Genomic DNA, 54,360 nt, shown 5'->3' on the forward strand with positions numbered 1-54,360 from the left:
GACAATCGGCCCGACCGCCCCGGCCCGCCCCGGATGCGCGCCCGCTTCGTGCAGGGCACCCCTACGCTCAACGGACAGCCACGTCCCGACATTGAAAAGCGCGCCATGGCGATGTTCGACGATATCGGCCTCAACATATTGAGCGTCCGTGTCGCGCAGGACGATGCCGTGATGCCCATGCGCCGCTGGGAGCGCATCCGCATCCGCGCCAATGGCGACGCGCCGCACGACCATCGCGTCGCGCGGCTGACGCTGGCGGCGGAATATGAGGCGGGGAAATGGGTGGTGGTGCAGGCGCGCACGGGTGACCGCGCGCCGCGATTTGGCGGCTGGCTGATCGGCCAGACGCTCATCCTCTACGTCATCGTCCTGCTGCCTTTGCTCTGGGTCGGCAGCCGCCTCGCGCAACCGTTGAAGCAGCTCACCGGCTCCGCCCAGCAATTTGCCCGCACCGGCGCAGCCGATCCGGTCGATGAACGCGGCCCCGGCGACGTGCGCGACCTTACCATGGCGTTCAATGCCATGCGTTCGCGCATCATCGCCATGCTGGATGAGAAAGACCGGATGCTCGGCGCGATCGGCCATGATCTGCGCACCCCGCTCGCCTCGCTGCGGGTCCGCGCCGAATCGGTCGAGGATGATGGCGAACGGGCGCGCATGTCGGAAACCATCGATGAAATGAACCGGATGCTGGAGGATATCCTCTCGCTCGCCCGCGCCGGACGCAGCACGGAAGCGGCGCAGAAGGTCGATCTCGCCTCTCTCGCCGACGCGGTGGTGGAGGATTTCATCGAACTGGGATCGCCAGTCGACATGACCGACAGCGACCGCGCGGTCGCCTTCGTCCGCCCCCAGCAAATCCGTCGCGCACTGCGCAACCTCATCGAAAACGCCATCGTCTATGGCGACCGCGCCCATGTGTCGGTCAACCGCGAAGGTGGCATGATCCGCATCGTGGTGGCCGATGAAGGACCGGGCATTGCTGAGGACCGGATGGACGAAATGCTCGAACCTTTCACCCGGCTGGAAGGCTCACGCAACCGCGAGACGGGCGGGGCAGGTCTGGGGCTGGCGCTGGTGCGCGCGATCATGGCGGAGCATCAGGGCGCTTTGCGGCTGGCCAACCGACCGGGCGGCGGACTGGAAGCGAGTTTGGTGCTGCCGGGTTGAATGGACGGGGTATTTTATACCTACTGCAGCAAAATCTCAGACCCCCAGCCGCTCCGCCACCCGCGCCGCGCGCTTTGCCTCCAGCCGCTTGGACCGTTCCTCCAGATAGACCTTGATCATCGCGACGATCGGGTCGGCCAGGAACAGCCCCATGATGCCGAACAGCGCGCCGAACAAGATCTGCGCCGCCAGCACCAGCGCGGGGGCGAGGTCCGTGGCCTTTTTCGCCACCATCGGCACGATCAGATAGCCATCGACAATCTGCACCGCCAGATAGACGCCAAAGGCATAGAGGCCCGTGTCGGTGCCGCCGGAAAAGCCGACCAGGATGATCAGCACGCCCGAAAGGATCGACCCGATATTGGGCAGGAAGGCGAACAGGCCGGTGAGAATACCCAGCAACCCCGCCATCGGCACCCCGCCCGCCCACAGCAGCAGCCAGGTGCCGACCCCTTCGACGGCCATGCCGATCAGCCGCCCGGCCATCAGCCGCCGCAGCGTCCAGCCCATCTTGTCGGCGATGGCGTAGAAATGGCTGCGCTTTTCCATCGGCAGCATCCAGGCGACGCCGCGTTCATACAGTTTGGGATCGACCGCGATGAAGATCGCCAGCACCAGCATCATCACCCCGCTGGTGATCGCGCCGACCGCAGTGCCGACCGCCGCGGTCACCCGCCCCATCGAACTCATCGCCTGACTGGCAAGGCTCTTCAAATCCTCCGGCGTGGTGGACACGCCCATCTGCTGCATCCAGCCGCCCACGCGCGCGACCTGTGTTTCCACGATCGTCCGCATCGCCTGCGCCTGTTCCATCAGGCTCGATCCGGTGAGGTAAAAGGTCCACACCATGAAGGCGACCGCGCTCAGCAGCACGATGGTCAGTCGCCAGCCCCGCGCGATCGGCAGCACGCGCTTCAACAGCCGCGCCCCGCCATCCATCATCGTCGCCAGCACCAGCGCGCCCAGCACCAGCAGGATCGGCTGCGCCAATAACGCGACCAGCCCGATGAGGATGGCCAGCGCGAACCACACGCCTGCGCGCTGCAATTCCTGCGCCACCAGCGGGCTGCGCACTTCGCTGGGACCGGGTTCCTCGACATGATGCTGCGTGTCGCTCAAACCCGATACCCCTTATGTCCGTTTATTCCGGGGCAGTAACGCTCGCTGGCCGCAGGCTGTTCCCGGCCCGTCCGCTGCGCAGCGACCGGACCCAGCTGAGCGGATTCCATGTCGTGTCGCCATCCAGGCTGAAGGTGATGAATTCGGCCCGCCCGCCAATCGCCTCCCATGGCACTGGCCCGCCCAGCCCATTTTCCTCCAGCGGCGCGCGACTGTCCGCGCTGTTGTCGCGATTGTCACCCATCAGGAACACATGGTTGGCCGGCACCCTGACCGGCCCATACCAGTCGAGCGCGCTCGGCCCCATGTCGATGGTCAGATAGGTTTTGCCATTGGGCAGGATTTCCTGCCGCACCGGCAATTCGCAATAGTCCTTGCCGTCTGTACCGCTGACCCGCGCGCCGGGGAACTGCATCGGCGAACAGGGGGCATTGGCATCCACCGCGAGGCGCAGCGGCTTCAATGCCTTCTGTTTCACCGCCACGCCGTTCAGCACCACCTGGCCGCCGCGCACCTCGATAATGTCGCCGGGCAGGCCGATCACCCGCTTGATATAATCCTCACGCCGGTTCTGCGGCGACACGATGACGATATCGCCGCGTGCGGGCAGCCGCCCGAACAGCCGCCCTTTCAGAAAGGGCAGGGGGTGGAAACTGGGCGAGACATAGGACCAGCCATAGGGGAATTTGCTCACCACCAGCCGGTCGCCGGTCAGCAGCACCGGCATCATCGATTCGGACGGGATGTAAAAGGGTTTGGCGACGAAACTGTGGAAGGCCAGCACCGCCAGGATCAGCAGCGACAGGCTTTTGACCTCCTGCCACCAATTGACCCATGGTGCGGGCGCTTTGATTTCAGGTGCGGGGGTTTCCGGTGCAGGCGTCTCGTCGCTCAGGTCGGCTGCGGTCATGGGGGTCTGCTCGCTGGGGTCGGGGGGCAGGGCGCTCACAGCGGCACCGCCTCTATGATGACGAAGGCCTGCGCCCATGGATGATCGTCGGTGAGCGTCAGATGAATGACCGGCTTGTGCCCCGCAGGCACCATGGTCTCCAGCCGCGCCAGCGCGCCGCCGGTCAGGGCAAGCGTCGGCGCACCCGACGGCGCGTTGACCACGCCAATATCCTTCATGAACACGCCGCGTTTGAACCCGGTCCCGACCGCTTTGGAAAAAGCCTCCTTGGCGGCAAAGCGCTTGGCCAGCGTCCCCGCCTTGGTAAAGGGGCGGCGATTGGCCTTGGCCTGCTCGACATCGGTGAACACGCGGCTCTCAAAGCGCGCGCCGAAGCGGTCGAGCGAGTTCTGGATACGCTCGATATTGCAGAGGTCGGAGCCGAGGCCGATGATCACTTTGAAAGCCCCTCCCCTTCAGGGGAGGGGTTGGGGTGGGGGCGTGCCGCAGACGCGGTGCCAAGACGATGGCCCCCACCCCCGTCCCCTCCCCTGAAGGGGAGGGGTGAAGAATCGTCGCGATCGATATCTTGGTTCACCGCGCCAGATCCATCTGCCGCCGCATCTCTCTGATACTGCCTTCCAGCCCGCCGAAAATCGCCTCACCGATCAGGAAGTGACCGATATTGAGTTCGGCGACCTGCGGAATCGCAGCGATTGGGGCGACATTGTCGAAGGTCAGGCCGTGGCCGGCATGCGGCTCGATCCCGTTCTTGGCCGCCAGCGCGGCGGCATCGGCCAGCTTGCGCAGTTCCGCCGCCCGCGCTTCGCCGTGCATATGGGCATAGGCACCGGTGTGAAATTCCACCACTGGCGCGCCCAGCCGGATCGCCGCGTCGATCTGGCGCGCGTCTGCCTCGATAAACAGGCTGACGCGAATCCCTGCGTCACCCAGTGCCTTCACGATCGGTGCCAGCGCCTCAAACTGTCCGGCGGCATCAAGCCCGCCCTCGGTCGTGCGCTCCTCGCGCTTTTCCGGCACGATGCAGGCGGCATGCGGCCTGTAGCGCAGCGCGATGTCCAGCATCTCCGCCGTCGCCGCCATCTCCAGATTGAGCGGAACATTCAGCGCCGCCATCAGCGTCGCGACATCCTCGTCGCGAATATGCCGCCGGTCCTCGCGCAGATGGGCAGTAATCCCGTCCGCCCCCGCCTTCACCGCCAGCAACGCCGCCTTGACCGGATCGGGATGGTCCCCGCCGCGCGCATTACGGATGGTCGCCACATGGTCGATATTGACGCCAAGGCGCAGGGGCGTGGTCATGGCTCTATATCTTCCGGCTGCCCGGCTTGATCGCCGGGATCGCCGCCAGTTCAGGCGGCACCGCATCGGCTTCATAGACCGGGAAATTGATCGAAACGAGCGGGTAGAAGGGGACGCCCATCTCCACTTCGCCCGCGGACCGGTCGACCAGCGCCGCTTCGGCGATGACGATGCCGCCCTCGGCTGCGACCGCCTCGATCGCCTGGCGCGACGACAGGCCGGTGGTCACGACATCCTCGACCATCAGCACTTTTTGTCCCGGCGATATGGCAAAGCCCCGGCGCAGCTCGAACGTCCCTTCGGGCCGCTCCAGAAACACGGCGTCCTTGCCCAGCGCGCGGCCGACTTCATGGCCCACGATCAGCCCGCCCATGGCTGGCGAAACCACCAGGTCGATCTCCTGCCGCAATTCGCGCGGCAGTTTCTGCACCATCGCGCGGGCGAGTGTCCCGGCGCGCTCGGCATTCATCAGCACGCGGGCGCATTGCAGATAATTGGCGCTGCGGCGACCCGACGACAATATGAAATGTCCTTCCAGCAATGCTCCTGCTGCCCGGAATTCCGCCAAAACCTCTTCGTCGCTCATGCCGTTCATCTATCCTGTCGCGGGCCATGCGGGCGCTCTGCCCCCCATCATATCCCTGTAAACATGACGCACGCGACGCGCCATGATCGCGCCCCTGTGCGCGCTGCTGCGAAATAGGGGGCCAAAGGGGACGTTGCAACAGCGAAGAAAATCTGGTCATGGAAGCTTGAGGCATGAAAAAACCATGCCTATAAGCCGCGGCAGAACCGACCGGGCGGGGGCGATGCGCATACGCGCGTCTTCGTTGCAGCGGCGCCAAGGGGTTACGGGGTAAGAATACGCTATGAACAAGGTGAAATCGCTCGTTCTCGCCGGATTGCTGGCCTTCGCGCCATCGATCGCGATGAACGGTCAGGCGCTGGCGCAGGACAATGTCGCCGTCGCCACGCCAGCTGCGGACAATGCCGCCGCTCCGGCTGATTCGGCTGCCGAGGCCGCGCCCGTGGCGAAAGTCGCCGCGCCGCCGCGCATGAAGCCGACCGAAGGCATCGGTATGCCAAAGCCGGGCGAAGTCACGCTGCAGGAGCAGTTCACCTCCACCGGCCACACCGCCCGCTGGCTGCATGACAAGATGCTGCTGCCGCTGATCTTCGCGATTTCCATCCTCGTCCTCGTCCTGATGCTCTATGCCATGTGGCGCTTCCGGGCGAGCGCGAACCCGATCCCGTCCAAGACGTCGCACAATACCTTCATCGAAGTGGTGTGGACGGTGCTGCCGGTGCTGATCCTGCTGGTCGTCGCGGTGCCATCGATCGGCCTGCTGGCCGACCAGTACAAGCCCGCGCCCAAGGATGCGCTGACGGTCAAGGTTACTGGCTACCAATGGTATTGGGGCTATGAATATCCCGACGCGGGCATCCCCGAATTCGTGTCGAACATGCTGACCGAGGAACAGGCCAAGGCCAGCGGCGAACCGCATCAGCTGGCCGCCGATAACCGGCTGGTCCTGCCTGCCGGTCGCCCGATCAAGCTGATCATCACCGCCGCCGACGTCATCCACAGCTTCGCGGTGCCTTCGCTCTGGGTCAAGATGGACGCCGTTCCCGGCCGCCTGAATGAAAAGAGCTTCACCATCGAAAAGCCGGGCGTCTATTACGGCCAATGTTCGGAACTGTGCGGCGCGCGCCACGGCTTCATGCCGATTGCGATCGAAGCACTGCCGCCTGCGCAGTTCGACCAGTGGGTACTCTCGCAGGGCGGCAAGCCCGCTGGCGCGGCACCTGCCGTTGCCGCCGCCGCGCCCGCCGCTGACGCCAAGCTTTGATGTAAGGGCAGAACCGCCATGACCACCATTACCGCAGATCATCATGGCGACCACGCCCATGATCATCACGACGCCGATCACAAGCCAGCCTTTTTCCAGCGCTGGTTCATGTCCACCAACCATAAGGACATCGGCACCCTCTACCTGATCTTCGCGATTTTCGCGGGCGTCGTGGGCGGGGCGATTTCCGGCCTGATGCGCGTCGAACTGGCGCAGCCGGGCATCCAGTATCTCCAGGGCTGGGCCAATATCCAGCATTCGCTGCTGGGGGCTGAGCCTGCGTCGCTGGACCAGGCCTATCATCTGTGGAATGCGCTGATCACCGCGCACGGCCTCATCATGGTGTTCTTCATGGTGATGCCCGCCATCATCGGCGGCTTTGGCAACTGGTTCGTGCCGATCATGATCGGCGCGCCGGACATGGCCTTCCCGCGCATGAACAATATCAGCTTCTGGCTGCTCATCCCCGCTTTCGCCCTGCTGCTCGGCTCGGCCTTCGTGCCCGGTGGCACCGGCTATGGCGCTGGCACCGGCTGGACCGTCTATGCCCCGCTCTCGACCAGCGGTTCCGCCGGTCCGGCGGTCGACATGGCGATCCTGTCGCTGCACATTGCGGGCGCTGGCTCGATCCTGGGCGCGGTCAACTTCATCACCACCATCCTCAACATGCGCGCGCCGGGCATGACCCTGCACAAGATGCCGCTGTTCGTCTGGTCGGTGCTGGTCACCGCCTTCCTGCTGCTGCTGGCCCTTCCGGTCCTGGCCGCCGCGATCACCATGCTGCTGACCGACCGCAACTTCGGCACCACCTTCTATGACGCAGCCGGTGGCGGCGATCCTGAACTCTACCAGCATCTCTTCTGGTTCTTCGGTCACCCCGAAGTGTATATCATGATCCTGCCCGGCTTCGGCATCGTCAGCCAGATCATCTCGACCTTCTCGAAAAAGCCCGTATTCGGCTATCTCGGCATGGCTTACGCCATGGTCGCGATCGGCGTCGTCGGCTTCGTCGTGTGGGCGCACCATATGTTCACCACCGGCATGTCGGTGAATGTGAAGATGTATTTCACCGCCGCCACCATGGTCATCGCGGTGCCGACCGGCATCAAGATCTTCTCGTGGATCGCGACCATCTGGGGTGGCTCGATCAGCTACAAGACCCCGATGGTCTGGGCGCTGGGCTTCATCTTCCTGTTCACCGTGGGCGGCGTCACCGGCGTCGTGCTGGCCAATGGCGGCGTCGACGACGTGCTGCACGACACTTATTATGTTGTCGCGCATTTCCACTACGTCCTGTCGCTGGGTGCGGTGTTCTCGCTGTTCGCGGGCTTCTATTACTGGTTCCCGAAAATGTCGGGCCGCATGTATAATGAGTTCCTCGGCCAGCTGCATTTCTGGGTGTTCTTCGTCGGCGTGAACCTGCTGTTCTTCCCGATGCACTTTCTGGGCCTGTCGGGTATGCCGCGTCGCTACCCCGATTATCCTGCCGCCTTTGAAAAATGGAACCAGGTCGCGACCCATGGCTATGAAATCATGGCGGTTGGCATGGTGATCTTCTTCATCAACGTGTTCTGGTCGCTGGCGGCTGGCAAGAAGGCCGCTGGCAATCCCTGGGGCGAAGGCGCGACCACGCTGGAATGGACCCTGTCCAGCCCGCCGCCCTTCCACCAGTTCGAAACCCTGCCCGTGATCGACGATGCCGCGCATCACTGATCGGCAGACGCACTGACATGATCGAGGGGGCGGGTGCCAAGCCCGCCCCCTCATGCTATATGCCCCCGACTGGTGGGGCCGGAACCGATATGACGAGCGTAACGATGACATCCGCCCCGATCACGGCCCACTGGCGCGACTTCCTCGCGCTGACCAAGCCGCGCGTCATGACTTTGGTGGTGTTTACCGGCCTGTGCGGTCTGCTGGCGGCGCCCGGCCATATCCATCCGGTGCTGGCCTTCACCGCCATCCTCTGCATTGCGCTGGGCGCAGGCGCGGCGGCCACGCTCAACCAATGGTATGAGGCGGATATCGACGCCAAGATGAAGCGCACCGCCAATCGCCCTCTGCCCGCCGGGCGCATGGACCGGACGTCGGCGCTGCATTTCGGCGTCGGCCTGTCCTTCTTCTCGGTCATCCTGATGGGCATGGCGACCAACTGGCTCGCCGCCGCCATCCTGGCTATCTCGATCCTCTTCTACGTGTTTGTCTATACCATCTGGCTCAAGCCCCGCACGGCGCAGAATATCGTCATTGGTGGCGCGGCCGGTGCCTTCCCGCCGGTCATCGGCTGGGCGGCAGTGACCGGGGACGTAACCGCACTGCCGGTTGCATTGTTCATGCTGATTTTCTTCTGGACGCCACCCCATTTCTGGGCGCTGGCCCTGTTCGTCAAAACCGATTATGCGGCGGCAGGCATACCGATGCTGCCGGTCGTCTCAGGCGAAGTCGCGACCCGTCGCCAGATCTGGTTCTACACCGCGATCATGGCGGTCGCGGCGATGGCTCCGGTGCTGCTGCGCCTCACGGGCCTGCTCTACGGCACCGTCGCGCTGTTTGGTACATTGCTGTTCGCCGTCCTTGCCTTCCAGGTCTATCGCCGTCGTGAGAGCGATCCGGCGCGGATGGGACCGGAACGGCGGCTGTTCAAATATTCGATCCTCTATCTTTTCCTCCTCTTTGGAGCAGTGGTCGTCGACCGCTGGCTATTGGCATGACCCCAGACGAAGAAAAGCTGATCCGCGCCCGGCAAAAGTCGCGCGCGCTGGTGACGGGCCTGATTCTGGCGGCGCTGGTGATCCTGTTCTACGCCATCACCCTGGCGAAGATTGGCGGGAGCAGCGCGATCTGATGGCAACGCTGCCGCCTTCTCCGTTCGACCGTGACCGACGCAACCGCCGCACGATGATGGCCATGGCGGGCGTCGGCCTGTCGATGCTGGCGCTCGGCTTTGCCTCGGTCCCGCTGTACCGCATCTTCTGCGAACAGACCGGCTTTGGCGGCACGACGATGCGCGCCGACGCCAATGTGCAGGTGCGCGAAGCGGCGGGCCACACCATGTCGATCCGCTTCGATTCCAATGTCCAGCCGGGGATGCCCTGGCAATTCTATCCCGAACATCGCACCGATACGGTGACCGTGGGCAGCAAGGACATGGCGATCTTCATCGCCAAAAATATGTCGGACAAGCCGGTCACCGGCACCGCCAGTTTCAACGTCACCCCGTCGCAAGCCGGGGCTTATTTCACCAAGATTCAATGCTTCTGCTTCACCCAGCAGACCTTGCAACCAGGGCAGGAGGTGCGGATGCCCGTCCTCTATTTCGTCGATCCCAAGATCCTGAAAGACCCGGATAACAAGGATACGCAGCAAATTACCCTCAGCTATACCTTCTACCCTGTTGAGCAGGACAAGAAGCCAAGCTAAGGCAATTCTCAAGAACACGGACAAGCGAACAGGGAAGAGCAGTCATGGCAGGCGCCAAGAATCACGATTATCATATTCTCCCGCCCAGCATCTGGCCCTTGTTTGGCGCCATGTCGGCGCTGGTCATGGCCTTTGGCGGGATCATGTGGATGCACCCCGACGCGCTGCCCGCTGGCGGCGGCTGGGTGTTCCTGCTCGGCCTGGCCGGCGTATTGTTCACCTTCTACAGCTGGTGGGCCAATGTCGTGGCCGAAGCCCATGCAGGCGATCATACCCCCGTGGTCCAGCTGCATCTGCGCTACGGCATGATCCTGTTCATCGCATCGGAAGTGATGTTCTTCGTCGGCTGGTTCTGGGCCTTTTTCGACTTCTCGCTGTTCCCCAGCGCGCTGCCCCCGATCGACGGCCTGTTCCCGTCCAAGGGCGTGGAAGTCATGAACGCCTTTGAGCTGCCCTTGCTCAACACGCTGATCCTGCTCTGCTCCGGCACCACCGTCACCTGGGCGCACCATGCGCTGATCCATGGTGACCGGGACGGTCTGATCAAGGGTCTGTGGTGCACCATCATCCTGGGCGCGATCTTCTCCTGCGTGCAGGCCTATGAATATGCCCACGCCCCGTTCGATTTCGGCGGCAACCCCTATAGCTCGGCCTTCTACATGGCGACCGGCTTCCACGGTTTCCACGTTCTGGTCGGCACGATCTTCCTGATCGTCAATCTGGTCCGCGCCTATAAGGGCCATTTCACCCCGCGCCAGCATTTCGGTTTTGAAGCCGCTGCCTGGTACTGGCATTTCGTCGACGTGGTGTGGCTGTTCCTCTTCGTCGCCATCTATGTCTGGGGTGGCTGGGGCGCACCGATCCACGGCGGCTGATCACTCCGCGTTCCTGGATACAATGAATAACGGCCGGGCTCGTCCCCGGCCGTTTTCTTTTGGGCCGCCGCCCGCTATGCCAGCTCCATGACAACCCCCGTTGAACCCGTCCGCCCCGCCGCGCCGCTTCTGCTCGACGCTGCGCGTGGTGCCTGCCCCAAATGCGGCGCGGCGACCCTGTTCGACGGCCCGGTCCGATTCGCACCCAGCTGCCGCGCCTGCGGTCTCGACTATGTCCAGTTCAATGTCGGCGATGGCCCCGCTGCCTTCCTGACGCTGATCGTGGGCACGTTGATGGTCGTGCTGGCGCTGACGCTGGAACTTAATCTCCATCCGCCGCTCTGGGTGCATATCCTGCTCTGGACCCCGCTCACCACGATCGCCGTCGTCGCCAGCCTGCGCGTCGCCAAGGGCGCGCTGCTTAGCCTAGAATATCGCAACCGCGCGCGCGAAGGTCGCATCGCCAGCAAAGGCCCCGACGCATGAGCACGCCGCGCATCCCCGTCATCCCGACCATCATCGTCGTGGCGGCTGTGCTGGTGATGATCGGCCTTGGCATCTGGCAGTTCCAGCGCCGCGCGGAAAAGGCACAGGCGCTGCAATTGGCCGCCAGCAACCCGGCACGCCCCCCGGTCGCCTTCCCGCAACTCCCGCCGGTGTCACCCGAACAGCTGTTCCGCCCCTCGTCGGTTCAGTGCCTGCGCGTTATCGGCTGGCAGGTCGAGGCAGGCCGCGCCGCCGATGGCTCGACCGGCTATCGCCACATCGCCCAATGCGCCACCGGCGCGGAGGGACCGGGCGCACTGGTAGCCCTTGGCGTGACGGAGCGCCCCGATGCCAAGGTCGCCTGGACCGGCGGGCAGGTGGCAGGCTGGATCAGCGAAGAACCCGACCATCGCGCCCTGCTGACCCGCATCGGCGGCAAGGCCATGCCGCTGCGCCCGATGCTGATCGCGCGCGCGGCACCCGCAGGCCTCAAACCCTCCGCCCCGCCCAGCGCCGCCGATGTCCCCAACAATCATCTCGCTTATGCGGTGCAGTGGTTCTTCTTCGCGATCGTCGCGTCTATCATCTATATTCTCGCCCTGCGCCGCCGCAACGCGCCAAAATCGCCCTAAACGCTTGCCGATAGGCGCGCGCATCGCTACCGCGCTTCCCCATCATGCAATATGTCAGCACCAGGGGTAGCGCACCGGCGCTCGGTTTTGAGGATGTCACGCTGGCGGGCCTCGCGTCCGATGGCGGGCTATATGTGCCGGAAAGCTGGCCGTCCTTCTCGCCCGACGATATTCGCGCTTTGTCGGGCCTCTCCTATGTCGAAACCGCCGTCCGGGTCATGGCCCCGTTCGTCGCCGGATCGCTGGATGAGGGCGAACTGCGCGAATTGTGCCAGGCCGCCTATGGCCGCTTCAGCCATCAGGCGGTGGTGCCTTTGGTCCAGCTCGACCATCGCAACTGGCTGCTCGAACTGTTCCATGGGCCTACGCTGGCCTTCAAAGATGTCGCGCTTCAGCTGCTCGGCCAATTGTTCGAGCGCTTCCTGTCGCGCCGCGACGATCACCTAACCATCGTTGGCGCGACGTCGGGCGACACCGGATCGGCCGCCATCGACGCGGTGGCGGGGCGTGAGAAGATCGACATCTTCATGCTCCATCCCGAAGGCCGTGTGTCCGACGTGCAGCGGCGGCAGATGACCACCGTGCGCGCGCCCAACGTCCATAATATCGCGATCGAGGGCAGCTTCGATGATGCGCAGGCGATGGTGAAGCGGATGTTCAACGACGCCGAATTCAAGCGCCGCTTCAACCTGTCCGCCGTCAACTCGATCAACTGGGCGCGGCTGATGGCGCAGGTCGTCTATTATTTCTACGCCGCCGTGCGCCTGGGCGCGCCCGAACGCCCGGTCGCCTTCTCGGTCCCGACCGGCAATTTCGGCGATGTGTTCGCGGGCTATGTCGCAGCGAAAATGGGCCTGCCGGTCGCGAAACTCATAGTCGCCACCAACGTCAACGACATTCTCCACCGCGCGCTGTCGCAGGGCGATTATAGCCAGGGCCAGGTCGTGGCGACCGCGACCCCCAGCATGGACATTCAGGTCAGTTCCAATTTTGAGCGACTCCTGTTCGACGCGGGCGGGCGCGACGGGCTGGCGCTGGCGGCACAGATGGGCGGCTTTGAAGCCACCCGCGCGATGCGCCTGACCAATGCGCAGCGCGAGGGCGCGGCTGGCCTGTTCACCTCCGCCCGGATCGACGCCGACGGCATGACCATGGCGATGCGCTGGGCCTATGACGCGGCGGGCCAGATTATCGACCCGCACAGCGCCATTGGTCTCGCCGCAGCGCAGGCGACCGACCTCGACCCGTCGATCCCCGTCGTCACGCTGGCCACCGCCCACGCCGCCAAGTTCCGCGACGCGGTCGAACGCGCCACCGGCACCCGCCCGCCGCTCCCCGCCCGCGTCGGCGACCTGTTCGCGCGCGAGGAACATTATGTGAAGCTGCCCGGCACGTTCGAGGCGGTCACCGCCTATGTCGCCGAACGCGCAACCCCGCGCGCCTAGTTATTTCCCGTTCGCCCTGAGCCTGTCGAAGGGCTCGGCCGAACGTAGTGAGGCCTTCGCTGTCGCTCAGGCGGGGGCTTCGACTTCGCTCAGCCCGAACGGAGAGTTGCTATGAATCTTCAAACCCTCATCGGCGAACCCTGGGCCGATTATGGCCTGATCGATTCGGGCCACGGCCGCAAGCTGGAGCGCTATGGCCGTTTCCGCTTCATCCGTCCCGAACCGCAGGCGATGTGGGCGCCCGCGACTGATAACTGGAAGGCGGACGGCGAATTTGTCCCCGGTTCGGACGAGGAGGGCGGGGGCCGCTGGTTCTACGAAAAGCCCGTCCCCGCCGAAGGCTGGCCGCTCACATGGAAGGAAGTGACCTTCCAGTCCAGTTGCACCCCGTTCCGCCATCTGGGCTTCTTCCCGGACATGGCCCCGGTGTGGGACTGGATGCGCGAACGCACCGCCGACAAGCCCGACGCCGAAGTCATGAACCTGTTTGGCTATACCGGGGTCGGCACACTCGCCATGTCGGCCAGCGGCGCGCGCATGGTCCATGTCGATGCGTCGAAAAAATCCGTGGCGCAGGCCCGTGCGAACGCTGACCTGTCGGGCATGGCGGACCGGCCGATACGCTGGATCGTCGAGGATGCGGCCAAATTCGTCGCCCGCGAAGTCCGGCGCAACCGCCGCTATGACGGCATATTGCTCGACCCGCCCAAATATGGCCGCGGTCCCGACGGCGAAGTCTGGCGACTGGAGGAAGATCTCCCCGCGCTCATCGCCAATTGCCGCCAGCTGCTCGACGCCGACAGCCGTTTCCTGTTCCTGACCGTCTACGCCGTCCGCATGTCGGCCCTCGCGATCGGCGAACTGCTGCGGCAGGCCTTTGCCGACCTGCCCGGCGAGGTCGAAGTGGGCGAACTGGCGGTGCGGGAAGAAGCGCGCGGGCTGTTGCTCCCTACCGCCATCTGGGCGCGCTGGAAGCGGTAAAATAATCCTCCCCTTGCAGGGGAGGATCGACAAAGCCTACTTCCCCACCTTGATCTCAAACAGCTTCGGCCAATATTTGCCCGTAACAAAGACCCGGTCCTTCGCCGCGTCATAGGCGATGCCGTTGGCCACCGCCTCGCTATCGCGCACGCCTGCCGCCTTCATCAGCGGCGCAACGTCGATCCAGTCGATCACCGCGCCAGTCGCCGGGTCGATCCGCGCAATCTTCGTTTCATACCACACATTCGCCCATATCTCGCCGCGCACCCATTCCAGCTCATTGAGCCGATCGACTGCGCGCCCGTTCCACGTCACGGTGATGCGCCGCTGCTCGGCCAGGCTTTCAGGATCAAGGAAGCGCAATTGCGCGCTGCCGTCGCTCTGGATGATATGCCGCCCGTCCTGGGTCAGCCCCCAGCCTTCACCCGCATAGCGAAAGTCGCCGGTCGGCGTGAAATCGCTCAGTTGCCAGAGGAAGCCCTGACCATGGCGCCAGGTCAGGCTGATCAGCCGGTCGCCCCAATTGACGATCCCCTCGCCAAAATAGCGCGGCTCCAGCACGCGGCGCTGGGTGACCTTGCCATCCTTCAGCCGCACCTTGCGAATATCCGACCGCCCCTCCAGCCCGGTGCTTTCATAGAGAGCGCCGTCATGGAAAAAGAGTCCCTCGGTAAAGGCGGCGGGGTCATGCGGGTAGGTTTTGAGCAGCGTCCAGGGGGTGTCGGCGAGGGCCGGGGTGGCGAACAGGGCAAGGAACAGCAGCAACAACTTCCGTTCGTTTCGAGCGAAGTCGAGAAACGTAGCGCACAGGTTTCTCGACTTCGCTCGAAACGAACGGAGGTTGGGAAGCAATGCGTTCATTCCGCCGCCTGATCCGCAACCGCCGTCGCCAGCCAGTCGGGCAGGGTAGCCGGATCGAGCGTTTCCACCCGCCGCAACTCGATCGACAATCCCATGTCCGGCAGAGCCGCCCGCTGGCGCTTCTCGTCGGCTTGCGCCAGCGGCACCGCGACCAGCCGCCGGTTCACCTTGGCGCGATAATGCATCCGCGCGGTATTCTCCTGCCCGACATAGCAGCCCTTGTCATAATCGACACCGTGCAACTCCCCGGCATTGGTTTCCAGCCAGAGTGTCTGGTCCTGCCCCAGTTCATCCGCGCCCTCGAATACGCCCAGCGCCAGCCGGTGCGCGCGGAACGCGGCGGATGCGTCGTCATCCCCCGGCGCTTCAATCCAGCGATGGCCCAGCGCAGGCAAGCGCGGATCGCGCGGCCTGTCCGCCGCCTCCAGCGCCCAATGCACCGCCAGCCTTGTGTCGCGGGCGATCACGACCTTCCGCCGCAGCCGATAGAGCGTCAGCCGCTTCGCCAAGGCTTCCGCCTGCGCCGCCTCGCAGTCGATCAACACATCCGCATCGTCTGCCCACAATATCATGTCGAACAGCGCCTTGCCCTGCGCGCTCAGCAGCGCGGTCCAGCGCGGCGCACCGGGTGCCAGCGTCAAAACATCGCGCGTCAGCAAGCCTTGCAGGAAGGGTCGCGCCTCCTCCCCTGAAATTCTGAGGATCGCGCGGTCGGTGAGGGTGGTGCCGGTCATCGGCTTTAGGTAGGACAGATGCACCCAATTACCAACCCGTTCGGGCTGAGCGAAGTCGAAGCCCTTGCCTGAACATCGTGAAGGCCTCACTGCGTTCGGCATGGCCCTTCGACTTCGCTCAGGGCGAACGGTTTTTCACGGAGCGCACCATGTCCGAAACTTTCGACCTGATCCTGAAGAACGGCACCATCCATACGCCGGGCGGCGCGGAGCAGACCGATGTCGGCGTGCGCGGCGGCAGGATCGTCGCGATCGGCACGGACCTTGGTGATGCCGGCGAAACCATCGACTGCACCGGCCTTGATGTCCTGCCCGGCTGCATCGACAGTCAGGTCCATTTCCGCGAGCCGGGGCTGGAGCATAAGGAAGATCTCGAATCGGGCAGCCGCGCCGCGGTGCTGGGCGGCATCACCGCCGTGTTCGAAATGCCCAACACCAATCCCAATACCGACACGGCAGACCGCGTCCATGACAAGCTCAAGCGCGCCCATCATCGTATGTGGTGCGACCATGCCTTTTATGTCGGCGCGACGGCGGACAATGCCGAACATCTGCGCGATCTGGAACGCATCCCCGGCACCGCAGGGGTCAAGATTTTCATGGGAGCCTCCACCGGCAGCCTGCTGGTCGATGATGACAATGCGCTCGCCCGCGTGCTGGCCAGCGGCACCCGCCGCGTCGCCATCCATGCGGAGGATGAGACGCGGATGAATGCGCGCAAAGGTCACGCCTTGGCGGGCGATCCATCCTCTCACCCGGTCTGGCGCGACGATGAAAGCGCGATGATCGCGACCAAACGCATCATCGGCCTGGCCCGCGCCGCGCGCCGCCGCATCCATATCCTGCACATCACCACGCCCGCCGAACTCGCCTATATCGGCCAGAACAAGGATATCGCGACCTGCGAGGTGACGCCCCAGCATCTGACGCTTGCCGGAGAGGAGGCCTATCCGCGCCTTGGCACCTATGCGCAGATGAACCCGCCGATCCGGTCGGGCGCGCACCGCGACGGGCTGTGGCACTGGCTCAATCAGGGCGTGCCTGACGTGCTGGGCAGCGATCATGCCCCCCATACGATCGAGGAAAAGGCCAAGCCCTATCCCACCAGCCCCAGCGGGATGCCAGGCGTCCAGACGCTGGTGCCGCTGCTGCTCAACCATGTGGCACAGGGGCGGCTGACGCTGCGCCGCTTCATCGAACTGACCTCCTCCGGCCCGCAACGGGTGTTCGGACTGGTCGGCAAAGGCCGGATCGCGCTTGGCTATGACGCGGACTTCACCGTGGTGGACCTGAAAAAACGCTGGACCGTGGGCAGCGACTGGCTGGCCTCCCGCTGCAACTGGTCGCCGTTTGAGGGGATGGAGCTGACCGGCAAGGCCGTCGGCACCATCATTCGCGGCAATCGCGTGATGTGGGAAGATGCGCTGGCCAATGATGCGGTCGGCGAAAAGGTGCGCTTCGAGGCGACGGAATTTTCCTGAGTCATATTCAATCAAGACTGGAGGTTATCCAGGCATCCTCCCCTTGTAGGGGAGGTGTCAGCACGCAGTGCTGACGGAGGGGTGTCACCCTAACGATAGCAGAACACCCCTCCGTCTGGCCTGCGGCCCGACACCTCCCCTGCAAGGGGAGGATCAGGAGCGGCGCAACGGGAGTGTTAAACCGTCGCCACCCGGTTCCGCCTGGCCATCCGCACCCCATCGGTCGCAAACAGGATCAGCGCGATCCAGATCAGGCCAAAGCTCAGCATCTGGCCCTGGCTCAATGTCTCGCCGAACAGCACGACGCCGCAGAAAAATTGCAGCATCGGGGCCAGATATTGCAAGATTCCCAGCGTCGCCATGGGCAGCCGTTGCGCCGCCATGGCGAACAGCACCAGCGGCACCGTCGTCACTGCGCCGGAAATCACCAGCAGCGCCGTCGTCCCGGCATCCTGTCCGAAACTCACCCCGCCATGGCCCGCTTCCCAGATCAGATAAGCAATGGCTGGTGGCGTCAGCAGCAGCGTTTCGACGCCTAGGCCCGTCATCGGCGCGACCGGGGTGATTTTGCGTAGCAGGCCATAAAAAGCAAAGCTGATCGCCAGCGTCAGGCTGATCCACAACGTCGTCAGCGCCGCCGCCGCCAGGATCGCAACCCCCACCGCCGCCACGCCGATCGCCAGCATTTGCGGCCGCCGCAGCTTTTCCTTCAACACCAGCACGCCCAGCGCGACATTGACCAGCGGGTTGAGGAAATAGCCAAGGCTCGTTGCGACGACATGCCCATCATTGACTGCCCATACATAGGTCAGCCAGTTTATCGCGATCATCAGCGCCGAAGCGGCCAGCGGCAGGATCAGCCGCCGTTCGCGCAACGCCGTCATCATCGGGGCCAAGGCCCGTCGCGCCGCCAGCAGCGTGAGGATCAGCAGCAGCGACCACAACACCCGCTGGGTGACGATTTCCACCGGATGGACATGATCGACCAGCCGGAAAAACAGCGGCAACAGCCCCCACAGGCCATAGGCGGCGGCGGCAGCGAACAGACCTGATCGCGCATGAGATTCGGCGGCGGTCAGAAAATCCCCCCGCCCAGGAACAGCCGTAAAGCGCCAAAGGCCGCGACGATCAGGCAGAAATTACGCCCGCCATTGCGCGATGAGATCATGCCGATCACCGCGCCGAACAGCGCCATGGGCACCAGCAGCCAGTTGAGTGCGCCCAGCAAAGGAATGAAAGCGGGGATCATCAGGATCAGGGTGACAAGGCCGATAAAGCCGGATAATATATTTAGCATCCAGCTTTAATGGCCGTTCCGCTGCATGGCCACAAGGCGAACAGGCAGGCCAGTAAGCAGAAACTGGCCCGGTGATGCGGAATTTTACCGCGATTCACCAAAAGTCCTAACGAAAAATTAACCCGCACTCTTCATGCCTCGTTTACGAAGGAGTGCAGCATGGCGTTTTTCAGGTCCGTTTCCATCATCACGCTGACGCTGGCGCTCGCGGCCTGCGGCAAGGGGGACAAGGATGCCAGCCTCGCCGCGCTCGATGCGCAACTCACCAACAATGCGGTCGATCCCGCGCTCAAAGGCGCGCTGGCCGACCCGATCGTGGTCGATCCCCAGCTGGTCGGTCAGTCCAACCGCAACGCCGTGCGCCCCGCTGACCGTCCCGCCAATGGCGCGGTGCCGTTGCTTGGTGGCGACGCCGGCAAGGCGCAGGCTGCGGCCCTGCAACAGGCGGGCGGCAAGCTGCTCGCCGCGCCCGCGCCCAGCGCAGGCGACGCAATGGCATCGACCGTCACCTTGGGCGCAGTCGCCCGCGAACAGGCGTCGCGCAACGGCGGCAACGTCAATTGCAGCAAGCAGCTCGCTTACGGCATGGAATGGGCGCAGCGTCTGCCCGATCCCTTCACTCTCTATCCCGGCGCGCAGCTGACCGAAGCGGCGGGCGCGGAACGCAATGGCTGCACCCTGCGCGCTGCCAGTTTTGTGACACCTGCGCCGCGTCAGGGCGTGATGGACTATTATTACACCCTCGCCCGCCGCGCGGGTTATGACGGCGAACATAAGATATTGGGCGGCGATCATGTGCTGGGCGGCACGCGCAAGGGTGATGGCAGCGCCTATTTCATCCTCTTCACCGACGCGCCCGGCGGCAAGACCAGCGTCGACATCATCGCCGACAACGGCAAATAGGGGCAAAGGGGCGGAATCGGACCGCCCCATTCCCCTGATCGCCATTTGCCTGTAGGGGCAGCGGCATGACCAATATTTTCCTTGTTATGGGCGGCGGCGCGGTGGGCGCTGCGCTGCGCTACCAGCTGGGCCGTTTCCTGGGCGCGATGACGCCGGGCGCGACCTGGCCGTGGGGTACGTTCGCGGCCAATCTGATCGGCGGTTTCGCCATGGGCCTGCTGGCTGGCTGGCTGGCGCGCGGCAGTATGACGTCGGGCGAACCGATCCGGCTGCTGCTGGGCGTCGGCGTGCTGGGCGGCTTCACCACCTTCTCCGCCTTCAGCCTGGAAACGCTGCTGATGATCGAGCGCGGCCAGATCATCGTCGCTATGGCCTATGCCTGCGCTTCGGTCATCGGGGCGGTAGCCGCGCTGGCGCTGGGCCTGTCGCTGATGCGGAGTGTCGTGGCATGAAGGGTCGTCCTCCCGGCAAGAGCGACGCCCCGCGCGGTCGCAAACCCGCTGCCCCCGGCAAAGCCGCCGCAGGCAAAGCGGCACCCGGCAAATCCTTCGGCAAGCCCGCAGCCGGTAAACCGGTTCCCGGCAAGCCGACCGGCGCGCCCGGTCGCGCCCGTGGCGGCGCAAAGGCCGCGACCGCGCGCAAGGGGGAGGGCGGCAAGCCCGCCTTCAAGCCGCCCTTCAAGTCCGGCCCGAAAAAGCCCGCCGCCAAGCCCGCTGTCGCCAAGGTCGCACCCGTGGTTCAGGCCGCCGCGCCCAAGCCATCGGCAGCCAAGGGCGTCTCGCTAGACGTGCGCCAATATCGGGTCCAGCCCGACGATGACGGCATCCGCCTCGACCGCTGGTTCCAGCGTCATCTGCCCGATGTCGGCTTCAACATCGTGTCGCGCTGGTCGCGCACCGGCCAGTTGCGCATCGACGGTGCGCGCGCCGCGCCGGGCGATCGCATCGCCGAGGGGCAGATGATCCGCGTCCCACCCGCCGAAGCGAAGGCCGCCCCGTCCGAACGCCCCGCCAAGCGCGCCATGGTCATCGACCTGACCGAGGACGAGATCGCCTATGTGCAGGAAATGGTGATCCACCGCGACGCGCAGGCGATCGTCATCAACAAGCCACCGGGCCTGGCGACGCAGGGCGGCACCAAGACCGACGAGCATGTCGACAAATTACTCGACGGCCTCATCTTCAACGCCGAATCGCGGCCCAAGCTGGTTCACCGGCTGGACAAGGATACGTCGGGCGCTTTGCTGCTCGCCCGCTCCAGCCGCGCCGCCGCCCATTTCGCCAAGGCCTTTTCCAGCCGCACCGCGCGCAAAGTCTATTGGGCGCTGGTCATCGGCGTACCCGCTATCGCAGACGGCATGATCGAACTGCCGCTGGCCAAGCAACCCGGCACCGGCGGCGAAAAAATGCATGTCGATGAAGCCGAAGGGCTGCCCGCGCGCACCCGCTATCGCGTCATCGAACGGGCGGGCAACCGCGCCGCCTGGGTCGAGCTGCAACCCTATACCGGACGCACCCACCAGTTGCGCGTCCACCTCGCCGCGATCGGCCACCCGATCGTGGGCGACGGCAAATATGGCGGCAAGGACAGTTTCCTGACCGGCTCGATCAGTCGCAAGATGCACCTTCACGCCCGCCGCATCCGGGTCGATCATCCCGACGGCGGCCGCGTCGATGTGATGGCGGACCTGCCCACCCATTTCGCCTCCAGCCTCGCCGATCTGGGCTTTGATCTCAGCTTGGGCGACATGCCGCTGGATGACGAGATCGACCGCAGCCCCACGCGCGAGGATGAAAAGAAGTTCGCGCGCCAGCACGCCAAGCAGGTGCGCAAGGACCGCAAGGGCGAACGGCGCTCGCGCGGCGGGGGCGAATAGGGACAGCGTCGATGCCTAACCCCCTGGTCGTGTTCGATTGCGACGGCACGCTGGTCGACAGCCAGCATAATATCTGCGCCGCCATGGCCCGCGCGTTTGAGGACGCGAAGCTCGCCGCGCCGGATCGCCTCGCCATCCTTTCGGTCGTCGGCCTGTCGCTGCCCCACGCCATGGCCCGGTTGCTGCCCGATGCGGAAGCGGATTTCCACGATCATCTCTCCGAACGCTACAAGCTGGCGTTTCAGGCGATGCGGCGCGAAAATGCCGTGTCTGAACCGCTCTATCCCGGCATCGCCGATCTGGTGCATGACCTGGATCGCGCGGGCTGGCTGCTGGGGGTTGCCACCGGCAAGTCGGATCGCGGCCTGGCGCTGTGCCTCACCCATCATGGTCTGATCGACCGCTTCGTCACGCTCCAGACCGCCGATCGCCACCCGTCCAAGCCGCACCCTTCCATGCTGCTGACCGCGATGGCCGAAGCCGGGGCCGCGCCCGACACCACCGTCATGATCGGCGACACCAGCTTCGACATGGACATGGGAATGGCGGCAGGCGTGCGCAGCATCGGCGTCGCCTGGGGCTATCACGCCCCGGACGAACTGATCGCGGCAGGTGCGCAGGCCGTGGCGATGGACAGCGCGCAATTGCGCGGCCATATCGGCGCGCCATGACCGACTTTCCGCCTCCCCCCCCCGTTGATCCCGAAAAGATCGCCCGCCAGCGCCATTTCGCCATCGGCCTGTTCCGCCTGTCGGGCGCCTTCATCGTCATGTTCGGCTTCCTCGCCATCATGCAGCGCTTCACCTGGGTGCAGGGGGACAAGGCCAAGGCGTTTGGCGCGATCATGGTCATCGTCGGCCTGTTCCAGTTCATGATCGTCCCGCGCCTGATGCTGGCCCTGTTCAAGCGCACCAAGCCATGAAGCGCTTTTACAAGGACGTCGCGGTCGTTCCCGCTGACGAGGGCTTTGCCATCCAGCTCGACACCCGCCCGGTCCGCACCCCCGCCCGCGCGCTGCTGGCGCTGCCCACGCCTGCGCTGGCCGACGCGGTGGCTGCCGAATGGCGCGTGCAGGGTGAGAGCGTCGATCCTGCCACCATGCCGCTCACCGGCCTTGCCAATGCCGCGATCGACCATATCGTCCCCAATCATAGGAGCTTTGCCGCCGGTATCGCCCGCTATGGCGAGAGCGACCTGCTCTGCTACCGCGCAGAAGCGCCGCAGACGCTGGTGGAGCGGCAGGCGGCGGCCTGGGAGCCGCTGCTCGATTGGGCACGCGCGCGCTATGATGTTGCCTTCGTCGTGACCCAGGGCATCTGGCCGGTCGATCAGCCCGCGCAGACGCTCACCCGGCTCGGCGCAGCAGTGGCCGCCTTCGATCCCTTCCGGCTGGCGGGCCTGTCCACGCTGGTGAACCTGAGCGGCTCACTCATCTGCGGCCTCGCCATTGTCGATGGCGGGCATGACCTCGACGCCATCTGGCAGGCCGCCGAAATCGACGAGGCATGGCAGATCGAACAATGGGGCGAAGATGCGCAGGCCGCTGCCCGCAATGCCCGGCGCGCCGCCGATTTTGCCATGGCCGGAGCCTTTTGCGCGATGAGTCGCCCTTGAGGGGGTGGGAACCAGCCTGCTCCTTCGTTCATTATTGATGTTGAAAGGCGCACGGTTCGCCTGTTCGACATTTATGGTGCAACAACCAAGGAGACCCTGACATTGGCAAAGACCACCCTGATCGCTTTGATGAGCCTGTCCGCGCCGCTGGCGCTCGTGACGCCCGCATCGGCCCAGGACGCGCCTGCCGCTCAATCCACCCCCGCCGCCGCGCAGATGACCCCGGAACAGATCGCCGCCTTCAACAGCGCCGTCACCGATTTCACCGCTGGCCAGAGCGCCCAGCAGGCGGGCGACAATGCTGGTGCCGTCGCCAAATATGACGCCGCGCTCCCCGCCATCCGCACCGCTGTAGAGGTCGATCCGTCGAAGATCGACAATGTCAATTTCCTCGCCAACGCCCTCTATGCTGATGCCGCTGCCTATGGCGCGCTGGGGCAAATGGACAAGGTGATCGCCCTTTATGGCGAATCGGTGCCGCACTGGCGCAAGGTCGTGGAGGCAAAGCCGACCGACGCGGCCAGCCGCAACATATTGGCGGGCATATTGATCCAGATGGGCAACCAGAAACTCGCTGCGCAGGACAAGGCTGGTTCGGCCCCGCTCTACACCGAAGCGCTGGCCCTGGCCCGCAAGTCGGCATCGGAAAATGCGGCGGACAAGGTGACGAAGAACATCCTCCTCTCTGCGCTGATTGGGGCCAGTCAGGCGGCCAGCGATCCGGCGCTTCAGGCCGAAGCGGTGGCGCTCAGCAAGACGATGCTGGCCGATGGGTCGGTCGATGCGACCAACAAGCCGGCGGCCGAAGCGATGACGGGAGTGAAGGCGGGGTAATATGCTTTTCGGGAGCGGGAGGCGCATCGCCCCTGTCTCCCGTCATGCCAGCGAAAGCTGGCATCCCGCTTTTCTTCGCAACGCTGCTCTGGAAGAACAGAGATCCCAGCTTTCGCTGGGATGACGTTGGAAAAGCTTACGCCTCAATCCCGATCTTGTCCGCATAGAGCAACCGCCCGCTGCCCAGCAGCCCCAGCAATTGCGGCAACATATGCGGCGCGACCGCGAAACAGCCTTCGCTGCGTCCGCATTTGCCCCAGGTTGCGATATGGTCCTCGCCCACATAGTCCGCGCCATGGACGACGATGGCGCGCGGTTCGGCATTGTTGTTCTGCGGGTCCAGCCCAATGAGCCGCATCGCCCGGCCATGCTGGCCGATATATTGTTCGCCGGTCTTGAACGCGCCCGAACTGCTGGCCAGCGAATTGGGTTCGTTGGAAAAACTCTGGAGCCAGCCGCTATGCGCCGGGTCCGACCCACGGCCATGGGCAACCAGATAGCTGCTGCTCTGCCCGCCGATCAGGTCGACGATATGGAAGCGCAAATCCTTGGACGGCGCATTGAAATCGGCGATCGCCACCCGGTCCCGCAGGGTGAAGGCGTCGCCATGCCGGTCCAGCGCGGCCTTGGCCCGCTCCAGCAGCGACGCATAGGGTTTGGCCGCCACTGGCTGCACGACCGGCGTTGCAGGCAAAGGCGCGGCGGCGGGCAAAGGTGACGCCCCCACTGGCACGGCTGCCCGGCCGATGCTGTCGGTTAGAAACGAAAAGGCGAGTCCGCTTATAGCGAACTTCGTGAAATTGCGGCGATCCATGATGCCAATATAGCAAAGTCGCAGCCCCGCTCCAAGAGCGGGGCGATGCACCTTATGGTGCGGAACCGCTCGCTTCGTCCACGGGCTGGCTCTCTTCGCCTTCCTGGGGCAGGCGCGCGGTCATGCCGGTGGCGTCGGCATCATCCTGAATCTGCTGCTGTTCGGACACGGACGGTGGCGGCGCGGCCGGAGTCGCGACGGCATTGTTGGACGGTGGCGGCAGCACCGCGTCCGGCTCCTCGATGATGACATTTTCGACCGGCGGCTCGACCAGATTATTGGTCGCCGTCGGCTCTTCTTCCTTCTTGCCGCAGGCGGACAGGGCAAGGGCACCGGCTAGGGCGAACAGGGCAATTTTGCGCATGGGTGGTCAGTCCTTCGATGCGATAGTCGGGGAGGGGAGGGCGGTGGGGTCGGCCCGGCGGCTCGATGCTTCGATCTTTTCGGCCAGCAACTTGTCCCAGCCATAGGGGTCGGCGCGGAAACTCATCGTGCCGTTGCTGCTGGCAAAGGCGGTCCAGTAGAGCAGATAGACCGCCACTTCCTGCGGCAACGACACGCGCTGGGTCTTGCCCGCGTCGATCAGCGTCTGGATTTGCCCATTCAATTCCGGGTCGCTCGCCACCATCAGCTCGGCCAGCGACACCGGCTTTTCCAGCCGGATGCAACCATGGCTGGCCAGCCGGTCATAGCTCGCAAATTTGCCGCGTGACGGCGTGTCGTGCAGATAGACCGCGAACGGGTTGGCGAAATCGAACTTCAACCGCCCCAGCGCGCTGTTCGGGCCGGCTGGCTGAACGATCCGCTCACCGCCTTCGGGCGTCTTGATGATCTTGTAGCCCTGCCTTGCCAGCGCCGCGCGCCCCTTGGGGAACAATTCGCGCTTGGCGATCGACATCGGCACGTTCCATGGCGGATTGACCACGATCGAATGGATGTTCGACGTCAGCATCGGCGTCGCATTTTGCGGGCTGCCGGTGACCGCACGCATCGACGTGACCGGCTGATCGCCCTGAAACACGGTCAGCACGGCGGCGGCGATGTTCACCTGCACCCGGTTGATCGGCAGGCGGCGCGGCATCCAGCGCCACCGCTCCATATTGGCCATGATCGCGGCGATCCGGTCATCCACGCTGACATTGAGCGCCGCCAGCGTCCGTGCGTCGAGCAATCCGGTGGGATTAAGCCCATAGCGCCGCTGCGCCCGTTGCAGCACGTCGGTCAGATTCTCCGTCGGGGTGACGCTCCTGTCCTCCAGCGCGATACGCGCGCGCACCACCATCGGCGCGGACGTGGCGGTCAGCACTGGCCAGCCGCCCTTGTCGCGGATCGCCTCATAGGTCGCCAGCCCCTTGCGCAGCCCGTCATAGCCCGCATAGGGCGGCGTCAGCGCATTGGCCCATTGCGCCAGCCGATCCTCGGCCACTGCCTTGGCCAGCCCTGGGCGCGGATCGAATCGTTCGGGACGCAGCGCCCATATCTCCAGGAAATCGGCAGCATCGACCCGCCCGGTGGACAGCGCCTTGGCCCGGTCCAGCACGGCGTTGACCAGCGCCTCGCCGGTCAGGTTGGCGGTCGCCTTGCTGCGCGCCATCAGCCCCTGTTCCGCGCCACCGCGCAGCCAGCCATTCGCCCACGCCTCCTGCGCCGCCGACAGCGGCGGGATGGGCGCTGGCAATGGCGCGGGCGGCACCGGCTGCACCATGGCCGGGGGCAGCGTCGGCGCGGTGGCCGGGGGTTGCGTTACCGGCGTCTGGGCGTAAGCGGGCAGGGTGCTGGCATTAAGGGCACTGGCGCTCAGCAAGGCCAGCGTCGAAAAACGGATCATGTCGGGACGGTTCATGCTGGACCAGATAGCGCAAAGCGGCCACCGTTCAAATCACGATAGCGGAAAAGATCATGCTGCACGTCGTTCACCATCCTGCCTATGTCTCTCCCGCAACACCCGGCAGCCGCTTTCGTTTCGACAAATATGGTTTGGTGATGGAGGCGCTGCGCGAAACTGCGCCGCCCATGACCCTCCACACGCCCGATCCGATGCCGCGCACCTGGATAGAGGCGGTGCATGATCCCGCCTATGTGGAAGAGGTGCTGACCCTTACCGTCCCGCCACCCAAGGAACGACGGATCGGCTTTCCGGTGACGGAGCGGGTGATGCGCCGCTCCCTGCTGTCGCCCGGCGGCACATGGGCGGCGGCGCGGCTGGCGCGCCTGCACGGCTTTGCCGCCAATGCCGCAGGTGGCAGCCACCATGCGCTGGCCGATAGCGGGGCGGGCTATTGCGTGTTCAACGACCTGGCCATCGCCGCCAACCGGCTGATCGCGGAGGGGGAGGCGGATCGCATCCTGATCCTGGACCTCGACGTGCATCAGGGCGATGGCACGGCGTCGCTGCTGGCGGGCCGGTCGGACATTTTCACCTTGTCGATCCACGCGGAAAAAAATTTCCCGGTGCGAAAGGCGCGCTCCACGCTCGACATCGGCCTGCCCGACGGGGTGGAGGACGTCGCCTATCTCACCATCCTGCACGACACGCTGCCGCCCGTGCTGGACGATTTGGCGCCCGACCTCATCCTCTATCAGGCCGGGGTCGATCCCCATGGCGACGACCGGCTGGGGCGGCTGGCGCTGACCGATGCGGGTCTCGATGCGCGCGACCGCTATGTCATGCGCCAGGCGCGGGCGCGGGCCATCCCCGTCGCCAGCACCATGGGCGGCGGCTATGGCGAGGATCGCATGGCCATCGCCCATCGCCACGCCGCCTGCATGATCCGCATGGCGCAGGAAGCAGCGGTTTGAAGCCCCAAACTTCGCTCGAAACGAACGGGTCAGAGTGACGGCATCACGGCTTAGTGGACCGTCCCGACCGCGGGTTGCGCCCCGTCCATCAGCTTGGCCGCAATCAGACCAGCTACCGCCAGCGCCACGAAATCGCTGAACCCCAGATAGAGAATATAGCCCCAGGGCGCATGGTTGAACACGGCCTGCCCGATATCCATCCACAGCACCGTCGCCAGCGCGAAGATCAGGCTGACCCGCGCCCGCTCGGCAAAACCGGTCGTGACGAACCGCAGCGCCAGCGCGATCAGCACGCCCACCACCAGCGCCAGGATCAGCCCGCCGATCAGGCTGGCGCTGTCCATCACCGGAAAGCCGCTGCTATTGTAGAAAATCTGCGCTACCGGACCCTTGCCGTACAGGATGGTCCCCTCCGCCGTCGCCGGATCGGGGATGGTATAGACGCCGGTGCCGGTCGTGTTGAGCGCCTGCGCCAGCGCCGCCTGCAAGTTGGCGCTTGCCTGGCCCTCGGCGCGGCTCGTCGCCAGCGCGCTCAGCGGCGTACCCCAGAAGATGAAGCCTGTGATAAACATCGCGAAGCCGCCCAGCAGGCCGCCGATTACCGTCCGTATCATCATGTTCTCCACTCCCTGTCCCGCCCATAAGGCTAGGCCAGAACGCAGCGGACGCAATATCTATCCGATGATAGTCAGTCCGCGGGGCGCGACGCCTTCTCGGCAATGCCCGACACGCCCTCACGCCGCTCCAGCTCGTCGCACACATCGTCGAGCGAAATGTCGAGGTCCGCGAGCAGCAGCAGGAGATGGAACAGCAGGTCCGCGCTTTCGCCGACCACGCCGTCGCGATCCCCGGCCATCGCGGCGATCACCGTCTCGACAGCTTCCTCGCCCACCTTCTGCGCAATCTTGCCGCGCCCCCGTGCCGTCAGCTTGGCGACATAGGATGTGGAGGGATCAGCCGAGCGCCGCTGGCGGATCGTCTGTTCCAGTTGGTGCAGGGTCTCGCGCATATCTGTCCTCACGCCTCAGCCAGATTGGTGCCGCGCACCGGTACGCCCGCCGCCGCCAGCGCGCGATGCGCCTCTGCGATCGTATGCTGCCCGAAATGGAAGATCGACGCCGCCAGCACCGCGCTGGCATGGCCCAATGTCACGCCTTCGACCAGATGGTCCAGCGTCCCCACACCGCCGCTGGCGATGACCGGGATCGATACCGCATCGGCGATCGCGCGCGTCAGCGCCAGGTCATAGCCCGCCTTGGTCCCGTCGCCATCCATCGACGTCACCAGCAATTCGCCCGCGCCCAGTTCCGCCAGCCGCAGCGCATGGTCCAGCGCGTCGATCCCGGTGGACACGCGTCCGCCATGGGTGAAAATTTCCCAGCGACCCTCGCCGACCCGGCGCGCATCGACCGATCCCACGATGCACTGGCTGCCAAAGCGATCGGCAATATCCGCCACCAGTTCGGGCCGCGCCACCGCCGCGCTGTTCACCGCCACCTTGTCCGCCCCGGCCAGCAGCAGCGCGCGTGCATCCTCAGGCGTCCGCACCCCGCCGCCCACAGTAACGGGCATGAAGCAGACCTCGGCAGTGCGCCGCACCACGTCGAGAATCGTGCCGCGCGCCTCATGCGTCGCGGTAATATCCAGAAAGCACAGCTCGTCCGCGCCCGCCGCGTCATACAGCTTTGCCTGCTCGACCGGATCGCCCGCATCGCGCAGATCCACGAAATTCACGCCCTTGACCACGCGCCCATTGGCCACGTCCAGACAGGGGATGACACGGGTGCGGACGGTCAAAGCGATGCTCCATTTTCCGTTCGCCCTGAGCGAAGTCGAAGGGGCCACCCGAACGCAGTGAGGGCCTTCGCTATGCTCAGGTGAAGGCTTCGACTTCGCTCAGCCCGAACGGGAAAGGATGCACAATTGATCACGCCGCCGCCTGCGCCACGGCCAGCGCGACCTTCAGGTCCAGCCGCCCGTCATACAGCGCCCGCCCGGTGATCACGCCCTCTATCCCGTCATCGGCGTGCAGGCTCAGCACGCGAATGTCGGCAATCCCCGCCACGCCGCCGCTGGCGATCACCGGAATGTCGGTCGCCCGCGCCAGATCGACCGTCGCCTCGACATTGCAGCCTTTCAACATCCCGTCGCGCCCCACATCAGTGAACAACAGGCTGGCAACGCCCGCATCCTCGAACCGCCGCGCCAGGTCGATCACCGGCATGTCGGATTTTTCCGCCCAGCCATCGGTCGCGACAAAGCCGTCGCGGGCATCGACGGCCACCACGATCCCGCCGGGAAAATCGCGCGCCGCCAGCTTGACGAAGGCCGGGTCTTTCAGCGCCGCCGTGCCGATGACGATGCGCGATACGCCCAGGTCAAACCAGCGCTCCACCGACTCGCGGTTGCGAATCCCGCCGCCCAGCTGGACATGGCCCGGAAAGGTCTCGACGATCCGCTCGACCGCCGCGGCATTGACCGCATGGCCGGCAAAACTGCCATCCAGATCGACCACATGCAGATGCTGCGCGCCCGCCTGCGCGAACAACGCCGCCTGCGCCGCCGGATCGTCGCCATAGACGGTCGCACGGTCCATATCGCCTTCGGCCAGGCGCACGACCTGCCCGTTTTTCAGGTCGATGGCGGGAAAGACGATCAGAGACATGGACTCACCAGACAATAATGGGGCAGCGTGTTCCCGCGAAGGCGGGAACCCAGTTCAGACGGCGGGCCTGGGTTCCCGCCTTCGCGGGAACACGCCATGCTAAAGGGATCACGGCTTCCACTCCAGAAAGCGCGACAGGAAGGAAAGGCCATAGGTCTGGCTCTTTTCCGGGTGAAACTGGCAACCGATGATGGTGTCGCGCGCGACCGCCGCCACCAGCGGGCCGCCATGGTCGGTCACGGCGGCAATATGGGCGGGATCGGTCGCCTCGAAATGATAGCTGTGCAGGAAATAGGCCTCGCCCGGCTCCAGCAGCGGCGGCGTGCCGTTCAGCACGACATCGTTCCACCCCATATGCGGCACCTTGATGCTGGCGTCGCCCGGCTGCATCAACCGCACCGTGCCGCCAATCCAGCCCAGCCCTTCATGCCGCCCGAATTCCTCGCCAGCCTCGGCCAGCAATTGCATCCCCACGCACACGCCCAGAAACGGCACGCCGCGCTTATGGACGGCCTCGCCCATCGCATCGACCATGCCGGGAATCGCCACCAGTGCATCACGGCACGCCCGGAATGCGCCGACGCCCGGCAACACGATCCGGTCGGCCCGTGCCACCACATCGGCGTCCGCGGTAATGACGACATCATCAGCTCCCGCCTTGCGCAGGGCGTTATACACCGAATGCAGATTGCCCGCGCCATAGTCGATCAGGGCGATGGTCACCTTAAGCCTCCCTCGATCAACACATATCCTCCCCTGCAAGGGGTCGAAAGGAGCCACGTGTCTCCTTTCGAGGACCACGAAGTGGTGGAGGGGTGTCCCGCTATCGGGAGGGCGACACCCCTCCGTCTGGCTGCGCCAGCCACCTCCCCTATAAGGGGAGGATTAAAGGGGAAAAATGCGATAAGCGAACTCACAACATCCCCTTGGTCGACGGGATCGCATCCGCCTTGCGCGGGTCGATCTCCACCGCCTGCCGCAGCGCGCGGGCCAGCCCCTTGAATGCGCTTTCGACGATATGGTGATTATTGCTGCCGTACAGAAATTCGATGTGCAGCGTGATGCCGGCGGCCTGCGCGAAGCTGTGGAAGAAATGCTCCACCATCTCCGTGTCCCACTCGCCCACCTTCTGCACGGTGAAGGGCAATTTGCACACCAGCCAGGGCCGCCCCGAAATGTCGAGCGCCACCCGCGTCAGCGTCTCGTCCATCGGCGAATAGACAGAGCCGTAGCGCGAAATCCCCCGCTTGTCGCCCAGCGCCCTGGCCACCGCCTCGCCAATCGCGATCGCGGTATCCTCGGTCGTGTGATGCTGGTCGATATGCAGGTCGCCCACGGTCTTGACGGTCATGTCGATCAGCGAGTGCCGCGACAATTGCTCGATCATATGGTCGAGGAAACCGATGCCCGTCGACACCGTATAAAGACCCGTGCCGTCAAGGTTGACGGTTACGTCGATCTGGGTTTCCGCCGTGTTGCGGTGAATCTCGGCCGTGCGCATGGTGGCCCTATAGCGCGTGCCGCCCATCTTGCAATCTGGTCGTGCAATGCGGGGCGTCTGTCTGTCTCGAAATGCGCGGAAGAGCGCATTTCGGTTACCGCACCGGCCCACACCCCCACCCGACCTCCCATTCAGGATACACTCTGTGGGCGGTCGGGTGGGGGTGTGGGCCGGTGCGGGTGTGCCAGGGGGCTTGACCCCCTGTTTCGCGCCGTTAGGACATGGACGCCATGAGCGATGACCTGCCCGACAGCCTGATTCCCTATGACGAAATCGTGCAGGAAGCCCTGCGCGCCGTCGTCGGTCGCGTGTTGGGAGAGGTGCAGGCCAGCGGCGGCCTGCCCGGCAGCCACCATTTCTATATCACCTTCAAGACCCAGGCACCCGGCGTCGACATCCCCAAGCGGCTGATCGAACGCTTCCCGGACGAAATGACCATCGTCCTCCAGAATAAATATTGGGACCTGAAGGTCAGCGACCATCATTTCGAGGTCAGCCTGACCTTCAACCAGGTCGCCGCCCACCTCAACATCCCCTTCGCCGCGATCACCGCGTTCGTCGACCCCGCCGTCAACTTCGCACTCCAGTTTCAGGTCGCGGGCGACGCTCTGCCGGAGCCGCATGACGAAGCGGAAAATGACGGCCCGCAGGTCGTGGCGGAAGATGGCTCCAACGTGGTGACGGTGGACTTCGGCAAGAAGAAGTAGGCGCGAGCGGCGGTTAGGCCGCGCCTATTCGCACGACCGTCCGCCCTTCGTCACCCCGGACTTGATCCGGGGTCCATTCACACAAAAATTACGGATGCGCGCGACGAGCGCGCAAAGGGATACAGACTCCCATTAGGATGACGATGGCGGCGATTGACTGATAGCGACCATAATAGGCCACCCATGTCGTCATCCCAGCGAAGGCTGGGATCTCACTTCTTTTAGCGAAGCGATTGAAAGAAAAGAGAGATGCCAGCCCTCGCTGGCATGACGGTGGGAAGAGCCGCCCGTCCGCAAACCACCCCTCGCGCTACCCCGTCATCCTCAATGCTTCCCTGGCTTGTTCGAAGTCCCAGGCGCCGTTGGGTTCAGCAGTGCCGCGCCGCCAGGCAGGCCGGTGCCGCCCATGTCCAGGCTCTGTGCCGCCTTTTTCGCCACGCGGGCCGGATCGTCACGTTCCTTGATCGCGGCCTTGGTTTCCGCGTCCATATCCTCATCGTCAGCGCTGTTGCCGCCGCGGGTCCAGCCCAGGATGATCGACATGCGCCGGTTGCGCGGATCATAGGCGTCGTTCTTGATGAAGGGTTCACGGTCGGCGACGCCCTCGATCCGGGCGAAGCGGGCATTGCCGATGCCGCTGTCGGCCAGCGCCCTGCGCGTCGATTCGGCGCGGGTCGATGACAGCAGCCAGTTGTTCATGGTCCGGCCCGACGCATAGGGCAGGCCATCGGTATGGCCGCGCACGATCAGCGGGTTGGGCATGGTTTGCAGCACGGACGCGACTTCGCCGATCAGCGCGCGGGCCTGCGGCACCAGCCGGTCGGTGCCCATCGCGAACATCGCGAAATCCGCCTCGTCGATCAGGTCGATGCGCAGTCCTTCACGGGTTTCGGTGAAGCGCACATTCTTGCGCAGCTTGGCCATGCGCTTGGCCATGCGCGCTTCCAGTTCCTTCTTGATCGATTCAAATTTCTGCCGATCGGCGGCTTTCATCGCCTTGCCGCCCTGGTCCTTCGTGCCGCTGGCGTCGCGCGGAATGGTAATGGCCAGACTGCCCTGACCACCGGTCGTCGGGTAATTTTCCTTCGCCATCATGCTGTCGCCACCGAACATGCCATTCGACCCGGCCGAATTTTCCTTGGTCTGCACCAAAGTGGGCGTGAAATAGTCGGCCAGCCCCTTGCGCTGCTTTTCGGTGGTCGCACCCAGCAGCCACATCAGCAGGAAAAACGCCATCATCGCCGTCACGAAATCGGCATAGGCGACTTTCCATGCGCCGCCATGATGGCCGCCATGGCCGTCGACGATGATCTTCTTGACGATGATCGGCCGGGGTTCCGGCTCGTTCGCGCCGCGCTTTTTCTCCGCCATGGCTTATTTGCCCCGCATACCGTCGAACACTTCGGCAAAGCCGGGCTGGTTGGCATGGGTCAGGCCGGAACGGGCCGCCTCGATCACCAGCGGCTGCGGGTGGCCGTGGAGCGAGGCGACGATGATCTGCTTGACGACATGATAGATTGCCCCATCCGCCTCGATCACGGACCGGCAGCGGTTGGCGAAGGGATTGACCATGCCATAGGCGAGCAGGATGCCAAGGAAGGTGCCGACCAGCGCCGAACCGATCATCGCACCCAAAATCGCGGGCGGCTGGTCGATCGAGCCCATCGTCTTGACCACGCCCAGAACAGCCGCAACGATGCCGAGCGCGGGCAGCGCATCGGCCAGGCCTTGCAGATTGTCCGCCGGCTTGATCGCTTCGTGGTGATGCGTCTTGAGGCTGTTGTCCATCACCTCTTCCACCGCATGGGGATCGAGCGTGCCGGACGAGATGACGACCAGACGCAGCGTGTCGCTGATCAGGTGGACCAGCGCCTTGTCCTTCATCAGCTTGGGATATTCGGTGAAGATGGTGGAGGTTGAGGGGTCCTCGATATGCGGCTCCAGCGCCACTGGCCCTTCGACCCGCAGCGTTTTCATGAGCTTGGACACCAGAAAGATGCAGTCCAGAAAATCCTGCTTCTTATATTTGGCGCCCTTGAACACCTTGCCCAGGCCACCGCCCAGCGCCTTGAGGTCCGATCCGCTATTGCCGATGATGAGCGCGCCGACGGCCGCGCCGCCGATGATCAGCATTTCATGGGGCAGGGCATGAAGCACCGGGCCAAGATCGCCGCCGGTGAAGGCAAAGCCGCCGAACACCATGACAAGCAGGACGACCAGTCCAATGGCAGCGAACATGAAACTATCCCCGATATAAGCACCCGGAAGCGGTAAGCCCCGGCGGCGCCACCAGGGGCACCTGTCATGTGGTTAATACGGACTGGTTAGCGTCCGGTTTAGGACGACGATTTATTTTCGTCAGATCAGCTGATCAGGTCGAACAAAGTCTGCTGGTTGATCCGGGCAAAGGCAGACTGCGCGGCTTCCAGCTGCATCAGCTGCGCCTTCAGGTTGGAAATGACTTCGGTAAGGTCGGTCGATTGCAGTGCCGCGCGCCGTTCGGTGAGGTCGAGGTCAATGTCCGTCAGCCGCTCACCCACAATGTCGAGCCGGTTGCTGCGCACGCCCTGCCGCGCCAGTTCGACCGTGATGTGGCCCTGTCCGATCTTGATCGCATCCAGGCCCGCTCCGATGGCCGCATCGTCCCCATTTTGCAGCGCGTCGATGCTCTGGCTCAATATTCCGTCGATCGACATCGGCGTGCCGTTGACGTCAATCCCTTCGGACACGTCCTGCCGCGTCGCCACGACTTCCAGATTGAGACCACGGCTGACCGGCACCAGCACGCTTTGCTGATCGTCGAACACCGACACGCCCTGATAATCGGTCTGGTTCAGCAATTCGCTGATCGTCGTGCGGATGGTCGACATTTCCTCGACGATCGCGGCGCGGCTGGTGTCGTTGAGCGATCCGTTGCGCGCCGACGTCACCAGTTCCTGCGCGCGGGTCAACAGATTGTTGACCTCGTCCAGATTGGCTTCGGCATTGGCGGCGCGGGTCTTGCCATAGCTGATATTGGTCTGCCATGCCGACTGCTGCGCCTGCGCCCGGCCCACATCGGACACCTGCACCCAGGCAAGCGCGTCGTCCGACGGCTTGTTGAGCGTGATACCGGTGGAAATGGCGGTCTGCCCGTCGACGATATTCTGCGACAATTGCTGTTGCCGGCGGATTTCGGCGAGCATGATCTTGTTGGTGATACCTACCATGGCTCAGCCCTTTCGCGGCTCAGAGAATCTGAAGGATGGAATCGACGGTTTCCTTGGCGACCTGCAAAATCTTGGCACTGGCCGAATAGGCCTGCTGGATGCGCAGAAGGTCGGCGGCTTCCATGTCGAGATCGACCCCGCTCACCGCTTCGCGCGCGGCGACGGCCTGGTCGCTGCGGCTTTGCGCGGTGTTGTTGTCGGCCTTGGTCCCCGCCAGCAGATTGCCATGCGTGGCGATCAGCGCGGTCCAGTCCTGTTCGACGCTGCCATTGCCGCGCAGGGTGGATGTGACGGTCAGCAGATTGCCGTTCAGCGTCCCGTTGGCCGATTTGGTGGCCAGTTCCGCCGGATCGGTGATCAGCGCCGCAACGCTGGCCGCGCCGCCGCCATAGGACAGCAAGGGCGCGCCCGCACCCCCGGCATCGGTCACGCCCTGCGCGTGCCAGGCGTTCATGTCGGTTACGAATTTCCCGGCGATCGTGTCCAGGCTCGTGCGGCGGTCGGCCACCGTATCGGCGGCGGAAAACAGCCCGCCCAGCGTGCCATTGGCCGGCGTCGCCAGCGCGGTGCCATCGGCCAGCGTCAGGTCCAGCGTGCCGTCGGCATTGCTGGCTACCGCCAGGCTGGTGGCGACATCGCCCTGCACCAGCGTCTGCCCGTCAAAGCTGATCTGCGCACTGTCATGCGCGCCAAAGCTGATCGTGACGTTCAGATTTTCGGTCAGATCCTGCAAAGCCGCGTCGCGGCTGTCGAGCAACTGCGCATAGGCAGAGGTGCCAGGCTGCGCGCGCAACAGGCTGTTGTTGATGTCGGCCAGCGATTCAAGCGAGCGGTTGATCGTGCTGACCGATGCATCCGCCTCGGTCGCGATCCCCTCCGACACCGCTTTCAGATCGGCTGCCGTCTGGGTAAAGGCCTGTGCGACGCGGCTGATACTGTCGAGTGTCGTCACCCGCAAGGACGTGTTGGACGGGCTGGCGGCCAGCTTCTCCATATTCTGGAACATGCCGGTCATCAGCGCGCCAATGCCGGTGCCGGTGTCGTTGAGCGCATTTTCAGCATCGCTTAGCCAGCGCAGCCGCGCGGTCGAACTGCCCAGCGCCATGCCGGTCATCCGCACGGTCGCATCCAGATAGGGGTCGGTGCCGCGATTGATGCTCATCACCTGCGTGCCGCCGAAATTCCCCTTCGACACATACATGGCCATGGTGGCGGTGGACGCGCCGGATTCCGCAGTCGTTACTGACCGGCGGGCATAGCCGTCGGTGCTGGCATTGGCGATATTCTCGCCAATCGCCGCCATCGCGGTGCGATAGGCGCGGGTGCCGGACGCCCCGATGATGAACAGGTCGCTCATGGCGCGCTTGCCCCAGTGGGTGCGTCAGGGGCAGGTTTCGCGCCGAACTGTTTGATCAATAGCTGGGCGATACCCATGCTGTTGCCGCTCGCCATGGCGTCGGCGGTGCGGGAATCCGCCATCGACTGAAATTGCTCGGTCGCGCTGGAATCGGAAATGCCCTCGGCAAGGCTGGCCGATCGCATCGCGCCGATCATCTGGCGCAGGAAGATCGCCTCGAACTGCTGCGCGGTCTTTTCCAGACTGGCCTTGTTCGCGGGCGCTGCGCCGGACGTGGCGGTCGCGGAGGATGTCGAGCTAACCTGCATCACAATACCACCAATTCGGCTTTCATCGCGCCCGCTTGCTTGAGGGCTTCAAGGATCGCGACCATATCGGCAGGAGATGCGCCGATGGCGTTGACCGCCTTGACTATATCGGCCAGCGACGCCCCACCTTTAAAATTAACCATAGGTTTTTTCTGCTCGTCGATGCTGATGCTGCTCGACTCTTCCTGCGCCGTCTCGCCCCGGCTGAACGGCGCGGGCTGGACGATGCGCGGGCTTTCATTGACGCTGACGGTCAGCTTGCCATGGGCGACGGCGGCAGGATGGATGCGCACCGCGCCGTTAATGACGACGGTGCCGGTGCGCGCATTGACGATGACCTTGGCGGGCGCTTCGGCGGGCGAAATCTCGATATTCTCGATCATGCCCATCATCAGGATGCGGTCTTCCGCCCCCGGAATGGCATCGATCGTCACCGATACCGCGTCCATGGCACGGGCGCGGCGATCGCCAAAGGCGCGGTTGATGCCGTCCGCGACGCGCAGCGCCGTGGTCAGGTCCGCTTCGGCAAGGTTGAAGGTCAGCGTCGGCGCGGTATCGAAGCCGGTCGCGACCGCACGCTCCACCGTCGCGCCGCCGGGGATGCGCCCGGCAGAGGGAATGTTGACCGAAACCTGGCTGCCATCCGCGCCGGACACGCCCAGGCCACCAACGGCCAGATTGCCTTGCGCCATGGCGTAGATTTCATTGTCCGCACCACGCAGCGGGGTCAGGATCAGCGTGCCGCCGCGCAGCGACTTGGCCTTGCCCAGCGCCGACACGGTGATGTCGAGCCGCTGGCCGGGCTTGGAAAAAGCGGGCAGATCGGCGGTGACCAGCACCGCCGCCGCATTTTTGAGCGCGGGATTGATCCCCTGCGGCAGCGTCAGGCCAAAGCGCGAAACCACGCCCTTCATGCCCTCGGTCGCATATTGCAAACTGTCGTCGCCGGTGCCGGCCAGACCCACGACGATGCCGTATCCGGTCAGCTGGTTGGGGCGCACGCCCTGGAACGTACCCAGATCCTTGACCCGCTCCGCCTGCGCGGGAACGGCGAAGGACGCCAGCAGAATGAACAGCGCCAAGTGGATGCGGCTATGCCATCCTCCCCTGAAAGGGGAGGTGTCTGGCGCAGCCAGACGGAGGGGTGTCGCCCTATCGAGAGGGCGACACCCCTCCGTCAGCACTTCGTGCTGCCACCTCCCCTTAAAGGGGAGGATGAAGGTCAGGCGCGAGGCTAGGGTCAAGGGACGCTCCATCAAAACGGGCTGATCATCGAGAAGAAACTCTGCAACCAGCCTTGTTTGCTGGCGCGGGCGATTTCGCCCTTGCCGGTGTAGATGATCCTGGCGTCGGCCACGCGGGTCGATGCGATGCGGTTGTCCGGGCCGATATCGGCCTGACGGACAAGGCCGCTGATCTGGATAAACTCGTCGCCGCGATTGAGCGTCAGCGCCTTCTCCCCCTTCACCAGCATCGTGCCGTTGGGGTAGGTCGCCGCGATCGTCACGGTAATCTCGCCCGACAGCGCGTTGGACTGGGTTGCCCCGCCCTGGCCGGTAAAGGCATTCTGGCCACCCATGGCGACGTCGCTCGCCGAAAACAGCTTGGACAATATGCCGGTCGATGGCGGGGTCAGGCCCAGATTGCCATTGCGGCTGGTGTCGGCGCTGTTGCTCTTGGTCGCCTGCGTCCGTTCGACCAGTACGATGGTGATGATGTCGCCCACCGTCGTGGCGCGCGCGCCGCTGGTGAGCGGGGTATAGCCCATGGAGGCCTGAAAGATCGAACCGTTGGATGGCGGCGCGACCGGCTGCGCCAGAACGGTCGGCGCATAGAGTGCGCGCTCTGCCTCCCGCTTCTTGCCCGCATGAGCAGGCGAGGCGGCGAGTATGACTCCTGCCAAGCACAAAATTGCCGTTCGCCCTGAGCGAAGTCGAAGGGTGTGGCTGAGCCCTTCGACTGCCCGCCTGCGGCAGGCGCTCAGGATAAACTTCACCAAAGGTGAAGTCGAAGCCACTTCGCTGCGTTCAGCAGAAGGCTTCGACAAGCTCAGCCTGAACGGATTATGGGAGATTTGCATCAGTCCGATCACATATTCTGGTTGACGTACTGGAGCATCTCGTCGGTGGCCTTGATCATCTTGCTGTTGACCTCATAGGCGCGCTGGGTCTCGATCATGTCGACCAGTTCCTCGACGACATTGACGTTCGATGTTTCCAGACTGCCCGACCGGATCGATCCGCGTCCTTCCAGACCTGCAACGCCGACCTGCGGCGTGCCGCTGGCGGCGCTTTCGACCAGCAGATTGCCGCCGATCGCCGAAAGGCCGGACGCGTTCATGAACGTCGCCAGTTCGATCTGGCCCAACTGGGTCGGCGTCGCTTCACCCTGGAGCGTTGCAGACACCGTCCCGTCATTGCCGACCGTCACTGATGTTGCGCCTTCGGGCACGGTGACCTGCGGGATCAGCGGCAGGCCGTCACTGGTGACGACCGTGCCTTCGGCCGTGACGCTGAAATTGCCCGCGCGGGTATAGGCGATGGAGCCATCGGGGCGCTGGACCTGAAAGAAGCCGGACCCCTCGATTGCCATGTCGAGCGAATTGCCGGTCTGGGTCAAAGTGCCTTGCGTGTTGATCTTGCTCGTCCCCTGCAAGGAGACGCCGGAGCCAAGGTTGAGGCCAGTGGCGAACTTGTTTTCGCTGTCCGAATTGGCGCCTGCCGCGATCATCTGCTGATAGGCGAGCGTTTCGAAATCGGCGCGGTCGCGCTTGAAGCCGGTGGTGTTGACGTTCGCCAGATTGTTGGCGATCACGCGCATCTTGGTGTTCTGCGCATCGAGGCCGGTGCGGGCGACATGAAGGGCGGCGTTGCTCATCGTCTCATCTCCGTAAAGCGTCGCAATGAAGGGACGCCTGATGCCTCAATCAAAGCAAAGTTCGTGCCAGTTTAACTGTCGAGCCGCATCAGCGACGCGCCGCCATCATCGAGCTGCTTGGCGGTGTCGATCAGCTTGACCTGGGTTTCAAAGGCGCGGCTGGCCTCGATCATCTGAACCAGCGCGCTGGTCGCGTTGACGTTCGATCCTTCGATGGAGCCGCTGGTGACGGTCGCCAGCGGGTCTTGCGGCAATGCGCCGCCATTGACTTCGCGGAACAGGCCATCGGTGCTTTTGGCAATGCCGGACCCTGCCGCGTTGACCAGTTTCAATGCATCGATCCGCTGCGGATTGGCCGCGTCGCCGCCCTGCGGCACGCCCCAGATGCTGCCATCCTGCGCGATCGACACGCTGTCGAGCTGGGGCAGGGTGATGGGACCACCTTCGCCCAGCACGGGCAGGCCATCGCCAGTGGTCAACAGGCCGCTGTCGCTGATCTTCAGGTCGCCGCGACGTGTATAGGCTTCGCTGCCGTCTGCACCCTGAACGGCGAGCAGGGCATCGCCATTCAGGGCCACGTCGAGCGCATTGCCCGTCTGGGTGACCGCGCCTTGCGCCATGTCGGCGGCGATCACCTGTTCGGATGCCTGTGCGCGGGTGTCGAACGTATCGCCCTTGATCCAGCGCGTTTCGGCATTGGCGATTTCGGCGCGAAAGCCCACCGTATTGGCGTTCGCGAGATTGTTCGCGATCGACGCCTGCCGGGCCATTGCGCCGCGCATCGCGGTCAGTGCCGTATTGACGAGCCGATCCATGGTCGAAACCTCCTAAGCGTTTGCGATTACGTACGGATGTTGACGATGGTGGTGGTCAGCGTGTTGGCCGCCTCGATCGCCTTGCTGTTCGCCTGGAAATTGCGCTGCGCCGCGATCAGCGAAACCAGTTCGTCGGTGATGTCGACGTTGGAACGTTCCAGCGACCCGGTATTGACCGCACCGAACATGCCTTCATTGGCCAGGCCCAGGATCGGACTGCCACTCGCCACGGTCGATGACCAATGCGCGTCGCCCTGCTGGCGCAGGCCTTCCAGGCTGTTGAAGGACGCCATGGCGACCTGCCCCAGATAGACGGTACTGCCATCGGCATAGATGGCCGATACCAGGCCGTCCTTGGCCACACCCACGCTCGTCAGCTGCGGGCCATCGGCCTGGCCCTGATAGGTGGTCGGCACCTGCAAATCGACCAGATCGGCTGGCGTGCTGGCGGCGGTAGGGGCCGTTGTCGGTACGCCGGTGTCGGGATCGACCGCGAACACCTGGATGCGCGACCCGGTGGTGTCGACCGCATAGCGATCATCATCGACCGAGAAAGCGCCGTTGCGGGTATAGCTGATCGTGCCGTCTTCGGCCTTGACGGTGAAGAAGCCTTCGCCGGTGATCGCCATGTCCAGCGTCTTGTCGGTGGTTTCGATCGTCCCCTGCGTGAATTGCTGGGTGATGCCCTGCACACGCACGCCTTGGCCCGCGACCTGATGCGTGGTCTGCATCGGCGCGGCGGCGAAAATGTCGCCAAACTGCGCCTTGCTCTTCTTGAACGCGGTCGAATTGACGTTGGCGACGTTATTGGAAATGGCCGACAGATCGGCCTGGGCGCCCTTGAGGCCGGACAGGGAAACATAGAAAGTCATGGCGTAACTCCTTGGGTGAAAAGGATTTAGGTCTAAGGTGAATTAGCTGAGGCTGATCGCGTCCGACGGACTGTAAGTGCCGAGCGCGGTGATGAGTTTGGACGAGGAACCGTCAGCGGGTGACTGGACGGCGGCAATCGTGGCCCAGGTCGCGACCTTGCTGGGGGTCGCGCCCTTGACCTTGACCTGTAGGGCGGCGGTGCTGATGCTGTTGCCTGCATCATCCTTGCCATCCCAATAGAAGCTGACATCGCCGGCGGGCTGCGATCCCAGGTCAATCGACTTGACGACATTGCCGCTGGCATCGACCAGATCGACCGACGCGCCATCGACGGCGGCGGGCAGGGTGATCTGCCCGGCATAAAGGCCGGTGGCGTCAGGCGCAGCGATATTGCTCTGCACCAGCATCGATTTGCCGATCCAGCTTGCCGCATCGCCAAGGCGCGTACCGGTCAGCTGTTCCTTGATCGACGCCAGGTTCTGGTTCATTTCGGCAATGCCGCTCGAATTGGTGATGGTCGCCATCTGCGACACCATTTCGGCGTTATCGACCGGCTCGAACGGGTCCTGGGTCTGCATCTGTGCGGTCAGCAGGCGCAGGAAATCTTCCTGCCCCATTTGCGACTTGCCGGTGCCGACCGTGGAGTTCGGGTTATAGACCGATAGCCCGGCGCTGTCGGTGACGGTGGAGGTCGTCATTTGCCGATCCTTATGGTTTCGAGCATCAGGGATTTGGCGGTGTTGAGCACCTGCACATTGTTCTGGTACATGCGCGCGGTCTCGATCATGTCGATCATCTCGGCATTGCTATCGACCGCTGCTTCCCACACATCGCCATTGGCATCGGCCAGTGGATGGTTGGGATCATGGCGCTTGGTCGGCTGCGCGTCGGTGGTGACCACCTGCGACACTTTGACCGTCGATACGCCGGGACTGTCGGTGACTGATGTGAACACCGGCTTGATCGCGCGATAGGCTTCGCCCGCGCTGCCGCTGACGTTGCCGGCGTTTGCCATGTTAGAAGCCGTGGCGTTCAGACGCACCAGCTGCGCGCTCATGGCGCGACCGGCAATGTCAAAGACGTTCATGGGGCCAGAGCCACTCATGCTCATTCTCCCTTCAGCGCGCGGTTGATGGTGTTGATGCGGCCCTCAAGGAAAGAGAGGGTCGTGCGATATTTGACGGCATTTTCCGCAAACAGCGTCTGTTCGGTGGAAAGTTCCACCGTATTGCCGTCCAGGCTGGGTTGCAGCGGGACGCGATAGCCCATGGAATTTTCCGCGGCTTTCGAGACATCGGCCTGCGACGTCGCGCTTTTCAGCGCCGCGTCGAAATCAATGTCGCGCGCCTTGTAGCCGGGCGTCGAGGCATTGGCGATGTTGGACGCGAGCAGGGACAGGCGCTGCGACCGAAGCGCCAGCGCCTTTCCATGGATCCCGAACAGACTTTCTTCCACCGACATGCCTTTTGCCCTTTGCCAGGCCTAAATATTGATCGACCGCTGCCGTTCTATTGCCTGATGGCGTTCGATACGGGCGATCCAGCCTGTGTATCCGCAAGAGCCGTGCCAATTTGCGTGGGTGACGCAGGGGCAGGGCGGAAATCCCCGTAATCCGGGGGTTTGGCGGCGATGGGCGGCAAGGGCGGCAAGAAATTGCCGGTCGGCGGCACCGCCTTGCCGCTGTCCGGTGATGGCCAAAAACGGGCCAAAAAAACGGGGACGAATTTGCATGATCGCGATGATGGGCCATCTGTTCGACCCGCTGACATTATTGGCCATGGTCGTCGGCATCATGGCTGTGGCGCTGTTCCAGAACGGCGCGGCTGCGCTGGGCCGGGCGATCGCGGCGCTCCTGCCGCTGGTGACCGCCGACCCTGCGCGCGATCGCGACGCGGCCCGCGCGGCCATGCTCAAGATCGATCAGGTGGCGCAGCTGCGCGGCCTGTCCTGCACCGATCGGGTCAAGACCGCCAATCCCTTCCTGACCGACGCCGCACGCAAACTCGCCAATAGCGAGCGTACCGAGCTGTTCGAGCTTTGGGCGGCGCAGACCCTGGCCGACCGGGCGCAGCGCCATGCCGGCGCGCGTAACGTCTGGCTGTCGATCGCCGACGCTGCGCCCGCGCTGGGCATGGCCGGGACGATCATCGGCCTGGTCGGCATGTTTGCAGCGATGGACGATCCCGCAGCACTTGGCCCCGCCATGGCGCTGGCGCTGCTCACCACCTTTTACGGCGTCATCATCGCCAACATGATCGCCGCGCCCATTGCCGCGCGGCTGGCCGACCTGTCCGAACGCGAACTGGCCTGGCAGCAGGAGGTCGTCGCCCGGATGCTTGCCATCGCTCGGCGCGAAAATGCGCCGCTGCGCCGGGCGTCGATCCGCGAAGTCGCATGAGCGCCTCCACCCTCGCCACCGTGCGGCGCAACCGCTGGGCCGTCAGTTTTGCTGATCTTTTGCTGCTCCTGCTCGCTTTTTTCGTATTATTGCAGGCCAGCGGATCGCGCCGCGACGCCATGCTCGCGCAGGTCGCGCAACAATTTGGCGGCCGGGTGATGCGGCCGGGCATAGAGATTCGCGCTGTCGAGCTGTTCGTGCCGGGCGAAGCGTTGCTGAGCGATCAGGGCCGCGCCCGCCTGACCGTCATCGCCCGCCAATATGCAAAAGAGCCGGGCGGCGTGGAGATTCGCAGCCATGGCAGCGACCGCGCGCAGCAGCGTTTCGACGACTGGGATCTCGCCGCCGCCCGCATCGGCGCGGTTGCCCGTGCGCTCAAGCTGGACGGCATAGCGCAGGACCGCCTGCTGATTCGCGGCCTCGATCAGGCCGATGGCAAGGGCGGGCAGGGCCAGATCATCCGCATTGCGCCGGGTGTTTCTGTCACGCACTGACACGCGGTGACTTGACCTTGATCCGTTCGTTTCGAGCGAAGTCGAGAAACGTCGCGCACAGGTTTCTCGACTTCGCTCGAAACGAACGGAGGTTGGCGTTTCAACCCGACATCATTATGGCCTGACGCTCATTCTCAAAGAATCTGGCACGGCTCTTGCTAATATCCCCGGAAAGACCCTCCGTCTTTTCAGGAGACATACCGTGTTTCGCTTCCAACCGATCCTTCTCGCCGCCGTCGCCATAGTGACCGCGCAGCCCGCGCTGGCGCAGCAGAAGTTCGAGAATCTGGACCGGATCGACAGTCTGGTCGCGATGACCGTGGGGGCCAATCTGGGCGAACCGGGCGGCCCGGTCGCCCCGGTCGATCGCCGCCTGAAGCTGGCAGCCTGCCCGTCAACGCCATCGATCGATGGCCCGGTTTTCGGTGCCGCGGTCGTCAAATGCGACGCACAGGGCTGGCGGATTCGCGTGCCTCTGGTCGCAGGCGTATCAGCCGCCGCGTCCGGCCCGGTGCCGCGCGCCGCCGCCGCCAACCGCTTCACCCCCGCGGCCCGCGCCGTCCCGACCGAGCATGTCGTCAAGCGCGGCGATCCCGTGCAACTCATGGCCGGAAACGCGGCCTTCAGCGTCTCACGCGTGATGATCGCGGATGAAGATGGCGCGGTCGGCGAAACCATCCGGGTGCGTGAGGATAAGAAATCCGCACCGATTTTTGCGCAGGTCGTGGAAATGGGGCTTGTGCGTATTCCCGGATTTAAGGATTTCTGAACTTGTCCGTTATAGCGTTTAAGGGACGAATGAAGGATTTTACCCATGATTAAGTCAGTCGGCCAGAGCATCAGCGCCGCCATAGAGGCGACCCGCCTGCGGGAAGGGACCAAGACGCGCGCGTCGTCCGCCAGCAGCTCGACCACTGCATCTTCGTCGGCATCGTCGGCCAGCCCTGCTTCGCGCATGGCGGCAGAAGGCGCGCCGGTGGACATGGATCGCATCGCTGCCATCAAGGCTGCGATCGCGTCGGGCAACTACCCCGTCAACCCATCGGCCATTGCCGAGCGCATGGTGGCGCTCGACCTGCCGGTCGCCGGATAAAGGATGAGTCCCATGTCGCTGGGCCTTGCTGCGCTGGACGATCTGTTCGAAGCCTTCGAGGATTTGCGTGAAGTGCTGGACGGCAGCGATGTCGCCGCGATCGAAATCGCCAGCAAGCGGGTAAGCCACAGCGCCGCCGCCGTGCGCGCCATCGGCGCCTGGCGTTCCGAACCGCAGACCGTCGCCCGGCTGAGCGCAATGCTCCCTTTGATCGACAGCGCGCGGATACGGGTCAACCTGCTCGCCGACCATGCGAATCAACGACTGGCCATGCTCGCCGCCCACGGCGCCCGCAACGCGCCGCTGACCTACAGCCGCTAAAAGCCGACAGCTGCGACAACGAAAAACGGCGCCAATCGGCGCCGTTTTTCGTTTGGGGCGATGTTGACGGCACCAAAATCCTCCCCTGCAAGGGGAGGGGGACCGCCGCGTAGCGGTGGTGGAGGGGTGTCGCCCTATCGCTAGGGTAACACCCCTCCGTCAGCACTACGTGCTGCCACCTCCCCCACCGGGGGAGGATTCTCCTTGCCCCGGAAAGCCGCTCCATCGGCGCGCGTACAATCAGAGAAAATCAAATAGTTGCGCCCCTGTTAACCAAATCTTGGCATAAGCCTTGCTCTAATGCTCCCCAGAACCAGTGGGGACAATGAACCAATGTCGGCTTTGCCAGACATTACAGCAACGGGGACTTCGACAGGCAATCGCGTCACAAACGCGATCGCCATGGCGAGTCGTCGTACCGGCGTCGACTTCGCCTATCTGCTGGGTCAGGCGAAAATCGAATCCAGCATGAACCCCACCGCCCGCGCGGCGACATCGTCCGCGACCGGCCTTTATCAGTTTATCGATCAGAGCTGGCTGGCGGTCATCGACCAGCATGGCAGCGAATATGGCCTGGGCTGGGCGTCCGACGCGATCAGCCAGGGCAGCAATGGCCGCTATCATGTGTCGGACCCGGAACTGCGCCAGCAGATACTCGACCTGCGCAAACATCCCGAAACCGCGTCCGTGATGGCGGCTGAACATGCCGCCGATAATAAATCCTATCTGGAAAAGCGGCTTGGCCGGGAAGCCGAGCCGGTCGATCTCTACCTCGCCCATTTTTTAGGGGTAGGCGGCGCGAGCAAATTCCTGTCGGTCCATGACCGCGCGCCCGGTGCGACTGCGGCCTCGCTCTTCCCGTCTGCCGCGCGCGCCAACCGCTCGATCTTTTACGATCGTGCTGGCAACGCGCGCAGCTTCGCCGACATTCGCGATCGCTTTGCGTCGAAATTGCAGAAGGGCGTCGATAGCCTGGGCGGCGACGTCCAATATGCCGACGCCTCTCTGCCCAGCGGCACCAAGACGGTCCAGCCTGCCGACTATGTGCGGATCGAAACCCAGCGCCTTGCGCAGCAAGTCGATGTCGGCATCCGGCCCCAGCCGCAGACCGCACGCCTCGCCTATCTCATGCTCGCCACCCTCGGAAGGTAACGGCTCCTCATGACTCCCAACCAAATCAAAGCGAAGATCTGGATGAGCGCCGCCAAGGGGGCGGTGCTGCCCTTCGCGACGCTGATGGTCGTGCTGTTCATGATGGTGCCGGTCCCGGCGATCATGCTCGACATCGGGTTCATCACCAATATCATGATCTCGCTTGCGGTGCTGATGGTGGCGCTCAACGCCGCCAAGCCGCTCGATTTCTCCGCCTTCCCGACCGTTTTGCTGTTCGCGACCCTGCTGCGCCTCGCGCTCAACGTCGCCTCTACCCGCGTCGTGCTGGTGCAGGGGCATGAAGGTTCCGATTCGGCGGGGCAGGTGATCGAGGCGTTCGGCCACTTCCTGATCGGCGGCGACTATGTCGTCGGCATCTTCGTGTTCGCCATCCTGATGATCATCAATCTGGTGGTCATTACCAAGGGTGCGGGCCGCGTGTCGGAAGTCAGCGCCCGCTTCACCCTGGATGCCTTGCCCGGCAAGCAGATGGCGATCGACGCTGATCTGAACGCGGGCCTGATGACCCCGGAAGAAGCCAAGCTGCGGCGCGCCGAAGTCGCGACCGAAGCGGATTTCTACGGATCGATGGACGGTGCCAGCAAGTTCGTGAAGGGTGACGCGGTTGCGGGTATCCTGATCCTGGTCATCAACATCATCGGCGGCATCATATTGGGCGTCGTCAGCCATGGCCTGACCATGGGGCAGGCGGCGGAAACCTATATTCTTCTGGCCATCGGCGACGCGCTGGTGGCGCAGGTGCCCGCGCTCCTGCTGTCGATCGCCGCCGCTTCCATCGTCACCCGCGTCAAGAGCGAGGATGATCTGTCCGGCCAGATTGCGGGCCAGTTCGGGTCCGCCCGCGCCTGGGTGCCGGTCGCCGCGATCCTGACCTTCATGGGCGTGCTGCCGGGTATGCCGCACCTGATCGTGCTGCCCGCTGCTGCCATATCCTGGCTCATCGCCTGGAACCTGCGCAAGGCAAGCAAGGCCAAGGCAGCCGAACCCGCGCCTGCACCACCGCCTGCCAATCCTGCGCTGATCGAATGGGGCGACGTGTCCGATGGCGCGCTGCTGGGCCTCGAAATCGGCTATGGCCTCATCGGTCTGGTGGACGAACGCAAGGGCGCGCCGTTGATGGCGCGGATCACCGGCATCCGTCGCCAGCTGTCCAAGGAACTGGGCTTTGTCGTGCCGATGGTCCGCGTGAAGGACAATCTGGCGCTCGAACCCAATCAATATCGCATCACCATCGCAGGCGTCGTCGTCGGCGAAGATGAAATCTGGCCGGAAGACCTGCTCGCGCTCGACAGCGGCGCGCTGGAAGGCACGGTCGCAGGGCGCGCCGCGAAAGACCCGACTTTCGGCCTCGACGCGGTCTGGATCCCGCAGGCCAAACGCAGCGAAGCCGTGGTCGCAGGCTATACGGTGGTCGATCCGCCGACGGTCGTGGCAACGCATCTCAACCAGCTGATCGCCATGAACGCGGCTGAAATGTTCGGCCTCGACGAAGCGCGCAAGCTGCTCGACAATCTGAAGGACGCCGCACCCCAACTGGTCGATGGCCTGACGCCCGGTACGCTCAGCCTCACCCAGATCAGCGCGCTCTGCCGCGCCCTGCTGTCCGAAGGCATTGCGCTCAAGGATTTCCGCCGCATTTGCGAAGCCATGGTGGACGCCGCCCGGCCCGACATGAGCCACGAACAACTGGTCGAAGCCGTGCGCCAGCGTATCGGCGCGTTGATCATCCAGGGGCTTGTTCCCGTGAAGATGCCGCTGCCGGTCATCACGCTCGACGGCGATCTCGAAGCCTTGCTGGCGCAGGCCATGCGCGTGGCTGGCGACGCGCGCCACCCGATCGAACCCGCACTCGCCAACCGCATCGTCGAAGCGGTGGTGCAGGCCGCGCGGCCCTTGCTGGGCCAGGCGCGCAATTTCGCCATCGTCACTTCGCCGGTCGCCCGGCGGGCGATGGCGCGGCTGTTCAAGCCGCATCTGCCCGAAACGCCGGTCCTGTCCTTTCTGGAAATACCGGACGGCAAGGGTGTGGAGGTGGCCGCTGTCGTCGGTGGCGAACAACGCCCCACGCCGCGCCACGATCCAGCGCCGCGTCATGATCCCATGATGCAGCGCGAACGGGTCGCTTGAGGAGAGGCTGACCGATGTACATGAACAAGATCACGTCCGGCGCCCATACCTATGCCAGGCCGGGGGACAACAGCCCGGAACGGCTGGCGCGTCAATATATGCCGCTGGTCCGCAAGATCGCCTGGCACGTCCATGGCCGGGTCTCCACCGCGATCGAGGTGGAGGATCTGCTCCAGATCGGCATGGTCGCGCTGGTCGAGGCCGCCAACAGTTTCGAGGATCGCGGGCTTGGCTTTGCCGCCTATGCGCAACTGCGCGTGCGCGGCGCGATGATCGACCATCTGCGGCGGCAGGCGACGATCTGCCGCTCGGCCATGGCCAAGCGCAAGGATCTGGCCAAGGTCCGCAACCGGCTGGAACAGCAGCTGGGTCGCCTGCCGACCGAAGCGGAAATGTCCGCCGACATGGGGCTGGACCCGTCCGACTATCGCGAACTCGCCGACAGTGTCGAAATGGTCCAGCACACCAGCATGGACGAGGTCTATTCCGACCAGTCGATGTGGTTCGCCGATGTGGAGGACCGCGCCGACGACATATTGGAACGCGAATCCCTAAAGGCCGCGATCGCCAACGGCATCAGCCAACTGCCGGAGCGTGAGGCGCTGGTGCTGCAACTTTATTTCGTCGAGGAACTCAATCTGGAGGAGATCGGCCATACGCTGGACATTGGCGCCGCACGGGTCTGTCAGATCAAGAAAGCGGCGCTAGACCGCCTCCGCGAGAAATTGCGCGACTGGGATTAACGCCCAACACCACCTCCGTTCGCCCTGAGCGAAGTCGAAGGGTTCGACCGACCGTAGGGAGGTCACTTCGCTCCGCTCAGTGGAAGGCTTCGACTTCCCCCGGATCAAGTCCGGGGCCGAACGGATATTGGCGTAGCCCGCCTCATTCATCATTCGCGGCAAACGGCCCCATCCGCCGCTCATCCCCATTCGGCCAGCGAAAGCGCAGCGGGCGGTAGCTTTGCGTGCGCCACCACGGATCGGCGACCACGAACAGTCCGCTCTGCTCCGCCCGCCGCCCCAGATCCTTGCGCGCGGTCAGCGCCGCCAGCACAGGCGCCAGCAACAATCCCGCCACCACCGGCGTGATCCAGCCCAGCCCACCGGCCTGCACTGCCATCGCGGTCAGTCCGATCCCCAGCAAGATATGCCATTTGAACAGCCAGACGGCGCTGCCCAGTCCCATGCCGTCGCGGTCGCGGGTCTGCCCGTTCCAGCTGCTCTTGCGCCCCATCAAGATACCGAACAGGTTGATCGTCTGGGTCAGCATCGCCACCGGCGCCATCAGGATCGACAGCGCAATGTCGGCGATCACCCCGCGCGTCATCCGCGCCGCGCCGCCAAAGCCGATCCGCCGCGCCGGGTCGATCAACGCCCAGACCATTGCCAGTAGCTTGGGACCAAACAGCAAGGTCGCGGTCACCGCCAGCAGCCCGCCCGACGGCAGCACCGCGCTCGGCGGCCAAACGCCCGCCAGCGCCCCGCCCAGCACCACCAGCATCAGCGCCAGCCATAGCGGCGACGTGCAATAGGCCGACGCCCCGACCAGCAACTGAAAGCGGCTGACCGGATGTAGCCCGGCAATCTTGATGAATAGCGGCACATGCTGGATATTGCCCTGACACCAGCGCCGGTCGCGGGTGAAGAGGTCGGGCATGGCGGGCGGAAATTCCTCGAAACTATCCTCTGCCGCGACCATATGCACGTCCCAGCCGCGCCGCCGCAGTAGCGCCGCCTCGATCATGTCGTGGCTCATGATATGCCCGCCAAAGGGTGCGCGTCCGGGCAGTTCGGGCAGGCCGCAACTCTGCGCAAAGGCCTTGACCCGCACGATCGCATTATGACCCCAGAACATGCCTTCGGAGCCCGCCCACCATATCATCCCCGCCGCCGAAATCGGCCCGAACAGCCGACTGGCGAACTGCTGCCAGCGCGCAAACAAGGTGGCCGCGCCGACCACCGTGGGGACGGTCTGGATCAGCCCGACCTGCGGATGCCGCTCCATGTCCGCGGCCAGTCGCGCCATCGTCTGCCCGCTCATCACGCTGTCCGCGTCCAGCACGACCATATAGTCGTAGCCGCCGCCAAAACGCTCGACCCATTCGGCGATATTGCCCGGCTTGCGCCCGACATTGCGCGCGCGACGGCGATAATGGACCGGGCGGGAAAAGGCGTCGCGCAATTCCAGATAGGCGCGCCGCTCCGTCTCGCCATTGTCGGCGTTGGAATCGGACAGGATGAAAAACTCGAACCGCTCACCCCCCATCACCTGCGCCAGCGACCGTTCCATGATCGACAGCCGCCCAAGGACGCCCAGAAAATCCTCGTTACACACCGGCAGCAAAATCGCAGTCTTGCCCGCCAGCGCCGTGGAGGGAGTCAAAGCGTGGGGCGTGACGGCGCGACCCTTGCCCACGGTCAGTAGCAGGAAGCCGATCAGCGCGGTGGCAAAGCCAAAGGCGATCCAGGCAAACAGCGGAATGAACAGCGCCAGATAGACGCCTTCCCACGCCGAAATTCCGTCCAGCCCGATCGACCGGCGCATCTCATGCGCGGCCATGGCGGCGGGCAGCAGCGCCAGCAGCACGACCAGCAACCGGCGCGCCCACAGGTCGATATTGAACCGCCGCCGCGCGATCATCGGCGGACGCCCGCCAAAATCCTGCACCGGCATGGCGATCGGCGTTTCCGCCGGCACTTGCTCAAATGCCCGTGGCATGGGCTTGTCTCCGGTGACGGCATCCACCGTCAGCACGCCTCCCGTCACTATGATTCCAGACCCGATTGCGATTGACCCACAGGGCAGAACCGCTCGTTACGCGGGCGGTTCCCTTCATCCCACAATCGGATAATGCACATATTCGCTCAAAAGGCGACCATCGCCGCGCAGTTGCAGCCGAACCTCGGTCGGAACGCCCGATTTCGCCTCCAGATCGATGACGGCGCGGAACAGGCCGGGCTGCCCCAGCACCGGATAACCCGCAGCCTTGATCAGCGTGCCCCCGCTCAGGTCGGTCCATACGTCCGGCCGCACCCCTTGCGGCACACCGGCAAAATCGACCACCAGCCGCTGCGCATCGGGCCGGTCGCCGCGCCCGCGCCACACATTGGCGATGGTCGCAAGGGTAGTCCCGGCCGGACTCTGCGCCGCCGACCAGTCGAGCCGATAGGCAAGGTCGATCCGCCGCCCCGGCACCGGCGCGGCGTCCGGCGTCCAATAGGCCGCGACATTATCGGTATATTCGCTGTCGGTCGGGAAACTGTAGAGCCGCACCTGACCCGCGCCCAGCGGTCGCGCAGGGGTCGCCCACAGCGATGGCCGCCGGTCGTAAAAGACGCCATCATCCTGATAATGGGCAAAATCCCGGTCGCGCTGGAGCAGGCCAAAGCCTTTGGGGTCGCGCTCGGCAAAGGCGCTGACCTGCGGCGCGGCGGGGTTGACCAGCGGCCTTGCATGGACGCTGCCATCTTCGCTGGCGATCGACAGCATGTCGCTGTCATGGATTTCCGGCCGCCAGTCCGTCCCTTGCCGCCGGTTCGCCTGATCATACCAGAACATGCTGGTCATCGGCATCAGCCCCAGTTCGGGAATGGCGCGGCGGGGGAACAGCGCCGCAGTTACATCCTGCCGCACGCCATCGGCCCCAAGGCTGCTGACGAAGCGGAACGCGCCGGTGATCGACGCACCATCCAGCAGCGCGTGGATGGTGACGCTGCTGGTGCCGGTGCGCTCCAGCCAGAAATGGGTGAAGCGGGGAAATTCCTCCTTCCCCGCGATGCTGGTATTGATCGCGATCGCGCGGGCGGACAGGCCGAACTGTTTTTGCGGGCTGGGCGCACGGAAATAGCTGGCCCCCAGAAAGGACAGCCAGTCGCCGTCGCGCGCCGCATTCATGATGCGAAACCCCGCAAAGCCCGCGTCGGGTGGCAGCCGCTTGACCGGATTGTCCGCAGGCGCATCGAACATCGCGGCATCATAGCGCAGCGGCGTTGCGCGTCCCCTGTCGACCAGCGCGATCTGCACCGGCTGCGCCGCCGTCCGGCTGAGCGGGAACAGCCGCACCCCGGTATCGCCGGGCAAATCGCCCCAGATTGTGCGATCATCGGCAAAGCGCGCCTGATGCAGCGCGTCATAGTCGATTGCCTGCGCGCCGGGATGCAGCGGTGTCTCGGCAAAGGGCGCACGCGCAAGTCGCTGCGCCCGCGCAACCAGCCGCTCCCATGAGAAAGGCTCGCTGGCCGCCTGTGCCATCAGCTTGTGGGGAAGGATCAGCGCAGCGCCGGTGGCGGCGATCATCGCGCGCCGGTTGATATGGGTCATGGCTTTCATCATGGGTCGCAGGACAGCCAAAGCCAAGGCCTCTATACAGGCAAACGCGACGAAGCCCCCGTCCGGGGGGACGAGGGCTTCGCATATGCTGGTCGTTAGATCGAAGATGTCACCCCCGGCACGGTGGGGACTGTTGATGTGCCGGGGGTTACGTTGGGCGGCTGTCCGGTGACCAGGACCTCAGCCGACCAATGGGGTTGGCCTGACTTAGCCGATCAGCTTCAGCACGCCCTGCTGGCTCTGGTTGGCCTGTGCCAGCATCGCGGTCGACGCCTGGCTCAGGATCTGCTGCTTGGCGAGCGCCGTCGTTTCGGTCGAGAAATCTGCGTCCTCGATGCGGCTGCGGGCGTCGGTCAGGTTGGTGATGTTGTTGGTCAGGTTGTTGACCGACGATTCCAGGCGGTTCTGCACGGCACCCAGCGTGGCGCGGGCGGTGGCGACCGATTGCAGCGCCGTGTCGAAGTTGGCGAGCGTGGCGGCGTCGACCGCATCGGTGGCGGTTGCCACGCCGGACACGTCGATGTCGCTCAGGGTGATTGAGACGGTGTCGGTGTCGTTGGCACCGGCCTGGATCGTGACGACATCGTCGACAGCCGGGAAGAGGGCCTTGCCGTTGAATTCCGTCTTGGTCAGGACGTCGTTGATCTGGACAGCCAGCTGATCCTTTTCAGCGTCGATGTTGGCGATCGCTTCGGTGCTGTTGGTGT

63 protein-coding genes (2 of these 63 running past the window's edge) are annotated in these 54,360 nt (G+C 64.4%); 29 read left to right on the forward strand and 34 right to left on the reverse strand.

Annotated elements, in window-relative coordinates; all coding sequences use genetic code 11:
- Positions 1-1,170: the 3' portion of a sensor histidine kinase gene (locus tag ACODSR_RS08800; protein ID WP_489075834.1), read on the forward strand. 174 nt of this gene lie to the left of the window's left edge; only the last 1,170 of its 1,344 coding nucleotides appear in the window; its start codon lies off the left edge, out of view; it ends in the stop codon at positions 1,168-1,170.
- Positions 1,171-1,206: 36 nt separating this feature from the next.
- Here the strand turns inward: ACODSR_RS08800 and ACODSR_RS08805 are convergent, their stop codons facing one another.
- From ACODSR_RS08805 to pyrE, 5 genes are all read right to left on the reverse strand, one after another.
- On the reverse strand, positions 1,207-2,289 hold the full coding sequence (locus ACODSR_RS08805; RefSeq protein ID WP_489075630.1) for an AI-2E family transporter: 1,083 nt from the start codon (positions 2,287-2,289) through the stop codon (positions 1,207-1,209).
- A 22-nt stretch (positions 2,290-2,311) separates the two neighbouring features.
- Positions 2,312-3,199 carry a signal peptidase I gene (lepB, locus tag ACODSR_RS08810; protein WP_489075632.1) on the reverse strand — a complete coding sequence of 296 codons (888 nt, stop codon included), beginning with the start codon at positions 3,197-3,199 and terminating at the stop codon, positions 2,312-2,314.
- Positions 3,200-3,234: 35 nt separating this feature from the next.
- The gene (gene acpS / locus ACODSR_RS08815) at positions 3,235-3,636 is read right to left on the reverse strand and encodes a holo-ACP synthase (protein ID WP_217673657.1); all 402 of its coding nucleotides are present in this window, start codon (positions 3,634-3,636) and stop codon (positions 3,235-3,237) included.
- Positions 3,637-3,772: 136 nt separating this feature from the next.
- Complete coding sequence (locus tag ACODSR_RS08820; RefSeq protein WP_489075634.1) at positions 3,773-4,501, reverse strand: pyridoxine 5'-phosphate synthase; 729 nt, start codon at positions 4,499-4,501, stop codon at positions 3,773-3,775.
- Positions 4,502-4,505: 4 nt separating this feature from the next.
- On the reverse strand, positions 4,506-5,087 hold the full coding sequence (gene pyrE / locus ACODSR_RS08825) for an orotate phosphoribosyltransferase (protein ID WP_489075636.1): 582 nt from the start codon (positions 5,085-5,087) through the stop codon (positions 4,506-4,508).
- Between the two features lie 283 nt (positions 5,088-5,370).
- Between pyrE and coxB the strand changes: the two genes are divergently transcribed.
- The 10 genes from coxB (at position 5,371) to ACODSR_RS08875 (ending at position 14,190) form a co-directional block, all read left to right on the forward strand.
- Entirely contained in the window at positions 5,371-6,351 is a 981-nt protein-coding gene (gene coxB / locus ACODSR_RS08830) for a cytochrome c oxidase subunit II (protein WP_489075638.1), read from the forward strand.
- A gap of 18 nt (positions 6,352-6,369) precedes the next feature.
- The gene (gene ctaD, locus ACODSR_RS08835; RefSeq protein ID WP_294133706.1) at positions 6,370-8,064 is read left to right on the forward strand and encodes a cytochrome c oxidase subunit I; all 1,695 of its coding nucleotides are present in this window, start codon (positions 6,370-6,372) and stop codon (positions 8,062-8,064) included.
- A 104-nt stretch (positions 8,065-8,168) separates the two neighbouring features.
- Positions 8,169-9,062: a heme o synthase gene (locus ACODSR_RS08840; RefSeq protein WP_489075640.1), complete on the forward strand. Its 894-nt coding sequence runs from the start codon at positions 8,169-8,171 to the stop codon at positions 9,060-9,062.
- Complete coding sequence (locus ACODSR_RS08845) at positions 9,059-9,196, forward strand: hypothetical protein (protein WP_182913925.1); 138 nt, start codon at positions 9,059-9,061, stop codon at positions 9,194-9,196. The genes ACODSR_RS08840 and ACODSR_RS08845 overlap by 4 nt, the downstream gene beginning before the upstream one ends.
- Entirely contained in the window at positions 9,196-9,771 is a 576-nt protein-coding gene (locus ACODSR_RS08850; protein WP_489075642.1) for a cytochrome c oxidase assembly protein, read from the forward strand. The genes ACODSR_RS08845 and ACODSR_RS08850 overlap by 1 nt, the downstream gene beginning before the upstream one ends.
- A gap of 44 nt (positions 9,772-9,815) precedes the next feature.
- A complete protein-coding gene (locus ACODSR_RS08855; protein ID WP_119746104.1) occupies positions 9,816-10,646 on the forward strand; it encodes a cytochrome c oxidase subunit 3 in 831 nt (276 codons plus the stop codon).
- A gap of 87 nt (positions 10,647-10,733) precedes the next feature.
- Complete coding sequence (locus ACODSR_RS08860) at positions 10,734-11,132, forward strand: DUF983 domain-containing protein (protein WP_489075644.1); 399 nt, start codon at positions 10,734-10,736, stop codon at positions 11,130-11,132.
- Positions 11,129-11,764, forward strand: coding sequence for an SURF1 family protein (locus ACODSR_RS08865; RefSeq protein WP_489075646.1), 636 nt, complete (start codon positions 11,129-11,131; stop codon positions 11,762-11,764). Before ACODSR_RS08860 ends, ACODSR_RS08865 begins: the two co-directional genes overlap by 4 nt.
- A 44-nt stretch (positions 11,765-11,808) precedes the next feature.
- A complete protein-coding gene (gene thrC, locus ACODSR_RS08870) occupies positions 11,809-13,209 on the forward strand; it encodes a threonine synthase (protein ID WP_489075648.1) in 1,401 nt (466 codons plus the stop codon).
- Positions 13,210-13,320: 111 nt separating this feature from the next.
- Positions 13,321-14,190 carry a class I SAM-dependent methyltransferase gene (locus tag ACODSR_RS08875; RefSeq protein WP_489075650.1) on the forward strand — a complete coding sequence of 290 codons (870 nt, stop codon included), beginning with the start codon at positions 13,321-13,323 and terminating at the stop codon, positions 14,188-14,190.
- A gap of 36 nt (positions 14,191-14,226) precedes the next feature.
- Here ACODSR_RS08875 and ACODSR_RS08880 read toward each other — a convergent pair whose 3' ends face one another.
- On the reverse strand, positions 14,227-14,958 hold the full coding sequence (locus tag ACODSR_RS08880) for a glutaminyl-peptide cyclotransferase (RefSeq protein ID WP_489075652.1): 732 nt from the start codon (positions 14,956-14,958) through the stop codon (positions 14,227-14,229).
- Positions 14,959-15,047: 89 nt separating this feature from the next.
- Positions 15,048-15,785, reverse strand: coding sequence for a CAF17-like 4Fe-4S cluster assembly/insertion protein YgfZ (ygfZ, locus tag ACODSR_RS08885; protein ID WP_489075836.1), 738 nt, complete (start codon positions 15,783-15,785; stop codon positions 15,048-15,050).
- A 149-nt stretch (positions 15,786-15,934) separates the two neighbouring features.
- On the opposite strand from ygfZ, the gene ACODSR_RS08890 reads away from it, so the two are divergent.
- Entirely contained in the window at positions 15,935-17,266 is a 1,332-nt protein-coding gene (locus tag ACODSR_RS08890) for a dihydroorotase (protein ID WP_489075654.1), read from the forward strand.
- 176 nt (positions 17,267-17,442) lie between these two features.
- Here the strand turns inward: ACODSR_RS08890 and rarD are convergent, their stop codons facing one another.
- Entirely contained in the window at positions 17,443-18,345 is a 903-nt protein-coding gene (rarD, locus tag ACODSR_RS08895; protein ID WP_489075838.1) for an EamA family transporter RarD, read from the reverse strand.
- A complete protein-coding gene (locus ACODSR_RS08900; RefSeq protein ID WP_489075656.1) occupies positions 18,342-18,563 on the reverse strand; it encodes a hypothetical protein in 222 nt (73 codons plus the stop codon). Before ACODSR_RS08900 ends, rarD begins: the two co-directional genes overlap by 4 nt.
- 159 nt (positions 18,564-18,722) lie before the next feature.
- Between ACODSR_RS08900 and ACODSR_RS08905 the strand changes: the two genes are divergently transcribed.
- The 7 genes from ACODSR_RS08905 (at position 18,723) to ACODSR_RS08935 (ending at position 23,790) form a co-directional block, all read left to right on the forward strand.
- Positions 18,723-19,466, forward strand: a complete 744-nt coding sequence (locus ACODSR_RS08905) for a hypothetical protein (protein ID WP_489075658.1) — start codon at positions 18,723-18,725, stop codon at positions 19,464-19,466.
- Positions 19,467-19,531: 65 nt separating this feature from the next.
- On the forward strand, positions 19,532-19,918 hold the full coding sequence (gene crcB / locus ACODSR_RS08910) for a fluoride efflux transporter CrcB (protein ID WP_489075660.1): 387 nt from the start codon (positions 19,532-19,534) through the stop codon (positions 19,916-19,918).
- Positions 19,915-21,342, forward strand: coding sequence for an RluA family pseudouridine synthase (locus tag ACODSR_RS08915; RefSeq protein WP_489075662.1), 1,428 nt, complete (start codon positions 19,915-19,917; stop codon positions 21,340-21,342). The genes crcB and ACODSR_RS08915 overlap by 4 nt, the downstream gene beginning before the upstream one ends.
- An 11-nt stretch (positions 21,343-21,353) precedes the next feature.
- Positions 21,354-22,013 carry an HAD-IA family hydrolase gene (locus tag ACODSR_RS08920; protein WP_489075664.1) on the forward strand — a complete coding sequence of 220 codons (660 nt, stop codon included), beginning with the start codon at positions 21,354-21,356 and terminating at the stop codon, positions 22,011-22,013.
- Positions 22,010-22,264 (forward strand): hypothetical protein, encoded by a 255-nt coding sequence (locus tag ACODSR_RS08925; RefSeq protein ID WP_294133745.1) that lies wholly within the window; start codon positions 22,010-22,012, stop codon positions 22,262-22,264. Before ACODSR_RS08920 ends, ACODSR_RS08925 begins: the two co-directional genes overlap by 4 nt.
- Positions 22,261-22,956, forward strand: a complete 696-nt coding sequence (locus ACODSR_RS08930; RefSeq protein WP_489075666.1) for an ATP12 family chaperone protein — start codon at positions 22,261-22,263, stop codon at positions 22,954-22,956. The genes ACODSR_RS08925 and ACODSR_RS08930 overlap by 4 nt, the downstream gene beginning before the upstream one ends.
- A gap of 129 nt (positions 22,957-23,085) precedes the next feature.
- Positions 23,086-23,790, forward strand: coding sequence for a hypothetical protein (locus tag ACODSR_RS08935; protein ID WP_489075840.1), 705 nt, complete (start codon positions 23,086-23,088; stop codon positions 23,788-23,790).
- Positions 23,791-23,926: 136 nt separating this feature from the next.
- On the opposite strand, the gene ACODSR_RS08940 is transcribed toward ACODSR_RS08935, so the two are convergent.
- From ACODSR_RS08940 to ACODSR_RS08950, 3 genes are read right to left on the reverse strand one after another with little or no spacing between them, the layout of a single operon-like run.
- The gene (locus ACODSR_RS08940) at positions 23,927-24,604 is read right to left on the reverse strand and encodes a murein L,D-transpeptidase catalytic domain family protein (protein ID WP_489075668.1); all 678 of its coding nucleotides are present in this window, start codon (positions 24,602-24,604) and stop codon (positions 23,927-23,929) included.
- A 52-nt stretch (positions 24,605-24,656) separates the two neighbouring features.
- Positions 24,657-24,968: a hypothetical protein gene (locus ACODSR_RS08945; protein WP_217673638.1), complete on the reverse strand. Its 312-nt coding sequence runs from the start codon at positions 24,966-24,968 to the stop codon at positions 24,657-24,659.
- A 6-nt stretch (positions 24,969-24,974) separates the two neighbouring features.
- Positions 24,975-26,432: a L,D-transpeptidase family protein gene (locus ACODSR_RS08950; protein ID WP_489075670.1), complete on the reverse strand. Its 1,458-nt coding sequence runs from the start codon at positions 26,430-26,432 to the stop codon at positions 24,975-24,977.
- 71 nt (positions 26,433-26,503) lie between these two features.
- On the opposite strand from ACODSR_RS08950, the gene ACODSR_RS08955 reads away from it, so the two are divergent.
- Positions 26,504-27,403 (forward strand): histone deacetylase family protein, encoded by a 900-nt coding sequence (locus ACODSR_RS08955; RefSeq protein ID WP_489075672.1) that lies wholly within the window; start codon positions 26,504-26,506, stop codon positions 27,401-27,403.
- A gap of 50 nt (positions 27,404-27,453) precedes the next feature.
- Here ACODSR_RS08955 and ACODSR_RS08960 read toward each other — a convergent pair whose 3' ends face one another.
- The 6 genes from ACODSR_RS08960 to hisB all read right to left on the reverse strand — a co-directional run bounded on the left by ACODSR_RS08960 (position 27,454) and on the right by hisB (position 31,569).
- Positions 27,454-28,020: a hypothetical protein gene (locus tag ACODSR_RS08960; protein ID WP_489075674.1), complete on the reverse strand. Its 567-nt coding sequence runs from the start codon at positions 28,018-28,020 to the stop codon at positions 27,454-27,456.
- 71 nt (positions 28,021-28,091) lie between these two features.
- Entirely contained in the window at positions 28,092-28,412 is a 321-nt protein-coding gene (locus tag ACODSR_RS08965; protein WP_489075676.1) for a phosphoribosyl-ATP diphosphatase, read from the reverse strand.
- Between the two features lie 8 nt (positions 28,413-28,420).
- Complete coding sequence (gene hisF / locus ACODSR_RS08970) at positions 28,421-29,200, reverse strand: imidazole glycerol phosphate synthase subunit HisF (RefSeq protein WP_489075678.1); 780 nt, start codon at positions 29,198-29,200, stop codon at positions 28,421-28,423.
- A 130-nt stretch (positions 29,201-29,330) separates the two neighbouring features.
- Positions 29,331-30,068, reverse strand: coding sequence for a 1-(5-phosphoribosyl)-5-[(5-phosphoribosylamino)methylideneamino]imidazole-4-carboxamide isomerase (gene hisA / locus ACODSR_RS08975; RefSeq protein ID WP_217673633.1), 738 nt, complete (start codon positions 30,066-30,068; stop codon positions 29,331-29,333).
- Positions 30,069-30,176: 108 nt separating this feature from the next.
- Positions 30,177-30,791 (reverse strand): imidazole glycerol phosphate synthase subunit HisH, encoded by a 615-nt coding sequence (gene hisH, locus ACODSR_RS08980; RefSeq protein WP_489075680.1) that lies wholly within the window; start codon positions 30,789-30,791, stop codon positions 30,177-30,179.
- A 190-nt stretch (positions 30,792-30,981) separates the two neighbouring features.
- Positions 30,982-31,569: an imidazoleglycerol-phosphate dehydratase HisB gene (gene hisB, locus ACODSR_RS08985; protein ID WP_037491646.1), complete on the reverse strand. Its 588-nt coding sequence runs from the start codon at positions 31,567-31,569 to the stop codon at positions 30,982-30,984.
- 230 nt (positions 31,570-31,799) lie between these two features.
- Here hisB and ACODSR_RS08990 point away from each other — a divergent pair, with 230 nt between their 5' ends.
- Positions 31,800-32,276, forward strand: a complete 477-nt coding sequence (locus tag ACODSR_RS08990; protein ID WP_119745137.1) for an SspB family protein — start codon at positions 31,800-31,802, stop codon at positions 32,274-32,276.
- A gap of 324 nt (positions 32,277-32,600) precedes the next feature.
- On the opposite strand, the gene ACODSR_RS08995 is transcribed toward ACODSR_RS08990, so the two are convergent.
- From ACODSR_RS08995 to flgB, 13 genes are all read right to left on the reverse strand, one after another.
- Positions 32,601-33,647: a flagellar motor protein MotB gene (locus ACODSR_RS08995; RefSeq protein WP_489075683.1), complete on the reverse strand. Its 1,047-nt coding sequence runs from the start codon at positions 33,645-33,647 to the stop codon at positions 32,601-32,603.
- Positions 33,648-33,650: 3 nt separating this feature from the next.
- On the reverse strand, positions 33,651-34,514 hold the full coding sequence (gene motA, locus ACODSR_RS09000) for a flagellar motor stator protein MotA (protein ID WP_217675505.1): 864 nt from the start codon (positions 34,512-34,514) through the stop codon (positions 33,651-33,653).
- A gap of 125 nt (positions 34,515-34,639) precedes the next feature.
- Positions 34,640-35,485: a flagellin gene (locus tag ACODSR_RS09005; RefSeq protein WP_489075685.1), complete on the reverse strand. Its 846-nt coding sequence runs from the start codon at positions 35,483-35,485 to the stop codon at positions 34,640-34,642.
- A 19-nt stretch (positions 35,486-35,504) separates the two neighbouring features.
- Entirely contained in the window at positions 35,505-36,842 is a 1,338-nt protein-coding gene (flgK, locus tag ACODSR_RS09010; RefSeq protein WP_489075687.1) for a flagellar hook-associated protein FlgK, read from the reverse strand.
- Positions 36,839-37,150: a rod-binding protein gene (locus tag ACODSR_RS09015; RefSeq protein WP_489075842.1), complete on the reverse strand. Its 312-nt coding sequence runs from the start codon at positions 37,148-37,150 to the stop codon at positions 36,839-36,841. Before ACODSR_RS09015 ends, flgK begins: the two co-directional genes overlap by 4 nt.
- The gene (locus ACODSR_RS09020; protein ID WP_489075689.1) at positions 37,150-38,232 is read right to left on the reverse strand and encodes a flagellar basal body P-ring protein FlgI; all 1,083 of its coding nucleotides are present in this window, start codon (positions 38,230-38,232) and stop codon (positions 37,150-37,152) included. The genes ACODSR_RS09015 and ACODSR_RS09020 overlap by 1 nt, the downstream gene beginning before the upstream one ends.
- A gap of 173 nt (positions 38,233-38,405) precedes the next feature.
- Complete coding sequence (locus tag ACODSR_RS09025) at positions 38,406-39,053, reverse strand: flagellar basal body L-ring protein FlgH (protein WP_489075691.1); 648 nt, start codon at positions 39,051-39,053, stop codon at positions 38,406-38,408.
- A gap of 185 nt (positions 39,054-39,238) precedes the next feature.
- Complete coding sequence (flgG, locus tag ACODSR_RS09030; RefSeq protein ID WP_489075693.1) at positions 39,239-40,027, reverse strand: flagellar basal-body rod protein FlgG; 789 nt, start codon at positions 40,025-40,027, stop codon at positions 39,239-39,241.
- A gap of 71 nt (positions 40,028-40,098) precedes the next feature.
- A complete protein-coding gene (locus tag ACODSR_RS09035; RefSeq protein WP_489075695.1) occupies positions 40,099-40,842 on the reverse strand; it encodes a flagellar basal body rod protein FlgF in 744 nt (247 codons plus the stop codon).
- Positions 40,843-40,868: 26 nt separating this feature from the next.
- On the reverse strand, positions 40,869-41,714 hold the full coding sequence (locus tag ACODSR_RS09040; RefSeq protein ID WP_006961233.1) for a flagellar hook-basal body complex protein: 846 nt from the start codon (positions 41,712-41,714) through the stop codon (positions 40,869-40,871).
- 42 nt (positions 41,715-41,756) lie between these two features.
- Positions 41,757-42,413 (reverse strand): flagellar hook assembly protein FlgD, encoded by a 657-nt coding sequence (locus ACODSR_RS09045; RefSeq protein ID WP_489075698.1) that lies wholly within the window; start codon positions 42,411-42,413, stop codon positions 41,757-41,759.
- The gene (gene flgC / locus ACODSR_RS09050) at positions 42,410-42,820 is read right to left on the reverse strand and encodes a flagellar basal body rod protein FlgC (protein WP_489075700.1); all 411 of its coding nucleotides are present in this window, start codon (positions 42,818-42,820) and stop codon (positions 42,410-42,412) included. The genes ACODSR_RS09045 and flgC overlap by 4 nt, the downstream gene beginning before the upstream one ends.
- Positions 42,821-42,822: 2 nt before the next feature.
- Entirely contained in the window at positions 42,823-43,176 is a 354-nt protein-coding gene (gene flgB / locus ACODSR_RS09055; RefSeq protein WP_119750623.1) for a flagellar basal body rod protein FlgB, read from the reverse strand.
- A 268-nt stretch (positions 43,177-43,444) separates the two neighbouring features.
- On the opposite strand from flgB, the gene ACODSR_RS09060 reads away from it, so the two are divergent.
- From ACODSR_RS09060 to ACODSR_RS09095, 8 genes are all read left to right on the forward strand, one after another.
- Positions 43,445-44,113 (forward strand): MotA/TolQ/ExbB proton channel family protein, encoded by a 669-nt coding sequence (locus ACODSR_RS09060; RefSeq protein WP_489075702.1) that lies wholly within the window; start codon positions 43,445-43,447, stop codon positions 44,111-44,113.
- The gene (locus ACODSR_RS09065; protein WP_489075704.1) at positions 44,110-44,607 is read left to right on the forward strand and encodes a flagellar motor protein MotB; all 498 of its coding nucleotides are present in this window, start codon (positions 44,110-44,112) and stop codon (positions 44,605-44,607) included. Before ACODSR_RS09060 ends, ACODSR_RS09065 begins: the two co-directional genes overlap by 4 nt.
- A gap of 202 nt (positions 44,608-44,809) precedes the next feature.
- On the forward strand, positions 44,810-45,376 hold the full coding sequence (locus ACODSR_RS09070) for a flagella basal body P-ring formation protein FlgA (RefSeq protein ID WP_489075706.1): 567 nt from the start codon (positions 44,810-44,812) through the stop codon (positions 45,374-45,376).
- A gap of 45 nt (positions 45,377-45,421) precedes the next feature.
- Positions 45,422-45,700, forward strand: a complete 279-nt coding sequence (flgM, locus tag ACODSR_RS09075) for a flagellar biosynthesis anti-sigma factor FlgM (protein ID WP_217675494.1) — start codon at positions 45,422-45,424, stop codon at positions 45,698-45,700.
- Between the two features lie 12 nt (positions 45,701-45,712).
- The gene (locus ACODSR_RS09080) at positions 45,713-46,021 is read left to right on the forward strand and encodes a hypothetical protein (protein WP_489075709.1); all 309 of its coding nucleotides are present in this window, start codon (positions 45,713-45,715) and stop codon (positions 46,019-46,021) included.
- A 333-nt stretch (positions 46,022-46,354) separates the two neighbouring features.
- Positions 46,355-47,173, forward strand: coding sequence for a lysozyme family protein (locus tag ACODSR_RS09085; RefSeq protein ID WP_489075711.1), 819 nt, complete (start codon positions 46,355-46,357; stop codon positions 47,171-47,173).
- Between the two features lie 9 nt (positions 47,174-47,182).
- Positions 47,183-49,321, forward strand: a complete 2,139-nt coding sequence (gene flhA / locus ACODSR_RS09090) for a flagellar biosynthesis protein FlhA (RefSeq protein ID WP_489075713.1) — start codon at positions 47,183-47,185, stop codon at positions 49,319-49,321.
- Positions 49,322-49,335: 14 nt separating this feature from the next.
- Positions 49,336-50,064 carry a sigma-70 family RNA polymerase sigma factor gene (locus ACODSR_RS09095; protein ID WP_489075714.1) on the forward strand — a complete coding sequence of 243 codons (729 nt, stop codon included), beginning with the start codon at positions 49,336-49,338 and terminating at the stop codon, positions 50,062-50,064.
- A 142-nt stretch (positions 50,065-50,206) separates the two neighbouring features.
- Here the strand turns inward: ACODSR_RS09095 and mdoH are convergent, their stop codons facing one another.
- From mdoH to ACODSR_RS09110, 3 genes are all read right to left on the reverse strand, one after another.
- Positions 50,207-52,042 carry a glucans biosynthesis glucosyltransferase MdoH gene (gene mdoH, locus ACODSR_RS09100; protein WP_489075716.1) on the reverse strand — a complete coding sequence of 612 codons (1,836 nt, stop codon included), beginning with the start codon at positions 52,040-52,042 and terminating at the stop codon, positions 50,207-50,209.
- A gap of 114 nt (positions 52,043-52,156) precedes the next feature.
- Positions 52,157-53,644, reverse strand: a complete 1,488-nt coding sequence (locus tag ACODSR_RS09105) for an OpgD/OpgG family glucan biosynthesis protein (RefSeq protein ID WP_489075718.1) — start codon at positions 53,642-53,644, stop codon at positions 52,157-52,159.
- Positions 53,645-53,860: 216 nt separating this feature from the next.
- Positions 53,861-54,360, reverse strand: the 3' portion of a protein-coding gene (locus tag ACODSR_RS09110) for a flagellin N-terminal helical domain-containing protein (protein WP_489075720.1). 301 nt of this gene lie beyond the right edge of the window; only the last 500 of its 801 coding nucleotides appear in the window; its start codon lies beyond the right edge, outside the window — the gene reads right to left on this strand; it ends in the stop codon at positions 53,861-53,863.

The organism is Sphingobium sp. FG125, assembly GCF_057809795.1.

Excerpts from the sequence above, each read along its gene's own strand:
- lepB (WP_489075632.1), bottom strand. The coding sequence starts at position 3,199 with ATGACCGCAGCCGACCTGAGCGACGAGACGCCTGCACCGGAAACCCCC.
- ACODSR_RS08820 (WP_489075634.1), bottom strand. The coding sequence starts at position 4,501 with ATGACCACGCCCCTGCGCCTTGGCGTCAATATCGACCATGTGGCGACC.
- pyrE (WP_489075636.1), bottom strand. The coding sequence starts at position 5,087 with ATGAGCGACGAAGAGGTTTTGGCGGAATTCCGGGCAGCAGGAGCATTG.
- coxB (WP_489075638.1), top strand. The coding sequence starts at position 5,371 with ATGAACAAGGTGAAATCGCTCGTTCTCGCCGGATTGCTGGCCTTCGCG.
- ctaD (WP_294133706.1), top strand. The coding sequence starts at position 6,370 with ATGACCACCATTACCGCAGATCATCATGGCGACCACGCCCATGATCAT.
- ACODSR_RS08840 (WP_489075640.1), top strand. The coding sequence starts at position 8,169 with ATGACATCCGCCCCGATCACGGCCCACTGGCGCGACTTCCTCGCGCTG.
- ACODSR_RS08845 (WP_182913925.1), top strand. The coding sequence starts at position 9,059 with ATGACCCCAGACGAAGAAAAGCTGATCCGCGCCCGGCAAAAGTCGCGC.
- ACODSR_RS08850 (WP_489075642.1), top strand. The coding sequence starts at position 9,196 with ATGGCAACGCTGCCGCCTTCTCCGTTCGACCGTGACCGACGCAACCGC.
- ACODSR_RS08855 (WP_119746104.1), top strand. The coding sequence starts at position 9,816 with ATGGCAGGCGCCAAGAATCACGATTATCATATTCTCCCGCCCAGCATC.
- ACODSR_RS08860 (WP_489075644.1), top strand. The coding sequence starts at position 10,734 with ATGACAACCCCCGTTGAACCCGTCCGCCCCGCCGCGCCGCTTCTGCTC.
- ACODSR_RS08865 (WP_489075646.1), top strand. The coding sequence starts at position 11,129 with ATGAGCACGCCGCGCATCCCCGTCATCCCGACCATCATCGTCGTGGCG.
- thrC (WP_489075648.1), top strand. The coding sequence starts at position 11,809 with ATGCAATATGTCAGCACCAGGGGTAGCGCACCGGCGCTCGGTTTTGAG.
- ACODSR_RS08875 (WP_489075650.1), top strand. The coding sequence starts at position 13,321 with ATGAATCTTCAAACCCTCATCGGCGAACCCTGGGCCGATTATGGCCTG.
- ygfZ (WP_489075836.1), bottom strand. The coding sequence starts at position 15,785 with ATGACCGGCACCACCCTCACCGACCGCGCGATCCTCAGAATTTCAGGG.
- ACODSR_RS08890 (WP_489075654.1), top strand. The coding sequence starts at position 15,935 with ATGTCCGAAACTTTCGACCTGATCCTGAAGAACGGCACCATCCATACG.
- ACODSR_RS08900 (WP_489075656.1), bottom strand. The coding sequence starts at position 18,563 with ATGCTAAATATATTATCCGGCTTTATCGGCCTTGTCACCCTGATCCTG.
- ACODSR_RS08905 (WP_489075658.1), top strand. The coding sequence starts at position 18,723 with ATGGCGTTTTTCAGGTCCGTTTCCATCATCACGCTGACGCTGGCGCTC.
- crcB (WP_489075660.1), top strand. The coding sequence starts at position 19,532 with ATGACCAATATTTTCCTTGTTATGGGCGGCGGCGCGGTGGGCGCTGCG.
- ACODSR_RS08915 (WP_489075662.1), top strand. The coding sequence starts at position 19,915 with ATGAAGGGTCGTCCTCCCGGCAAGAGCGACGCCCCGCGCGGTCGCAAA.
- ACODSR_RS08920 (WP_489075664.1), top strand. The coding sequence starts at position 21,354 with ATGCCTAACCCCCTGGTCGTGTTCGATTGCGACGGCACGCTGGTCGAC.
- ACODSR_RS08925 (WP_294133745.1), top strand. The coding sequence starts at position 22,010 with ATGACCGACTTTCCGCCTCCCCCCCCCGTTGATCCCGAAAAGATCGCC.
- ACODSR_RS08930 (WP_489075666.1), top strand. The coding sequence starts at position 22,261 with ATGAAGCGCTTTTACAAGGACGTCGCGGTCGTTCCCGCTGACGAGGGC.
- ACODSR_RS08935 (WP_489075840.1), top strand. The coding sequence starts at position 23,086 with ATGAGCCTGTCCGCGCCGCTGGCGCTCGTGACGCCCGCATCGGCCCAG.
- ACODSR_RS08940 (WP_489075668.1), bottom strand. The coding sequence starts at position 24,604 with ATGGATCGCCGCAATTTCACGAAGTTCGCTATAAGCGGACTCGCCTTT.
- ACODSR_RS08945 (WP_217673638.1), bottom strand. The coding sequence starts at position 24,968 with ATGCGCAAAATTGCCCTGTTCGCCCTAGCCGGTGCCCTTGCCCTGTCC.
- ACODSR_RS08950 (WP_489075670.1), bottom strand. The coding sequence starts at position 26,432 with ATGATCCGTTTTTCGACGCTGGCCTTGCTGAGCGCCAGTGCCCTTAAT.
- ACODSR_RS08955 (WP_489075672.1), top strand. The coding sequence starts at position 26,504 with ATGCTGCACGTCGTTCACCATCCTGCCTATGTCTCTCCCGCAACACCC.
- ACODSR_RS08960 (WP_489075674.1), bottom strand. The coding sequence starts at position 28,020 with ATGATGATACGGACGGTAATCGGCGGCCTGCTGGGCGGCTTCGCGATG.
- ACODSR_RS08965 (WP_489075676.1), bottom strand. The coding sequence starts at position 28,412 with ATGCGCGAGACCCTGCACCAACTGGAACAGACGATCCGCCAGCGGCGC.
- hisA (WP_217673633.1), bottom strand. The coding sequence starts at position 30,068 with ATGTCTCTGATCGTCTTTCCCGCCATCGACCTGAAAAACGGGCAGGTC.
- hisB (WP_037491646.1), bottom strand. The coding sequence starts at position 31,569 with ATGCGCACGGCCGAGATTCACCGCAACACGGCGGAAACCCAGATCGAC.
- ACODSR_RS08990 (WP_119745137.1), top strand. The coding sequence starts at position 31,800 with ATGAGCGATGACCTGCCCGACAGCCTGATTCCCTATGACGAAATCGTG.
- ACODSR_RS08995 (WP_489075683.1), bottom strand. The coding sequence starts at position 33,647 with ATGGCGGAGAAAAAGCGCGGCGCGAACGAGCCGGAACCCCGGCCGATC.
- motA (WP_217675505.1), bottom strand. The coding sequence starts at position 34,514 with ATGTTCGCTGCCATTGGACTGGTCGTCCTGCTTGTCATGGTGTTCGGC.
- ACODSR_RS09005 (WP_489075685.1), bottom strand. The coding sequence starts at position 35,485 with ATGGTAGGTATCACCAACAAGATCATGCTCGCCGAAATCCGCCGGCAA.
- flgK (WP_489075687.1), bottom strand. The coding sequence starts at position 36,842 with ATGAGCGACCTGTTCATCATCGGGGCGTCCGGCACCCGCGCCTATCGC.
- ACODSR_RS09015 (WP_489075842.1), bottom strand. The coding sequence starts at position 37,150 with ATGCAGGTTAGCTCGACATCCTCCGCGACCGCCACGTCCGGCGCAGCG.
- flgG (WP_489075693.1), bottom strand. The coding sequence starts at position 40,027 with ATGAGCAACGCCGCCCTTCATGTCGCCCGCACCGGCCTCGATGCGCAG.
- ACODSR_RS09035 (WP_489075695.1), bottom strand. The coding sequence starts at position 40,842 with ATGGATCGGCTCGTCAATACGGCACTGACCGCGATGCGCGGCGCAATG.
- ACODSR_RS09040 (WP_006961233.1), bottom strand. The coding sequence starts at position 41,714 with ATGACTTTCTATGTTTCCCTGTCCGGCCTCAAGGGCGCCCAGGCCGAT.
- ACODSR_RS09045 (WP_489075698.1), bottom strand. The coding sequence starts at position 42,413 with ATGACGACCTCCACCGTCACCGACAGCGCCGGGCTATCGGTCTATAAC.
- flgC (WP_489075700.1), bottom strand. The coding sequence starts at position 42,820 with ATGAGTGGCTCTGGCCCCATGAACGTCTTTGACATTGCCGGTCGCGCC.
- flgB (WP_119750623.1), bottom strand. The coding sequence starts at position 43,176 with ATGTCGGTGGAAGAAAGTCTGTTCGGGATCCATGGAAAGGCGCTGGCG.
- ACODSR_RS09060 (WP_489075702.1), top strand. The coding sequence starts at position 43,445 with ATGATCGCGATGATGGGCCATCTGTTCGACCCGCTGACATTATTGGCC.
- ACODSR_RS09065 (WP_489075704.1), top strand. The coding sequence starts at position 44,110 with ATGAGCGCCTCCACCCTCGCCACCGTGCGGCGCAACCGCTGGGCCGTC.
- flgM (WP_217675494.1), top strand. The coding sequence starts at position 45,422 with ATGATTAAGTCAGTCGGCCAGAGCATCAGCGCCGCCATAGAGGCGACC.
- ACODSR_RS09080 (WP_489075709.1), top strand. The coding sequence starts at position 45,713 with ATGTCGCTGGGCCTTGCTGCGCTGGACGATCTGTTCGAAGCCTTCGAG.
- ACODSR_RS09085 (WP_489075711.1), top strand. The coding sequence starts at position 46,355 with ATGTCGGCTTTGCCAGACATTACAGCAACGGGGACTTCGACAGGCAAT.
- flhA (WP_489075713.1), top strand. The coding sequence starts at position 47,183 with ATGACTCCCAACCAAATCAAAGCGAAGATCTGGATGAGCGCCGCCAAG.
- ACODSR_RS09095 (WP_489075714.1), top strand. The coding sequence starts at position 49,336 with ATGTACATGAACAAGATCACGTCCGGCGCCCATACCTATGCCAGGCCG.
- mdoH (WP_489075716.1), bottom strand. The coding sequence starts at position 52,042 with ATGCCACGGGCATTTGAGCAAGTGCCGGCGGAAACGCCGATCGCCATG.
- ACODSR_RS09105 (WP_489075718.1), bottom strand. The coding sequence starts at position 53,644 with ATGACCCATATCAACCGGCGCGCGATGATCGCCGCCACCGGCGCTGCG.